This is a genomic window from Actinomadura rugatobispora (genome assembly GCF_042656285.1).
GTDB lineage: Bacteria > Actinomycetota > Actinomycetes > Streptosporangiales > Streptosporangiaceae > Spirillospora > Spirillospora rugatobispora.
In genome coordinates this window covers 1-47,622 of record NZ_JBHSON010000094.1, presented here as the reverse complement: position 1 = coordinate 47,622, position 47,622 = coordinate 1, and the positions used below count along the sequence as shown (strand labels likewise).

At 72.6% G+C, this 47,622-nt stretch carries 39 protein-coding genes; 21 read left to right on the top strand and 18 right to left on the bottom strand.

Features of this window, described 5'->3' with window-relative positions; all coding sequences use genetic code 11:
• Positions 1-125: 125 nt before the first annotated feature.
• On the bottom strand, positions 126-2,204 hold the full coding sequence (locus tag ACFPZN_RS44465) for a sensor histidine kinase (protein ID WP_378288964.1): 2,079 nt from the start codon (positions 2,202-2,204) through the stop codon (positions 126-128).
• A gap of 511 nt (positions 2,205-2,715) precedes the next feature.
• The gene (locus tag ACFPZN_RS44460) at positions 2,716-3,345 is read right to left on the bottom strand and encodes a TetR/AcrR family transcriptional regulator (RefSeq protein WP_378288962.1); all 630 of its coding nucleotides are present in this window, start codon (positions 3,343-3,345) and stop codon (positions 2,716-2,718) included.
• 101 nt (positions 3,346-3,446) lie between these two features.
• Between ACFPZN_RS44460 and ACFPZN_RS44455 the strand changes: the two genes are divergently transcribed.
• Positions 3,447-4,424 carry a hypothetical protein gene (locus tag ACFPZN_RS44455; RefSeq protein ID WP_378288959.1) on the top strand — a complete coding sequence of 326 codons (978 nt, stop codon included), beginning with the start codon at positions 3,447-3,449 and terminating at the stop codon, positions 4,422-4,424.
• A gap of 93 nt (positions 4,425-4,517) precedes the next feature.
• Here ACFPZN_RS44455 and ACFPZN_RS44450 read toward each other — a convergent pair whose 3' ends face one another.
• The 5 genes from ACFPZN_RS44450 to aceB all read right to left on the bottom strand — a co-directional run bounded on the left by ACFPZN_RS44450 (position 4,518) and on the right by aceB (position 11,463).
• Positions 4,518-5,342, bottom strand: a complete 825-nt coding sequence (locus ACFPZN_RS44450) for a hypothetical protein (RefSeq protein ID WP_378288957.1) — start codon at positions 5,340-5,342, stop codon at positions 4,518-4,520.
• 195 nt (positions 5,343-5,537) lie between these two features.
• The gene (locus ACFPZN_RS44445; RefSeq protein ID WP_378288955.1) at positions 5,538-6,854 is read right to left on the bottom strand and encodes a (Fe-S)-binding protein; all 1,317 of its coding nucleotides are present in this window, start codon (positions 6,852-6,854) and stop codon (positions 5,538-5,540) included.
• On the bottom strand, positions 6,854-8,182 hold the full coding sequence (locus ACFPZN_RS44440; RefSeq protein WP_378288953.1) for an FAD-binding oxidoreductase: 1,329 nt from the start codon (positions 8,180-8,182) through the stop codon (positions 6,854-6,856). Before ACFPZN_RS44440 ends, ACFPZN_RS44445 begins: the two co-directional genes overlap by 1 nt.
• Positions 8,182-9,699 (bottom strand): FAD-linked oxidase C-terminal domain-containing protein, encoded by a 1,518-nt coding sequence (locus ACFPZN_RS44435; protein ID WP_378288950.1) that lies wholly within the window; start codon positions 9,697-9,699, stop codon positions 8,182-8,184. Before ACFPZN_RS44435 ends, ACFPZN_RS44440 begins: the two co-directional genes overlap by 1 nt.
• Before the next feature lie 156 nt (positions 9,700-9,855).
• A complete protein-coding gene (aceB, locus tag ACFPZN_RS44430) occupies positions 9,856-11,463 on the bottom strand; it encodes a malate synthase A (RefSeq protein ID WP_378288948.1) in 1,608 nt (535 codons plus the stop codon).
• Between the two features lie 342 nt (positions 11,464-11,805).
• Between aceB and hflX the strand changes: the two genes are divergently transcribed.
• The 6 genes from hflX to holA all read left to right on the top strand — a co-directional run bounded on the left by hflX (position 11,806) and on the right by holA (position 21,980).
• A complete protein-coding gene (gene hflX / locus ACFPZN_RS44425; protein ID WP_378288946.1) occupies positions 11,806-13,254 on the top strand; it encodes a GTPase HflX in 1,449 nt (482 codons plus the stop codon).
• Between the two features lie 790 nt (positions 13,255-14,044).
• On the top strand, positions 14,045-15,259 hold the full coding sequence (gene hutI, locus ACFPZN_RS44420; protein ID WP_378288944.1) for an imidazolonepropionase: 1,215 nt from the start codon (positions 14,045-14,047) through the stop codon (positions 15,257-15,259).
• A 261-nt stretch (positions 15,260-15,520) separates the two neighbouring features.
• The gene (locus ACFPZN_RS44415) at positions 15,521-16,366 is read left to right on the top strand and encodes a DegV family protein (RefSeq protein ID WP_378288942.1); all 846 of its coding nucleotides are present in this window, start codon (positions 15,521-15,523) and stop codon (positions 16,364-16,366) included.
• Between the two features lie 1,526 nt (positions 16,367-17,892).
• Positions 17,893-18,495, top strand: a complete 603-nt coding sequence (locus ACFPZN_RS44410) for a ComEA family DNA-binding protein (protein WP_378288940.1) — start codon at positions 17,893-17,895, stop codon at positions 18,493-18,495.
• A 362-nt stretch (positions 18,496-18,857) separates the two neighbouring features.
• Positions 18,858-20,960, top strand: a complete 2,103-nt coding sequence (locus ACFPZN_RS44405; RefSeq protein WP_378288970.1) for a DNA internalization-related competence protein ComEC/Rec2 — start codon at positions 18,858-18,860, stop codon at positions 20,958-20,960.
• Between the two features lie 60 nt (positions 20,961-21,020).
• On the top strand, positions 21,021-21,980 hold the full coding sequence (gene holA, locus ACFPZN_RS44400; RefSeq protein ID WP_378288938.1) for a DNA polymerase III subunit delta: 960 nt from the start codon (positions 21,021-21,023) through the stop codon (positions 21,978-21,980).
• Positions 21,981-22,317: 337 nt separating this feature from the next.
• On the opposite strand, the gene ACFPZN_RS44395 is transcribed toward holA, so the two are convergent.
• The 3 genes from ACFPZN_RS44395 to rpsT all read right to left on the bottom strand — a co-directional run bounded on the left by ACFPZN_RS44395 (position 22,318) and on the right by rpsT (position 23,727).
• Positions 22,318-22,740, bottom strand: coding sequence for an SRPBCC family protein (locus ACFPZN_RS44395; RefSeq protein ID WP_378288936.1), 423 nt, complete (start codon positions 22,738-22,740; stop codon positions 22,318-22,320).
• 15 nt (positions 22,741-22,755) lie between these two features.
• On the bottom strand, positions 22,756-23,301 hold the full coding sequence (locus ACFPZN_RS44390) for an RNA 2'-phosphotransferase (protein ID WP_378288934.1): 546 nt from the start codon (positions 23,299-23,301) through the stop codon (positions 22,756-22,758).
• A gap of 159 nt (positions 23,302-23,460) precedes the next feature.
• Positions 23,461-23,727: a 30S ribosomal protein S20 gene (rpsT, locus tag ACFPZN_RS44385; RefSeq protein WP_378288932.1), complete on the bottom strand. Its 267-nt coding sequence runs from the start codon at positions 23,725-23,727 to the stop codon at positions 23,461-23,463.
• Positions 23,728-23,979: 252 nt separating this feature from the next.
• On the opposite strand from rpsT, the gene lepA reads away from it, so the two are divergent.
• Both lepA and ACFPZN_RS44375 read left to right on the top strand, forming a co-directional pair.
• Entirely contained in the window at positions 23,980-25,827 is a 1,848-nt protein-coding gene (lepA, locus tag ACFPZN_RS44380; RefSeq protein ID WP_378288930.1) for a translation elongation factor 4, read from the top strand.
• 252 nt (positions 25,828-26,079) lie between these two features.
• Positions 26,080-26,943: a Uma2 family endonuclease gene (locus tag ACFPZN_RS44375; protein ID WP_378288928.1), complete on the top strand. Its 864-nt coding sequence runs from the start codon at positions 26,080-26,082 to the stop codon at positions 26,941-26,943.
• A gap of 78 nt (positions 26,944-27,021) precedes the next feature.
• On the opposite strand, the gene ACFPZN_RS44370 is transcribed toward ACFPZN_RS44375, so the two are convergent.
• From ACFPZN_RS44370 to ACFPZN_RS44360, 3 genes are all read right to left on the bottom strand, one after another.
• On the bottom strand, positions 27,022-27,375 hold the full coding sequence (locus ACFPZN_RS44370; protein WP_378288926.1) for a DUF4870 domain-containing protein: 354 nt from the start codon (positions 27,373-27,375) through the stop codon (positions 27,022-27,024).
• Between the two features lie 256 nt (positions 27,376-27,631).
• Positions 27,632-29,032, bottom strand: coding sequence for a hypothetical protein (locus ACFPZN_RS44365; protein ID WP_378288924.1), 1,401 nt, complete (start codon positions 29,030-29,032; stop codon positions 27,632-27,634).
• Positions 29,033-29,132: 100 nt separating this feature from the next.
• Positions 29,133-30,053 (bottom strand): hypothetical protein, encoded by a 921-nt coding sequence (locus ACFPZN_RS44360; protein WP_378288922.1) that lies wholly within the window; start codon positions 30,051-30,053, stop codon positions 29,133-29,135.
• 131 nt (positions 30,054-30,184) lie between these two features.
• On the opposite strand from ACFPZN_RS44360, the gene ACFPZN_RS44355 reads away from it, so the two are divergent.
• The gene (locus ACFPZN_RS44355; RefSeq protein WP_378288920.1) at positions 30,185-30,658 is read left to right on the top strand and encodes an antitoxin YezG family protein; all 474 of its coding nucleotides are present in this window, start codon (positions 30,185-30,187) and stop codon (positions 30,656-30,658) included.
• A gap of 123 nt (positions 30,659-30,781) precedes the next feature.
• Positions 30,782-31,990, top strand: a complete 1,209-nt coding sequence (gene hemW, locus ACFPZN_RS44350; protein WP_378288918.1) for a radical SAM family heme chaperone HemW — start codon at positions 30,782-30,784, stop codon at positions 31,988-31,990.
• Positions 31,991-32,047: 57 nt separating this feature from the next.
• Here hemW and ACFPZN_RS44345 read toward each other — a convergent pair whose 3' ends face one another.
• A complete protein-coding gene (locus ACFPZN_RS44345) occupies positions 32,048-32,662 on the bottom strand; it encodes a DUF4870 domain-containing protein (RefSeq protein WP_378288916.1) in 615 nt (204 codons plus the stop codon).
• A 128-nt stretch (positions 32,663-32,790) separates the two neighbouring features.
• Entirely contained in the window at positions 32,791-33,654 is an 864-nt protein-coding gene (locus ACFPZN_RS44340; RefSeq protein ID WP_378288914.1) for a DUF3097 domain-containing protein, read from the bottom strand.
• 118 nt (positions 33,655-33,772) lie between these two features.
• On the opposite strand from ACFPZN_RS44340, the gene hrcA reads away from it, so the two are divergent.
• From hrcA to ACFPZN_RS44325, 3 genes are read left to right on the top strand one after another with little or no spacing between them, the layout of a single operon-like run.
• Complete coding sequence (gene hrcA / locus ACFPZN_RS44335; protein ID WP_378288912.1) at positions 33,773-34,786, top strand: heat-inducible transcriptional repressor HrcA; 1,014 nt, start codon at positions 33,773-33,775, stop codon at positions 34,784-34,786.
• Positions 34,787-35,920, top strand: coding sequence for a molecular chaperone DnaJ (gene dnaJ / locus ACFPZN_RS44330; RefSeq protein WP_378288910.1), 1,134 nt, complete (start codon positions 34,787-34,789; stop codon positions 35,918-35,920). It begins immediately after the preceding gene.
• Between the two features lie 48 nt (positions 35,921-35,968).
• The gene (locus ACFPZN_RS44325) at positions 35,969-36,700 is read left to right on the top strand and encodes a 16S rRNA (uracil(1498)-N(3))-methyltransferase (RefSeq protein ID WP_378288908.1); all 732 of its coding nucleotides are present in this window, start codon (positions 35,969-35,971) and stop codon (positions 36,698-36,700) included.
• A gap of 67 nt (positions 36,701-36,767) precedes the next feature.
• On the opposite strand, the gene ACFPZN_RS44320 is transcribed toward ACFPZN_RS44325, so the two are convergent.
• Entirely contained in the window at positions 36,768-37,433 is a 666-nt protein-coding gene (locus ACFPZN_RS44320) for a hypothetical protein (RefSeq protein ID WP_378288906.1), read from the bottom strand.
• On the bottom strand, positions 37,430-38,017 hold the full coding sequence (locus ACFPZN_RS44315; protein ID WP_378288968.1) for a SigE family RNA polymerase sigma factor: 588 nt from the start codon (positions 38,015-38,017) through the stop codon (positions 37,430-37,432). Before ACFPZN_RS44315 ends, ACFPZN_RS44320 begins: the two co-directional genes overlap by 4 nt.
• A gap of 347 nt (positions 38,018-38,364) precedes the next feature.
• On the opposite strand from ACFPZN_RS44315, the gene ACFPZN_RS44310 reads away from it, so the two are divergent.
• From ACFPZN_RS44310 to ACFPZN_RS44290, 5 genes are all read left to right on the top strand, one after another.
• Positions 38,365-38,709 carry a histidine triad nucleotide-binding protein gene (locus ACFPZN_RS44310; RefSeq protein WP_378288904.1) on the top strand — a complete coding sequence of 115 codons (345 nt, stop codon included), beginning with the start codon at positions 38,365-38,367 and terminating at the stop codon, positions 38,707-38,709.
• A 220-nt stretch (positions 38,710-38,929) separates the two neighbouring features.
• Positions 38,930-39,988, top strand: coding sequence for a PhoH family protein (locus ACFPZN_RS44305; RefSeq protein WP_378288902.1), 1,059 nt, complete (start codon positions 38,930-38,932; stop codon positions 39,986-39,988).
• A 38-nt stretch (positions 39,989-40,026) separates the two neighbouring features.
• Complete coding sequence (gene ybeY, locus ACFPZN_RS44300) at positions 40,027-40,506, top strand: rRNA maturation RNase YbeY (protein WP_378288900.1); 480 nt, start codon at positions 40,027-40,029, stop codon at positions 40,504-40,506.
• Positions 40,507-40,570: 64 nt separating this feature from the next.
• Positions 40,571-41,878, top strand: coding sequence for a hemolysin family protein (locus ACFPZN_RS44295; RefSeq protein WP_378288898.1), 1,308 nt, complete (start codon positions 40,571-40,573; stop codon positions 41,876-41,878).
• Between the two features lie 116 nt (positions 41,879-41,994).
• Positions 41,995-42,687: a hypothetical protein gene (locus ACFPZN_RS44290; protein WP_378288896.1), complete on the top strand. Its 693-nt coding sequence runs from the start codon at positions 41,995-41,997 to the stop codon at positions 42,685-42,687.
• A 40-nt stretch (positions 42,688-42,727) separates the two neighbouring features.
• Here ACFPZN_RS44290 and ACFPZN_RS44285 read toward each other — a convergent pair whose 3' ends face one another.
• Positions 42,728-43,054, bottom strand: coding sequence for a cytidine deaminase (locus ACFPZN_RS44285; RefSeq protein WP_378288966.1), 327 nt, complete (start codon positions 43,052-43,054; stop codon positions 42,728-42,730).
• 137 nt (positions 43,055-43,191) lie between these two features.
• On the opposite strand from ACFPZN_RS44285, the gene ACFPZN_RS44280 reads away from it, so the two are divergent.
• Both ACFPZN_RS44280 and ACFPZN_RS44275 read left to right on the top strand, forming a co-directional pair.
• Complete coding sequence (locus ACFPZN_RS44280) at positions 43,192-45,354, top strand: MMPL family transporter (RefSeq protein ID WP_378288894.1); 2,163 nt, start codon at positions 43,192-43,194, stop codon at positions 45,352-45,354.
• Between the two features lie 109 nt (positions 45,355-45,463).
• On the top strand, positions 45,464-47,622 hold a 2,159-nt coding region (locus ACFPZN_RS44275), incomplete at its 3' end, for a BTAD domain-containing putative transcriptional regulator (protein WP_378288892.1).

Below are 47,622 nucleotides of genomic sequence, written 5' to 3'. Positions count from 1 at the left end.
GATCTCCAAACACCGGGCAAAAGGCCAGGTCGACCGCACCAACCACCGGGCGACCCTCACCATCGACATCCTCCACCCACCTGAGTTGACGCCCACCCCAAGCCCTTAACTACCCGGCATTGCTCCTAGCCCGCCTTGCCGCCGTTTCCGTTGCTCACAGCCGTTCCAGGGCTTTCGCCGTTCGCCGCGGCCGGCGTGGCCCCGTTGGCCCCATTGGACCCATTGGTCTCATCGGCCCCGCCCGATCCATTGAGCCCGACGGGAAGCCTGGCGCGGACCATGGTGCCCCCCTCGGGCCCCGGGCCGACCGTGCAGGAACCGCCGATCTCCGCAGCACGCTCCTGCATCGACGACATCCCCACGCCCGAACGCGCGTTCGCGGACATCCCCACACCGTTGTCGCGGACGCACAGGTGCAGGTCCCCGTTCAGGTACAGCCGGACGACGGCGCTGTCGGCCTTGGCGTGGCGGTAGACGTTGGTGAGGGCCTCCTGCACGATCCTGTACGCGGCGACCTCGGCGGCGGCGGGCAGTTTGTCCAGGTCGCCCTCCACCTGGACGTCCACGGCCGGGCCGTCCCCGGTGGCCACGACCCCGCCGAGCGCCCTGATGGCCCCGGCCAGGCCGAGGTCGTCCAGTGCGGGCGGGCGCAGGCCGTACACCAGCTCGCGGATGTCGCCGATGGTGCGTCCCATGGTGGTGCGCAGGTTCTCCAGCAGGGCGTCCACGGCCTCGGGGTCGGTCTTGAGGGTGATGCGCGCCGCGTCCACGGTCATGGCCAGGCTGGCCAGGGTGGGGCCGAGGCCGTCGTGCAGGTCGCGGCGCAGCCTGCGGCGCTCCTCCTCGCGCGTCCGCAGGATCCGCTCGCGGGACCGCTGGACGTCGGCGGCGAGCCGGGCGGCGCTGGTCAGTTCGGCCAGGTTGCGGGCCAGGACGCCCGCGAGCCGGGCGTCCGGCGGCCGGGTCACGCCGAACAGCAGGCGTCCGACGGGCTCGCCGTGCCACACCAGCGGGATCAGCTGGGGGCGCTCGCCCAGCGCGCCGTCCTCGACGGTGGCGGTGACATGGCCGTCCCGGTCCAGGACCTCGATCACCGCGCCGGACGCGCGCAGCGCCTCGCGCGCCACCGCGACGGCGGTGGCCAGCGCGGCCGACGGGTCGGAGGTGGTCTGCAGCCGCCGGTTGAGCAGGTCGGCGATCCGGTACGGGTCGCGCTCGCCGTGCAGCAGCCGGTCCACGGCGCGCTGGAGGCGCCGCCGGGCGGGCTCGAAGACCGCGCCCGCCGCGATCGCCCCGACCAGTCCGGCCAGCGGCCCGTGCCCGGAAAGCACGTGGCTGGCCGCGCCGACCAGCGCGAAGTAGACGCCAGTGATCACGACGACCAGCCCCGCGTAGACCAGGGTCCGGCTGAACACCAGGTCGATGTCGTACAGCCGGTAGCGGGTGATCGCGATCGCCACGCACAGCGGCACCGCGGCGATGGTGATGTTGCGCAGCGGGTCGCCGATGGGGGTGGTCTCGCCCACGTAGATGATCGCCTGCGCCAGCACCCCCGGGTAGATCACCCAGCCGATCTGCCGCCGCACGTCCGGCGGCGAGGTCATGAAGCGCAGCACGACCGAGAGCAGGCCGAGCACGAGCGTGCCGAGGATGACCGCGCTGATCGCGAGGGGGATGTCCTGGAACGGGTAGACCGAGACGCCGTTGTGGAAGCGCCGGGCGCCGGGGTCGACGGTCAGGTGCACGCAGACGATCAGCGGGACGGCGCACGCCGCCGCGAGCACCGGGCGGAACCAGGGCGACACCAGCCGCCCGTCCGGGAAGATCAGCGGGAGGATCAGCGTGAGGCCGAAGGTGTCGACCGCCCACAGCCACACCCCGAGCCAGTTCAGGAACCCGGCCCCGGGCCAGCCGCGCAGCTCGAACAGCGGCCCGAGGTTGAGGGCCAGCACGTAGACGGCCGCGCTGGCCCCGCACACCAGCATCAGCCGGCCGACCGCCAGGCCGGGCCGGTGGCGCAGCAGTAACGCCGCCACCGGGGTCCACATGACCGCCACCACGATCTCCGGATGCCACCACACCATCCGGCGGGCCTCGGGCAGCCACAGGCCGCTGATCAGCGAGGCGACCGCGGCGCACACGGCGGCGACGGCGACCGGCAGCGCCCAGCGGGCGCCGCCGCCCCCGCGATCCTCGGTGACCATGCGCACTCCCCGGCTTTTCAAAAGTAATGGAATGTTAAAACGTCCTGGTGGGTGTCCCGGTGCCCTGAGGGCGTCCGCCTCAGGACAGCGGGACCCGGACCCGCCGACACTGACGACGCTTCACGGGTTCCGGAGGAGCACCCGGGAAGCGGTCTCGTCCAGGTCACGGGGGATCTCGTGCAGGTCACGGGGTACACGGGAGGCGATGTCCGAGGATGCGGGGGACGGGGCGGGCGTGCGCGGGGGGCGGCGGGGGCCGGATCACGGCAGGGCCGACCACGGGCCATGCCCGGAATGTCGTGATCCGTCGAGAAAGAGGTACCGGACACGCCCGCCCCACGGCAAGACCGTCCCGCCGGTAAGGTGCGCGGACCTCGCTTCCGGAGCGTCCTCGGCGCGTGCCTCGGGGGCCGCCGTCATCGCCTCGGAGACCTGATCGGGCCGCCGGGGACAGGTCTCAGGGGACAGGTCCCAGGGGACGGATCTCAGGGGACGGCGCCCGGGCGCGGGGTCAGGCCTGGGGGACGGTGTCGTCGCGCTGCGCCAGCAGGCCGCTGTTGATCACGGTGCGGACGCCCAGGCGGAGCTGCTCGGGGTCGACGTCCTCGGTGATGAGCAGTTGCAGCAGGAATCCCGGGAGGATCCCGAAGAGGGTCCTGCCGGCGGCCTCGGCGTCGGTGTCCGGCGGCAGGAGGCCGGCCTCCGCGCAGCGCCGCACGTAGGTGATCAAGTGCGCGCGCAGGTTGGTGATGTTGTCGCGGACGTATCCGCGCAGGTCCGGTTCGTACATCGCCAGGGCCCAGGCCTGCGGGGCCAGCCGGACGGTGCCGTCGGGGCCCGACATCGCCACCATGGTGCGCGCCATCCGGACCACCACCTCGTCCAGGGGCAGGACGGGGTCGCGGTTCACGAGGTCGCCGAGGAACAGGTGCAGGTCGCCGATGACCGCGCAGGTGATGGCCTCGATGATCTCGTTCTTGCTCTTGAAGTAGCGGTAGACCGCCCCGGCCGACAGCCCGGACTCGGTGAAGATGTCCTGCATGGACGTCTCGTGGACGCCCTTGCGAATGAAGCAGGCCCGGGCGGCGTCCAGGATCTGCTGCCTGCGCCGCTCGAGATGCTCCTCGCTCACTCGTGGCATGGGACCAATTTAAAACGAATGTTCGTTCTTGACAACTCGCCATGCCGGTGTGACGCTGGGGAGATCAAAGAGAACGGATATTCGCTTTATAGGAGGCGGCCGTGAACACCTCCCCGATCCAGCGCGCCGTGGGCGTCGCTCTCGGCGCGGCGGTGCTGCAACTGCTCATGATCCTCGCCTTCTCGTGGCCCGCCGTCCGCTCCGCGCCGCACGACGTGCCCATCGTGACGGCGGGCCCGCAGGCCGCGGCCGTGGCCCAGCGGCTCGAGCACGAGCTCCCCGGCGCGTTCAAGGTCACCGGCGTCGCCGACGAGGCCGCGGCCCGAGCCGCGCTCACCGACCGCGAGGCCTACGGCGCCATCGTCACCACCCCGTCCGGTCCGCGCGTGCTGACGGCCTCGGCGGCCTCGCCGGTGATCTCCCAGCAGCTCACGCAGATGGCGCAGCAGATGTCGGGCGCCAGGGGCGGCGCCGTCCAGGACGTGGTCCCGATCGATTCGGACGACCCGCGCGGCGCGGGCTTCGGCGCCCTCGCGCTGCCGCTGATCATGTCGAGCCTCGCCGCCGCCGTGCTGCTGTTCTTCGGCGTCTCCGGCGTCGGCGCGCGGGCGGTGGGCCTGGTGTCCTTCGCCGTCCTGGGCGGCCTCGGCGCCACCTGGCTGGCCCAGGGCTGGCTGTCGGTACTGCCGGGCTCTTACCTGCTCGTCGCGTCGGTCATGGCGCTGGCCATCCTGGCCGTCTCCGCGACGGTCTCCGGCCTGGCGTCGGCGGTCGGGCGCGCGGGGATCGGACTGGGCGCGCTGACGCTCCTGCTGCTGGGCAACCCGCTGTCGGGGGCCACCTCGGCGCCCGAACTGCTGCCCCAGCCCTGGGGCGAGATCGGCCAGCTGCTCCCGCCCGGCGCGGCGGCCACGCTGCTCCGCTCGGTGGCCTACTTCGACGGCGCCGGGTCCACCGGGCCGCTGATCGTCCTGCTGAGCTGGGCGGTCGCGGGGCTGGTCCTGCTCGGCCTGGGCGGCCTGCGGTCGCGCGGCAAGCCGGCCGAGGCGCCCGAACGCGAGCCCGCCATGGCTTCCTGAGACCCGCTGAGGCGAGGCAGAACGGCAATGCCCGGCCGGTGACGCTTTCCCCGCGTCGCCGGCCGGTGGCGTTCGCCCTGGCCCACGCAGGGGTTAGGGGAATGCGAGCTCGATGCCCTTGCGGTCACTGGTGTAGCGCGCGTTCCACACGTAGAGCTTGAGGTCCTCGGGCTTGACGCCGTCCTTCACGGGAAGGTCCGCGGCGACCCGCACGACGTAGGACGCACCGGCCGGTATGAGGGTGTCCCCGGCCTCCTTGAGCGGAGGCTCGGAGCCGTTGACGCGGGCCGTGACGACGCTGCGGTTGGGCAGCGTGCACATGTCCTCGGGGATGCCCGGCTGCGGCATGCAGCGTTCGCGCGCGGACTCCGCTACCTGGGAGCGGGGCATGAACAGGTCGGCCGGATGGTCGAGGAGGGCGGGACGCCTCTGGTTGTTGGTGAGGACGTAGTCGGCGTACGCGTAGGTCATGCCGTTCTCTGTCAGGGGCGGGCTGTCGCTCAAGGGCTTCTGGTCCACGCCCGCCCTTATGGCGGCGAGGCCGTACCCGTAGCCCTCCGGTGTGGTCACGCTGAGGACGGGCCCGGTCTGGGGCGCGCTGACGGAGCCGGGCGCGTCCTGAGTCCCCCCGTTGAGCGATGGAGCGCCGCCACCGCCCGAGCCTCCGGGTCCGCCGTCGTCCGGGCGGAAGACGACGATCCCGGCCGCGATGGCGGCGATGCCGACCACGCCCGTGAGCGCTCCGGCGATGCCCAGCCTGGCCGCCCCGCGCTTCTTGCGGCGGCGGTGGGAACGGTGGCCGCGGGGCAGGGGCCCGGTTCCGGGGTGCCGGCCGGGTGGTCCCGGCCTCCCCGGCCTTCCCGGCGGCGGCCCTGGCGGCCCTGGCGGCATTCCCGGGGGCATCGGCCTGTTGGACATGGCTTCCCGTACTCCTCGGCCTCTCCGGAAGGTAAGTGCAAACTTGCCTGGCGGGCAGACCACGTTACAGGATGGCCGATTGGCGGCATATGTCCCCCAGTGGGGGGTTCGGCGGGAGCTTTTGTGCGCGAAGTGCCTCCGGACGTCCCCCGGCCCGGCGCCGGGAACGGCCGCGTCAGGCCGTCCCCGGCCGCCTCAGGACGTCGCGGAGCGGGCGTGGTCGCGCAGCAGGCCCGCCGTGCCCGAGCCGCGGAGCGAGGCGTCCAGGACCTCGGCGGTGTGCGCCACCGGAAGCCGCACGCCCTGCCGCTCCAGCGCCGTCGCGATCTGCATCGAGCAGCCGGGATTGGCGGCGACCAGCAGGTCGGCGCCCGTGGCGCGCACCCCGGCCGCCTTACGGTCGCCCAGTTCGGCGGCGGCCTCGGGCTGGAGCAGGTTGTACGTCCCCGCCGACCCGCAGCAGATGTCGGGATCGGCGATCTCCCGGACCTCCAGCTCCGGGATCCCGGCCAGGAGCGCGCGCGGCTGGCTCCGCACGCCCTGCGCGTGGGAGAGGTGGCACGCGTCGTGGTAGGCGACCGTGACCGGAAGCGGACGCCGCTCCGCCCGCGGGCCCAGCTCGGCCAGGAACTCGGCCAGATCGCGGGTCTTGGCCGACAGCGCGTCCGCCCGCCCCGCCCACTCGGGGTCGTCGGCGAGCAGGTCGCGGTACGTCTTCATCGCCGAGCCGCAGCCCGCCGCGTTCACCACGATCACGTCGACCGGCTCGAACGCCACGACCGTGCGGCGCGCGAACTCCTTCGCCTCGTCCTCCCGTCCCGAGTGCAGCGAAAGCGCGCCGCAGCAGCCCTGCGCGCGCGGGATGACCACGTCGCAGCCCTCGAGGGCCAGGACCCGCGCCGTCGCCGCGTTCACCCCCGGGAAGAACTCGCGCTGGACGCAGCCGGTGAGCATGCCCACGGTGGCGCGCCGCCCGCCGCGCGCCGCCACCCGTTCCGGAAGCCGCGGAGCACGGGAGAGGGGAGGCGCGAGCCGCTCCATCGCCGCGAGCGAGGGGGAGAGGCGTTCCAACAGGCCGCTACGCCGGACGAGGCGGTCGAGGCCCGTCCACTGGTACGCGCGCAGCGGCCCGCGCAGGGCCCGCAGCCGGTTCGGGTACGGGAACAGCTTGAAGATCGTCTCGCGGAGGGCGCGCTCGGGCAGCGACCGGGGATGCTCCCGTTCCACATCGGCGCGGGTCATCTCGATCATCCGGTCGTACTGGACCCCCGAAGGGCAGGCCGTCACGCACGCCATGCAGCCCAGGCAGCGGTCGAAGTGCTCCACCATCGGCCCGGACAGCGGCGTGCCCTGGACGTGCTGGTCCATCAGGTTGATGCGGCCGCGCGGGGAGTCCATCTCCTCGCCCCACAGCACGTAGGTGGGGCAGGTCGGCAGGCAGAACCCGCAGTGCACGCAGTCGCCGATCAGCTGGGGGAGCTCCCGCCGTGCGGGCGTTTCCTCGTCGTTCACTACAGGCCTCCCACGAAGCGGCCGGGGGACAGGCGGTATTCCGGGTCGAACTGCTCCTTGACCCGGCGCATCAGGGACAGCGCCGGGACCGGCCCCCACAGGTCGAGTTCCGCTCGTACGGTCTCGGGCGCGTAGCGGACGACGGCTCCGCCACGGTGCGGGGCGCCGATGAGGAGGGAACGGAGCCGTTCCAGGGCGTCCTTGGCCTGCCCAGGGGTCGTCTCGGACGACAGGCCGACATGACCGCGACCGTCGGCGGACCAGGTGAGCGAAGCGCCAGGGCCCGTCTCCTCTACGGCGGCCAGGAGTCCGGGGAGCGCCGCGGGCGGGGAGGTGACGTCGATCAGCGTCGTGCCGTCCGGGTAGGCGCCCCACCACTCGGGGGGCTCCTCGCCCACCTTCGCGTCCGCGCCCAAGAGGGCGGTGATCTGGGCGGTACGGGCCGTCACCCCCGCCTCGACGCCCTCCAGCAGCACCCCGATCACGACGCCTCCGCCCTGGGCGGCGACCTCCAGCGCACTCGGAGCGGTAGGGGAGTGCAGCACCGCCTGGACCGCCTCGCGCGCGCCCGCCGCGTCGGGAACCGCCCGGGTAACGTACGCGCGCGCCACCGGAACGGGATGGAGCCGGAACGTCGCCTCCACGATCAGCCCGAGCGTTCCGTACGAGCCGCTGAACAGCCGACCCAGGTCGTAGCCCGCCACGTTCTTGACGACCTTGCCGCCGGAGCGGGCGACCCGGCCGTCCGCGCGGATCACCGTCAGCCCGATGACCAGGTCGCGGGGCGAGCCGTACAGCAGGCGCAGCGGCCCCGCGGCGGCCGCGGCGATCGTGCCGCCGACGGTCGAGCCGGGCAGCGGGAAGTCCAGTGCCAGCCGCTGCCCCTGCTCCGCCAGCACCTCGGCCAGCCGGTCGGTTCCCAGCCCCGCCTGGACGGTCGCCACCAGGTCCCCGGCGGCGTGCTCGACGACCGCGTCCAGACGGGAGGTGTCGAGGAGGAGGTCGCAACGGTCCGGGGGCGTGCCCCAGTCCAGCCTGGTCTCCGCGCCGCGCGGCACCACCGCCAGGCCCTTCCCGGCGGCCGTCCGCATCACCTCGGCGGCCTCCGCCACGGTCGCGGGCGCGGCCACGATCGCCGGGACGACGCCGAGGACGCCCTCCTCCGGCTCGCCCGGCCGCACGTCGCCGCAGACCTTCGCCAGCGCGCTCAGCGCCGCGGCCCGCCCGGCCTTCCTGGGACGCCCCCTAGCCGCGCCGACGCTGGTGCTGCCCGCTTCGGTGCCGCGCGCTCCGGCGCCACGCTCTCGGCCGCTTCCGCTGCCCGGCATCAGAACTGCTCCGCCTTCCCTTGCGCGACCAGAGGGTGGACCCCCTTGCGGAACCCGGGCACCTCGCCGCACAGCCGCGGCGTCGGGAACACCTTGCCCGGATTGCACAGCCCGGCCGGATCGAAACCGCACCGCACCATCTGCATCGTGTCCAGATCGGTCTCGGTGAACATGCGGGGCATGTAGCGCGACTTGTCCACGCCCACCCCGTGCTCCCCGGTGATGGAACCGCCGTGCTCGATGCACAGGTCGAGGATCTTCCCGGAGACCTCCTCGGCGCGTTCGGCCGCGCCCTCCTCGGCGTCGTCGAACAGCACCAGCGGGTGCAGGTTGCCGTCACCGGCGTGGAACACGTTCGCGACCCGTACGCCCGACTCCGCCGACAGCGCGTCGATTCCCGCCAGGACCTCGGGCAGGGCGGTGCGCGGGATGACGCCGTCCTGCACCAGGTACGCCGGGCTGATCCGGCCCACCGCCGCGAACGCCGACTTGCGCCCCCTCCAGATGAGCGCCCGCTCGGCGTCGTCGGCCGCCACCCTGATCTCGAACGCGCCCGCGTCCCGGCACAGCTTCTCGACCTGCGCGAACTGGTGCTCCACCTCGGCCGCCGGGCCGTCCAGCTCCACGATCAGCACCGCGCCCGCGCCCGGCGGGTACTCGCAGCGCACGGCGGCCTCGGCCGCCTCGATCGACAGCGCGTCCATCATCTCGATCGCGGCCGGCACCATCCCCGCGCCGATGATCGCCGACACCGCGGTGCCGCCCGCCTCGATCGAGGTGAACGCCGCCAGCAGCGTCTGCACGGTCTCCGGCACCCGGGTCAGCCGGACCGTGATCTTGGTGGTGATGCCCAGCGTGCCCTCCGCGCCGACGAACACGCCCAGCAGGTCGTAGCCGGGGTCGTCGGCCGACAGCTCGGTGATCTCCCCGTCCGGGGTGACGATCTCGCAGGCCAGCACGTGGTGCGCGGTGAAGCCGTACTTCAGGCAGTGCGCGCCGCCGGAGTTCTCCGCCACGTTCCCGCCCACCGAGCAGATCTGCTGGCTGGACGGGTCGGGCGCGAAGTAGTAGCCGTACGGGCGCGCGGCCCGGCTCACGTCCAGGTTGATCACGCCCGGCTCGACCACCGCCCGCCGGTTCTCGACGTCGATCTCCAGGATCCGGCGCATCCGGGAGGTGACGATCAGGACCCCGTCGGTGCGCGGCAGCGCGCCCCCCGACAGCCCCGTGCCCGAACCCCGCGCCACGTACGGGATCCCCGCGGCGGCGCAGGCCCGCACGATCTGCGCGATCTGCTCGGCGGTGCCGGGCAGCACGACCAGGCCCGGCATCGCCCGGTGGGTGGTCAGGCCGTCGCACTCGTAGGTGCGCAGCCGCACCGGGTCCGAGATCACGGCGTCGTCGCCCAGCAGGGCGGTGAAGCGCGCGGCGAGGGCGCGCAGCGCGGCCGCGCCCTCGGCCGCCTGTGACGACTCGAATGCGTCCGATGTCTGGGATGCGTCGGGTGTCGGTTCCATCGTGTCCACCATGCTCCCGTGCGTGAACGACCGCAAGATCGGCCCCGCGGCCGCCCGTCCCGGCGTGCGGGGACGGGCGGCCCGTCCTGCGGGCCTCGCCTCGGCGGGGCCAGCCCGGCGGCGCGGGCGCGGGCGATCAGGGCGTCCGCCCGCCGCTCAGGGCATCCGCTCGTACGCCGGGGTCGTGAGGAACTCCGAGTACTCGTCGGCGAGCGTGACCTCCTTGAACAGCGCCACGGCCTGGTTGTAGCGCGGCTCGTTGTAGGCGTCGCCGAGCTCGGCGCGGATCGCGCCGAGCTCCTCCTCCAGCAGCCGCTCGACCAGCTCCCTGGTGACCTTCTCGCCCTCCTTCAGCGTGACCCCGTTGTAGATCCACTGCCACACCTGGGAACGCGAGATCTCGGCGGTCGCGGCGTCCTCCATCAGGTTGTGGATCGCCACCGCGCCCGCCCCGTCCAGCCAGGTCGCCAGGTAGCGCAGCGCCACGTCGATGTTGTTGCGCAGCCCCGCCTCGGTGATGTCGCCCGGCGTCGCGGCCACGTTCAGCAGGTCGGCGGCCGAGACCCGGACGTCCTCGCGCAGCCGCTCGCGCTGGTTGGGACGGTCGCCGAGCACGCCGTCGAAGACCTCCCGGCAGACCGGGACCAGGTCCGGGTGGGCCACCCAGGAGCCGTCGAAGCCGTCGCCGGACTCGCGGGTCTTGTCCGCCCGCACCTTCTCCAGCGCGATCTTGTTGACCTCCTCGTCCCGCCGGGACGGGATGAACGCCGCCATGCCACCGATCGCGTGCGCGCCGCGCTTGTGGCAGGTGCGCACCAGCAGCTCGGTGTAGGCGCGCATGAACGGGGCGGTCATCGTGATCGCGTTCCGCTCCGGCAGGACGAAGTCCTCGCCCCGGTCCCGGAACTTCTTGATCACCGAGAAGAGGTAGTCCCAGCGGCCCGCGTTCAGCCCGGCCGAGTGGTCGCGCAGCTCGTACAGGATCTCCTCCATCTCGAACGCCGCCGGGATCGTCTCGATCAGCACGGTGGCGCGGATGGTGCCGCGCGGGATCTCCAGGGTGTCCTGGGCGAGGTTGAACGCGTCGTTCCAGAGCCGCGCCTCCAGGTGGCTCTCCATCTTCGGCAGGTAGAAGTAGGGGCCCTTGCCCTTCTCGGACTGCCGCCGCGCGCAGTGGAAGAAGTAGAGGCCGAAGTCGAACAGCGACCCCGACATCGGCTTGCCGTCGACCAGGAGGTGCTTCTCCTCCATGTGCCAGCCGCGCGGCCGCACGACGATCGTCGCCAGCTCGCCGTCGTCCTTGAGCGCGTAGGACTTGCCGCTCCTGGCGTCGGTGAAGTCGATCGTGCGGTCGAGGGCGTCACGCAGGTTGAGCTGGCCCTGGAGCATGTTGTCCCACAGCGGGGTGTTGGCGTCCTCGAAGTCGGCCAGCCACACCTTGGCGCCCGAGTTGAGCGCGTTGATGGTCATCTTCCGGTCGGTCGGCCCGGTGATCTCGACCCGGCGGTCCTCGAGGCCGGGCGCCGGCTGGGCGACCCGCCAGGCGTCGTCCTGCCGGACCCCGGCGGTCTCCGGCAGGAAGTCCAGGGTGCCGCCCGCCGACAGCCGCTCCTGGCGCTCGGCCCGGGCCCGCAGCAGCAGCTCGCGCCGCTCGCCGAACTCCCGCTGCAGGGCGGCGAGGAGGCCGAGCGCGTCGGGCGTCAGGATCTCGTCGTATCGGTCGCGGAGGGTACCGGTGATCTCGACCCCTTCGGGTGCAGCCATCTGCCTGCCCTTTCGTATAGTGAAATTCGACTTCTGTTGTGTGAAGAACGCTACTTGGCGGTACGGATGCCGGTCAAAGCACCCCCGGCCGAGCATCCCGGCGTCCCCGGAAGGTCTTCCCAGCCACCGCCCGCCAACCGCCCCGCCGGGCAGGGCCGGACGGCGGAGGCGCCGCGCGAAGAGCCGGAGCGGCGTGCAGGCACGACGGGACCGGGACCGGCCGCCGCGCCCCAGCAGGCGTGAGCTGCGGGATCGGCGGGGATAATCGCATGACCTACGCGGGCCCGCGTGAGACCATCGCCGGGAAGACACAGCCGCTTCGCGGCGTTTAACAGAGGACATATGACTGAAGCCTTCCCTGAAGAACAAGAGCCCCGAGTGACCGGTACGTACGAGGAAGACGAGCCGCTGACCGGCGAGCTCGACCTGGAGGACCGGCGGGCACTGCGCCGTGTGGCGGGCCTTTCCACCGAGCTGACCGACGTCACCGAGGTGGAGTACCGCGCGCTCCGGCTGGAGCGCGTCGTCCTGGTCGGCGTCTGGACCGAGGGCACGGCCGAGATGGCCGAGAACTCCCTGCGCGAGCTGGCGCTGCTCGCCGAGACGGCGGGCTCGCAGGTGCTGGAGGCTCTCGTCCAGCGCCGCAACCGGCCCGACCCGGCGACCTACATCGGCTCCGGCAAGGCCGCCGAGCTGCGCGACATCGTGATCTCCACCGGCGCCGACACCGTCATCTGCGACGGCGAGCTGGCGCCCGGCCAGCTGCGGCACCTGGAGGAGACCGTCCAGGTCAAGGTGATCGACCGGACCGCGCTGATCCTGGACATCTTCGCCCAGCACGCCAAGAGCCGCGAGGGCAAGGCGCAGGTGGAGCTGGCCCAGCTCAGCTACCTGATGCCGCGGCTGCGCGGCTGGGGCGGCAACCTGTCCCGCCAGGTCGGCGGACGGGCCGCCGGCGGCGTGGGCATCGGCGGCCGCGGCCCCGGTGAGACCAAGATCGAGCTGGACCGGCGCCGGATCCGCACCCGGATGGCCAAGCTGCGCCGCCAGATCGAGGGCATGTCCAAGGGGCGCGAGGCGATGCGCCGCGAGCGGCGCCGCCACGAGGTCCCGGCGGTGGCCATCGCGGGCTACACCAACGCGGGCAAGTCGTCCCTGCTCAACCGGCTGACCGGCGCGGGCGTGCTGGTGGAGGACGCGCTGTTCGCCACCCTCGACCCGACCGTCCGCCGGGCCCAGACCCCGGGCGGGCGGACCTACACCCTGGCCGACACGGTCGGGTTCGTCCGGCACCTGCCGCACCAGCTGGTGGAGGCGTTCCGCTCCACCCTGGAGGAGGTCACCGACGCCGGGCTGATCCTGCACGTGGTGGACGCCTCCGACCCCGACCCCGAGGCGCAGATCGACGCGGTGCGGGAGGTGCTGCGCGAGATCGAGGCGCAGGACATCCCCGAGATCATCGTGATCAACAAGGCGGACGCCGCGGACGATCTCGCCATCGCCCGGCTGCAGCTGCGCGAACCGCACAGCGTGGTCGTTTCGGCCCGCACCGGACTCGGCATCGACCGGCTCCGCGAGGCCATCGAGGCCGACCTGCCCGGCCTGGAGCGGGAGATGCGGGTGCTGCTGCCGTACGAGCGCGGTGACCTGGTCGCGCGCGCACACGAGCGCGGCGAGGTCCTCAAGCAGGAGCACCTCGCCGAGGGCACGGTCCTGCACGCCCGCGTGCCCGAGGACCTGGCCAATGAGCTGGAGCGATACGAGGACCTGGCCCCCACCGCCACCCTCTGAACAGGCGGCCGTGCGGCCGTCGAACGACCCTGGGGCGCCACCCCTCCCCGTTCGGGAGGGGCGGCGCTCTTCGTGTACGAACGGTAGGCGAGCGGCTCGGCCGCCGGTTTGACGAAGGGCTCCCACCGGGTTTCGGCCAGACCAACGGTCGCTCTATGTCTCATCCAAATTCGGGTAAGGAGCCGGACGAAATACCGAATGGTGGTCGCCGAACGGTGACAGCTTCTGCATTCCGCTTGACGCCGTCCCTGGAATCCGTACGGTCATAGGACCAGGGCGGGGCGAGGGCGGCGATGCACGATGACCGGATGGTGCTTGGGTTTTTTGATAATGTGCGACCATTGTCCGGTTGTCGTACGCCGGTGACCAGTGTGAACGCACGGCCCTCCCAGCCTGCCACCCCCCGCTCCCCTGGAACCTTTCCCGCGGTGGCCGCGTTCGCCGAACAGAGGTTGTCCGCCGGGCCTCGAGTGCACTACCGTGACGAAACCGATATCTCCGGTCTCGTTGCTCATGGTGATCATCCGATCACCCGACCCTCCAGCGGTGAATCGCCGGCACCCAGTCGGCATTCCGGAACGAGAGCAGGTGGCCCACGTCATGGCAGGTATGGACCCGCGAGCAGGAAACCCGCTCCCGCGCGCCATGGCACGCCCGTACCCCGGCCCGGCGGCCAGCGGGCCGCCCAGGCAGGCGGATGGCGCGTTCCACCGGCGCCCGTCCCGCCCCGTCACGGCCACCCGTTCCGCGCCCTCGCACGGCGCCCCGACCGCTCCGGGCCGGTGACCCTATGACGGTACGGCTGTTGACGAACATCGGAAGACTCTGGACGGGCACCGACGTCTGCAGCAACGCCGCCGTGCTCATCCACGACGACCGGATCGTCTGGGCCGGCCCCGCCGCGGACCTGCCCCAGAGCGTGCCCGGCATCATCGACGACATCGTCGACGTCGACCACGTGGAGAACCTCGGCGGCGGGCTGGTCACCCCGGGCCTGATCGACGCGCACTCCCACCCGGTGTACGCGGGCAACCGCTGGGCCGAGCTGGCCATGCGCACCAGCGGCTCGTCCCACTCGGCGATCGCCGCGGCCGGCGGCGGGGTCAACTCCACCGTGACCGTCACCCGCGGCACCGACCCCTGGACGCTGTGCAACGGCGTCCGCGAACGCCTCCGCCAGTGGATCCTCGCGGGCACCACCACCGTCGAGGCCAAGACCGGCTACCACCTCACCCGCGACGGCGAACTGGCCGACATCCGCATGCTGCGCTCGCTGGAGGGCGAGCCGTCCATGCCCAGGATCCACGCCACGTTCCTGGCCGCCCACATCCTCCCGCCGGAGTTCTTCGGCCGCCGCCGCGACTACATCGAGGCCGTCCGCCAGTGGGCCGGCGACGCCGCCGTCGCCGGCGCCGACAGCATCGACGTCTACTGCGACGAGGGCCACTTCACCGCCGAGGAGGCCCGCGCCCTCCTCCTCACCGGCAAGCGCTCCGGCCTGAAGGCCCGCATGCACGCCTGCGCCAACGAGCGCGTCGGCGCCGCCCAGGTCGCCGCCGAGGTGGGCTGCGCGTCCGCCGACCTGCTCACCCAGGCCAACGACGACGACATCAAGGCCCTCGCGCACGCCGGGGTCACCGCGACCGTCTGCCCCGGCAGCGCCCTCAACAGCGCCCGTCCGCCCGCCCCGGTCCGCTCCATGCTCGACCGCGGCGTCACCGTCGCGCTCGGCACCGACCACAACCCGGGCCAGTGCGGCATCACCTCCATGCCCCTGGTGATCGGACTGTCGGTCGCCATGTTCGGCCTGAGCGTCACCGAGGCCCTGCGCGCCGCCACACTCGGCGGAGCCTCCGCGCTGCGCGTCGGCGACCGAGGCTCCCTGGCACCGGGCATGCTGGCCGACATCGTCCTGTGGGACGCCGACCACGAGGGCGCCTTCGCGTGGGCCTTCGGCCTCCGAGCCCTGAGAGTCTGGCGAGGCGGCGTCCCCGTCCAAGCCTGACCCCAGCCCGCCAGAAGGGTCGGTGCCGGCACTCCCACGCTCGTTGAGGCTGCTGAACCACCACTAGGAGAAGATGTAGCGGCTGGCCCGTTCGGACGCGTGTGCGGTGCGGCCCGGCGGGAGTGCCCGGGATCCCACCAAGGACGCCCTACGCGTTCAGCGTCCGCCGCATCGGGTAGAGGGGATGCGCGGCTATCCGCCCGTTACACAGCGATACATCATGGTCACCCTGAACCCTGTTCCGAGGAGTAATCTCCTGCCATGGGAAGCGCGGTCGCGGTCGTCACGGATTCCACTGCCTACCTCCCGCCCGGTCTGGCCGAAAGGCACGGCCTCACCGTCGTCCCGCTCCAGATAGCGATCGGCGCCGAGCTGCGGGACGAAGGCGAGGTCACCACCGCGGAGGCGGCCCAGGCATTGAAGGACTGGCAGCCCGTCACCACATCCCGCCCGGCCCCCGAACGCTTTACCCACGCGTTCAAGGCCGCGGCCGGAGGGGGCGCGAGCGCGGTCGTCTCGGTCCACCTCTCCGCCGCGATGTCAGGCACGGTCGAGGCCGCGCGTCTGGCCGCCGAGGACGCCCCCGTCCCCGTCCATGTCGTCGACTCGGGCACCATCGGGCTCGGCCTGGGCTTCTCCGCCCTCTCCGCCGCGGCGGCCGCCCTCGACGGTGCGACGGCCGCCGACGTGGTCGCCGCCGCCGAACGCCGCGCGGAGCTGTCGCGGTCGCTCTTCTACGTCGACACCCTCGAGCATCTCCGCCGCGGCGGCCGGATCGGCGCGGCGGCCACCCTGCTCGGGTCCGCCCTCATGGTCAAACCCCTTCTCGGCATTGACGGCGGCAAGATCGCTCCTCTGGAGAAGGTCCGCACCTCCTCCCGCGCCCTTGCCCGGCTCACCGAACTCGCCGTGGCCGAGGCGGGTGAACGCCCCGTCGACCTGGGCGTCCAGCACCTCGCCGCGGCCCACCGAGCCGAAACCCTCGCCCAGAATCTCCGCGAGCGCATTCCCCACGTGGGGGATGTGTACGTGGGTGAGGTCGGTCCGGTCATCGGCGCCCACGTCGGCCCCGGGATGCTGGGCGTCGTCGTGGCACCCCATCTCTGAGAGTTATCCACAATTTCCGGGCCCTCTGCCGCTACCCCGCCCGGCTCCTTACCGTCGGATGAATGAAACGCCCGACCACCCAGCGCCTCGTTCCCGCAGTGCCCCCACCTGCAAAGAACGATCTTCCGCCCGCCGCCCATTTACGTTCATCCCCGTCCCGGTCAAACCAGGCAGACCAAGATCAGAGCCCAGCTCTTCCAGAACGACCGCGTCCGCCTGAAGAGCCCGATTCCCCGCAACAGACAGAGAAGGAATCACCTTCTTCTCTCCCACACCTGTTCCCGGATTACCCGCGACCAGCCGAACTCGGACTTGGGGTGGAAGGCCAGGACCCAACCACCTCGCCAGAGCCGATGCCATCGGAGGTGCCAGCCACCTCGGACGGAGTGATTCCACCGCCTCCTCCGGAATGGTCACCCTGGTGGTCGCACGAAGCGCCAGATCCCGCCGATCCAGAGCCTCATCCCGACCACACCGACCAAGAGACCGACTCGAACCTCCCGCAGTCCTCATTGGACGTGCCGCAGTCGCGTTCGGCCACGTCCCAGCCCCGTTCGGACGTGCCGCAATCTGGTTCAGGTGTGCTGCGGCCCCGCCCGGAGGGTTCGCGGCCCTACCGGGACGTGGTGCAGTCGCGTTCGGAGGTGCCGTGGTTTCGTCCAGAGGAGCCGTCTCGTCTGGAGGTGTTGGAGTCGGGTCTGGCCACGTCTCAACCTCGTTCGGCGTCGCCGCAACCTGGTTCAGGTGCGCTGCGGCCCCGACCCGAGGGTTCGGAGCCCTTCCGGGATCCGGTGCCGTCGCGTTCGGAGGTGTTGGAGTCTCGTCTGGACGTGTCGCAGTCGCGTTGGTCGCGACCTTCTCCGGGCGGGGTGCAGTCCGGTTCGGCTCTGGATGTGCCGGAGGCTCAGTTGGACGTGCCGCAATTCGGTCCGGACGTGCCAGGGGCCCGGTCGGACGTGTCGCGGTCTTCCTTGGGCGGGTCGCAGGCCCCTTCGGAGGAGTGGCAGACCCACCGGAGCGGCCAGGGCGTGTCGCGGGCGCCGCAGTCCGCCGAAGTTCTGGATGTGCCGTCAGGGGAGTCGAGCCCCTCGCCGACGGCTGTCTCGGCTCGGCGGCATGACCGGCTGGGGGAAGGCGCGGAAACTCCGGGGCTTTCCGGTGAGCCGGTGGCGTTGAGCGAGGCGGTTTCGCGCTCTTCTTCAAGACCTTGGCCGCTGCGGCGATCTTCGATGGTTGAGGAGCAGACCAAGGATCGAGGGCGCCGCCCACGGCCGTGGAGTCGTTCGGAGGCGCAGGGGCCGTCGAACGAGGCGACAGGCGGTGTTGGCCTGCTGGAGCCGCCATCGTCCGATGAGCGAGTGCGGACGAGATCGTCGTCGCGCCTGGGCCAGCGACTTGGGGTCAGACACTGGGAAGAGGCACATTTCCTGGAGGCCGAGGGACGAGAGGAGAGAGCGGAGCCTCCTGGAAGCGCCCGTGGTTCCTTCGGACGGGACCGGCTCGACCCAGGGATTCCCGGAGCGCGCGTGCTGGTCATCTGCGGGGTCGTCGCGGCGTTTGCTGCTGGCGCCTACTTCTGGATGGCGCGTCCCCAGCCCCAACCGGTACCCGTGCCGGAACAGGCGGCGGGGCCGTCGCTGGCCTCGGCGCCGCCCACGTCCGTGCCCGCGTCCCAGGGTTCGCAGGTCGTCGTCCATGTGTACGGCAAGGTGCGGCGCCCCGGTGTGGTCAGCCTCCCGAGCGGCTCCCGCGTGGCCGACGCGATCAAAGCCACCGGTGGAGTCCGGCCGGGCGCCGCGACGGGATCCCTCAACCTCGCCCGGAAGTTGGTCGACGGCGAGCAGATCCCCGTTGGTGTACGCGCCCCGCAACCCGCCCAAGCGGCTGGACCCACCAACCCCTCGCCGTCCTCCGGCGCAGCCGCGCCCGGAACGGCGGGGCCGCTCGACCTCAACTCGGCGACGGTCGAACAGCTCGACCAACTTCCGGGGGTCGGTCCGGTGCTGGCTCAGCGCATCGTCGACTATCGCACGCAACACGGCGCCTTCCGTTCCGTGGATCAGCTCCAGGAGGTGTCCGGCATCGGCTCCAGGCGTTTCGCCGATCTCAGAAGCCTGGTGCGCGTATGACACAGGACGAGCCTCCGAAGCATGATCTGCGCCTGGTCGGGCCTGCCCTGGCGACGTGGCTGGCCGCCGCCCTCACGCTTGGCGCGTCGCCGGTCGTGGTGTTCACGGTCTCGGTGGTGTCAGGTGTGGCGGCTTTGGCGCTCCTTTACCCACGACGCCCGGCGCTGTGGCACAAGTGGGCGCGGCCCTCCGACACGACGGGCAGGCACCCGGCCCCTCCGCCGAATCGTCGCGCGCAAGAGTCCAGTTCCTGGAGAGGGGGAAATACCCCAGCGCTCGACATCAGGCGCAGGCTGCACGGGTTTGGCAGAAGCCTCGCGTCGGGAATGCGTGGGCGCTCGGGGCGTCTCGTGGCGGGCGTGATGCTCGCCTGCGTCGCGGCGTCGTCCGCGGCGGTGGGCCTGCGCGCCTCCGCAGTGGGCTCGGGCCCGGTACGAGAGTTGGCCGGCGACCACGCGCACGCCATCGTCGAGGCCGTGCTGACCACGGAACCGCAGGCGGTGGTCCGGCCCGGCCGCCCGACCATCCTGGCGCGGGCCAGAGTCGAGGCGGTCATTGTCCGCGACCGCCGGATCCACGTCCGCGTGCCGGTGCTCCTGATCGCGGACGACCGGCGCTGGCTCGGGCTGCTGCCCAGCCAGCGGGTGCGGCTGAACGGACGTGCGGCGCCGCCCCGGCGGGCCGAGTTACTGGCGGCCACCGTGTTCGTCCGTGGCCCGCCGGCCACGCTCGGCGGCCCCTCGGCCGTGCAGCGCGCCGCCGAGACGGTACGGGCGCGCCTGCGCCAGGCGACGGAGCGGCTGCCGCCCGACCAGCGGGGCGTCCTCCCCGGCATGGTCGTGGGCGACACTTCGCGGCTCACCCCCGAACTGGCGGAGGACTTCCGCACCTCGGGCCTGGCCCACCTGCTGGTCGTCTCCGGGGCCAACCTGGCGATCATCATCGGGGCGGTCCTGGGGCTCTGCAGGCTCGCCGGGCTGGGGCGGTTCCACGCACCGGTCCTCGCGGTGGCGGCCGTCCTGGCGTTCGTCGTGGTGGCACGGCCTGAGCCGAGCGTCCTGCGGGCCACGGTCATGGGCCTCGTCGGACTGCTCGCCCTGGTGACCGGCCGGCGCCGCCAAGGGCTACCCGCGCTCGGCGCCGCCGTGCTGATCCTGGTGCTCATCGATCCGGCCCTGGCCCGCTCGTACGGCTTCATCCTGTCGGTGCTCGCCACGGCGGGACTCCTGCTCCTCGCGCCTCCGTGGCGGGAACGGCTCAGGACCCGCGTCCCAGGCCCCATCGCCGACGCCCTCGCGGTCGCCGCCGCAGCGCAGGTCGCCGTCGCCCCGGTACTGGTCATGCTCTCAGGAGAGGTGGGAGTGATCGCCATCGTCGCCAACCTGCTGGCGGCTCCCGCCGTCGCCCCCGCCACGCTGCTGGGCGCCCTCGCGGCGGTCGTCGCCCTCGTCGCGATGCCGCCGGCCCGGCTCCTGGTCTGGCCTGCCGGGTTCGCGGTCGGCTGGATCGCGGGCATCGCCCGGACCGCGGCGGACCTCCCGTACGCGACCATCCCGTGGCGCGGCGGAGGCCTGGGCGCGGCGAGCCTGATCATCGCCGCCGCCGTGGCGTTACTCGTCCTGCGGAGCCGCCGGCTGCGCCTGATCGCCGTCGCCGTCATGGCCGGAGTGATGATCGCCGTCATCGCCCTCCGCGTGGCCGCCCCGGGATGGCCGCCGCCCGGCTGGGCCATGGTCGCCTGCGATGTCGGTCAGGGCGACGCCCTGGTCCTCGCCAGCGGGACGGGCAGCGGCGTCGTCGTCGACACCGGCTCAGACCCCCGGCCCGTCGACGGCTGCCTGAAACGTCTCGGCGTGAAGGAGATCTCCATACTGGTCCTCACCCACCCGCACGCCGACCACATCGGCGGCACCGCGGGCGTGAGACGCGGCAGGACCGTCCGCATGGCACTGATCACGCCTTCCGGGTTCGGTCGCGAAGCCCGCTATACGAGGGGCCTGACCGTACGGCCTGCCCTGGCCGGGCAACGCTGGGACATCGGACGGCTCAGCCTGACGGTCCTGGGCCCGCCCCCGGCCACGCCCCGGCTGTCCCCGTCCGACGACGGCACCGAGATGAACAACGCGAGCATCGTGCTCGTCGCCCGAAGCCCCGGCTTCAGCGCACTCCTGGCAGGCGACGCGGAGATCGACGCCCAGCGGGCACTGGCCCCGAGCGTGCCGCCCGTCCACGTCCTGAAGGTCCCGCACCACGGCTCGCGCAGCCAGGATCCGGCCTTCTTCGCCGCCGCCCGCCCCTCGATCTCCATCATCTCCGCCGGAAAGGAGAACGACTATGGCCATCCGTCCCCGCCCACGCTCGCCCTGCTCCGCACCCAGGGCGCCCGCATCCACCGCACCGACCAGAGCGGAGACATAGCCGTCGTCCGGACCGCGACCGGCCTGTCCGTGGTCACCCGCCGCTGAAACGATGCCCGGTCGGCGGCGAGGGCGTGAACAGGGAGCGCGGCGTGGCATGCTGCTGGGGTGCCAGCTGATGCCATCACCCTGATCGTGGGAGACGAAGAACTGCTCGTGGAACGGGCGATCGGTGACATCGTCGCTTCCGCGCGCGCCGAGGACCCCGAGACCGAGGTGATCGACCTGGGGCCGGGCGGGCTCGAACCCGGCCGGCTGGCCGAGCTGACCTCCCCCTCCCTGTTCGGCGGCGGCAAGGTCCTCGTCCTGCGCTCAGGCCAGGACCTGGGTAAGGACCTCACCGCCGAGGTTCTCGCATACGCCAAGCGGCCCGCGGAGGATGTCGCGCTGGTCGCCGTCCACCACGGCGGGGCCAAGGGCAAGGCGCTGGTGGACGGCCTGTCCAAGGCCGGTGCGCGGAAGGTGTCGTGCCCCAAGGTCACCAAGGTGGGGGAGCGGATCGACTTCGTGCGCGGCGAGATCCGGCGCGCCGGAGGGAAGATCTCGCCGGACGGGGCCCGCAGCCTGCTCGACGCTGTGGGCAACGACCTGCGGGAACTGGCCGGTGCCTGCAGCCAGCTGGTCGCCGACACCGGGGGCAAGGTCGACGACGCGGCCGTCGCCCGGTACTACCGGGGGCGGGCCGAGGTCAGCGGGTTCACCGTCGCCGACAAGGCGATCGAGGGGCAACTGGCCGAGGCGCTCGAACAACTGCGCTGGGCATTGGCGACCGGCGTCGCACCGGTGCTGATCGTGAGCGCGCTCGCCCAGGGCGTTCGAGGCCTGGCCAAGGTCGGCGGAGCCCCGCGAGGAGCCCGGGGCGCGGCCCTCGCCAAGGATCTCGGCATGCCGCCCTGGAAGATCGACCGGGTGCAGCGGCAGCTGCGGGGCTGGTCGGGAGACGGCGTGGCCCGCGCCCTCAGCGCCGTCGCCGAGGCGGACGCCCAGGTCAAGGGAGGCGCCGCCGACCCCGCCTACGCCCTGGAGAAAACGGTCGCCGACATCGTCGCCGCCCGCCAATCCCGCTGACCGCCCGCCGACCCCCTCCTACCACTCTCACCCCGTGCCTTCCGGCACCACGTCCACATGCCTTGCGGGCACCAGGTCCGTGTGCCTTCTGGGCGCCACGTCCACATGCCTTCCGGGTGCCACGTCCGTGTGCCTTCTGGGCGCCACGTCCACATGCCTTCCGGGTGCCACGTCTGCGTGCCTGGCGGGCACCAGGTCCGTGTGCCTTGCGGCTGTCAGGTCTGCGTGTCTTGCGGTAGCGCGTGTGCGTGCTTTCCCGGCATCAGGTCTGCGTGCCGTCCGGCACCGTGTGCGTGTGCTTTGCGGTAGCGCGTTCGTGGGGCTTTTTGGGGTGGGGTTACGTTTGGGGGGTGGAGATGGTTTTCAGGCCTTCGGCTTCCATGGTTACGTAGCGGCGGGTCAGGCGGCCGTACAGGAGGCCGATCAAGGGGGCGGCGGGGCCCTTCTGGTCGAGGGTGAGGCGGGCGGAGACCGTGCCGGCGGACTCGGTGAGGATGTGAGCGCCCGTCGTGACCACTCCGGCGCTGCGGGACTCCCAGGTGAAGGCGCGGCCGGGATCGAAGTCGGTGACCGTCCAGACGGCCGCCGGGAGTTTGGGCTGGTGGACTCGGGCCTTCGAGCCCTTTCCGAACGGGCCGTCGTCGAGGCGCTCGACACGGGTGATCGACTCGGTCATCTGAGGCCAGCGTTCGACGTCGACGAGGTGGCCCCAGACCGTCTCGATGGGGGCGTCGATGTCCACGGTGATCTCGAAGCGCATCGCGAGTCCGTTCGTTCAGGGGATGGTGAGGAACTCCGGGGGGACGATGTCGACGAGCCAGACGCCGTTGGTGCTGACGCGGAACTCGTGGCCCGCGGCGGCCATGCCCGCGGCGTCGATCGTGAGGATGACCGGCCGGCCGCGGCGGGCGCCGACGCGGGTCGCGGTCTCCCGGTCGGGGGAGAGGTGGACGGCGTGGCGGCGCATCGGGCGCAGGCCGTCGCGGCGGATCTCGGACAGCGCGGGCCCCGCCGTGCCGTGGTACAGGACGGGCGGCGGCTCCGTCACCGGAAGACCGAGGTCGACCGGGATCGAGTGGCCCTGGTTCGCGCGGATCCGTTCGCCGGTGTCGTCGAAGGCGAAGCGCCGCTTGTCGTTGGCCGCCACGACATGGTCGAGCTCGTCCCGGGTGATGGGGAAGCGGTGCGCGGCGGCCGCCCGGAGCAGGTCGTCGACGTCGGTCCAACCGGCCGGATCGAGAGTGAGTCCTATGCGCTCGGGCTGGTGCCGCAGGTGTTTGGAGAGGTACTTGGAGACCTTCACCAGGCGGCGCTCGTCCATGGTGATGACCGTAGCCGTAAAGGGCCCCGCGAGCAGTTCATTTACGCGGCGACCCATGGCCGCTGATCCGGCGCGGAATTGAGTCCGGGCGGGGACGAAGAGCAGCACTGTGGGCCGGGGTCGCTTTCAGGGGCGGCCCCGGCCGTACAGGAGTCTGTCTCAGGCCTGGAGCGCGGCGGCGCGCTTGGCGATCGCCGACTTGCGGTTGGCGGCCTGGTTCTTGTGGATGACGCCCTTGCTGACCGCCTTGTCGAGCTTGCGGGCGGCGTCGCGCTGGGCGACCACGGCCTTCTCGACCTCGCCGGCGTCGGCGGCCTCGCGGAACTTGCGGATCGCCGTCTTCAGCTCGGACTTGACGGCCTTGTTGCGCAGGCGGGCCTTCTCGTTCTGCTTGTTGCGCTTGATCTGGGACTTGATGTTAGCCACGTCGTAGTGCCTCAGCCTTGGTTGCGATCCTCGCCTGCCGCGCAGCGGGCGGCAGGCTCCAACGTTCGATAGACGGGGCGACGGTGCCCCGAGGCACGACGGTACGCCACACGCAGTCGCACAGCCTACCAATCACGCGGCACGGGCCCAAACCCGCCCGCGTACGGAGCATCGAGCCGGGCATGGGACCATGGGATACGGCTGACCATGCCATCGTTCCCTGTCCACCAGTGAGTTTGCGAACGGACCCCGGTGCCAGCGCCTGAGCCCAACAAGACCGACCCCGCGATCATCCGCAACTTCTGCATCATCGCGCACATCGACCATGGCAAGTCGACGCTCGCCGACCGGATGCTGCAGCTCACGGGGGTCGTCGAGGAACGGCAGATGCGCGCGCAGTACCTCGACCGCATGGACATCGAGCGCGAGCGCGGGATCACGATCAAGAGCCAGGCCGTGCGGCTCCCCTGGACCGGCGCGGACGGTACGGACTTCGTCCTCAACCTGATCGACACCCCCGGGCACGTCGACTTCTCCTACGAGGTGTCGCGCTCGCTGGCGGCGTGCGAGGGCGCGGTGCTGCTGGTGGACGCGGCGCAGGGCATCGAGGCGCAGACCCTGGCCAACCTGTACCTGGCGATCGAGGCCGACCTGCACCTGATCCCGGTGCTGAACAAGATCGACCTGCCCGCGGCGCAGCCCGACAAGTACGCCGAGGAGCTGGCCGGGATCATCGGCTGCGACCCCTCGGACGTGCTGCGCGTGTCCGGCAAGACCGGGGAGGGCGTCCCCGAGCTGCTCAACCGGATCGTCGAGACGGTGCCGGCCCCGGTCGGCGACCCCGACGGCCCGGCCCGCGCGCTGATCTTCGACTCGGTCTACGACACCTACCGCGGCGTGGTCACCTACGTGCGGATCATGGACGGGCATCTGTCCCGGCGCGAGAAGAGCCTGATGATGTCCACGGGCGCCGCGCACGAGACGCTGGAGGTCGGGGTGATCTCGCCCGAGCCCAAGCCGGTGGCGGGCCTGGGCGTCGGCGAGGTCGGCTACCTGATCACGGGGGTGAAGGACGTCCGGCAGGCGCGGGTCGGCGACACCGTGACCCTCGCCTCGCGGGCGGCGCCCGAGGCGCTGGGCGGTTACCAGGACCCCAAGCCGATGGTGTTCTCCGGCCTGTACCCGATGGACGGCGACCAGTACCCCGAGCTGCGGGACGCCCTCGACAAGCTGCGGCTGAACGACGCCGCGCTGATCTACGAGCCGGAGACCTCGGCCGCGCTGGGCTTCGGGTTCCGCTGCGGCTTCCTCGGGCTGCTGCACATGGAGATCGTCCGGGAGCGGCTGGAGCGCGAGTTCGGCCTGTCGCTGATCTCGACCGCGCCGAACGTGGTCTACCGGGTGGTCATGGAGGACGGCACCGAGCACGTCGTCACCAACCCGAGCGAGTTCCCCGAGGGCAAGATCGGCACGGTGTACGAGCCGGTGGTCAAGGCGACGCTGCTGTCCCCCAGCGAGCACATCGGCGCGATCATGGAGCTGTGCCAGGGGCGCCGGGGCGTGCTGCTGGGCATGGACTACCTGTCGGAGGACCGGGTCGAGATCCGCTACACGCTGCCCCTCGCGGAGATCATCTTCGACTTCTTCGACCAGCTGAAGTCGCGCACGCGGGGCTACGCCTCGCTCGACTACGAGCCCAGCGGCGAGCAGGAGTCCGACCTGGTCAAGGTCGACATCCTGCTGCAGGGCGAGTCGGTGGACGCCTTCAGCCAGATCGTCCACCGCGACAAGTCCCGCGAGTACGGGCTGATGATGACCTCCAAGCTCAAGGAACTGATCCCGCGGCAGCAGTACGAGGTGCCGATCCAGGCCGCCATCGGCGCCCGGATCATCGCCCGCGAGAACATCCGCGCCATCCGCAAGGACGTCCTGGCCAAGTGCTACGGCGGCGACATCTCCCGTAAGCGCAAGCTCCTGGAGAGGCAGAAGGAGGGCAAGAAGCGGATGAAGACGATCGGCCGGGTCGACGTGCCGCAGGAGGCCTTCGTCGCCGCCCTGTCCACCGGCGAGGCGTCCCCGGCGGACAAGGGCAAGAAGTAGGACGACCGCCCCCCGGCACCGGGCTGTGCGGGGGCACCCGGATGCCTGTTTGAACGGTTTGGGCCGTTTGCGCGATTCTTGGGTTTTGGCGGGCGTGTAGGGGTTTGTAGGTCTTTGCTGCCGGTGGCCCATTCCCCTTGTCTCCGGTCTTTTCGCTGGTCAGACAAGGTGGACGTGGGTGGGTGCGTGGCTGTTTCCCTTGAATTGGCAAAGTGACGGTGACCTTGTGTCCACGGGAGGACACTGGGAGTCGTGAACCACACGTTGCTGCATCAGGTTCTCGTGGCCGCCCTGGTAGTGCCGGTGGGGCTGGCGGAGAAGGCGGATCAGAGGTCGGCGACGGGTGCCGGGCTGCGGCTCGGCGAGGGCACCTGGGCGCGCTGTGATCTCGCGGTGTTCCGGAAGGACCGTGCCGGGGCGTCGGCGTGCTCGGTGCTGGGGCCGCCGCTGCTGGCCGTCGAGGTGACCTCGGACATCTCGCGCGCGATCGATCTCGGACCCAAGAAGGCCCTGTACGAGCGGTTCGGAGTGCCCTCGTACTGGGTGGTGGACGTCCGCGACGACGAGCCCGAGGTCGTGGTGTTCGAGCTGGGCGACGACGCCCGGTACGCCGAGGAGGCCCGTGTCGCGTGGGGCGAGACCCGCACGCTGACCCGCCCGTTCCCGATCTCCATCGCCCCCGACCAGATCTTCGCCCGGCTGCCGCGCCGGGTCGCCCCCAGGAGGATGATCGCCTTGTCCGAGCAGGTGACGACGCACGCCGCGGGCCCCGACCTGCCGGGCAGCGAGGAGCCGATCCTCATCGACTCCTTCGGGCGGCGCTGGCCGACCGGCGCGGAGAAGGTCGAGCTCTGGGACGGCTGCCCGGTCTTCTACGGCGCCTGGGACGAGCGGGACGTGGAGATCGCGGCCCGGGCCTATCCGGGCCGCGTCGTGCGCCTCGACCAGCCGCCGGGCGAGCCGGGCACGATGACGGTCCTGCCCGGCCCCGCGCGCCGTCCGGGGCCCGAAGGGCGCGGGCGCGACGTGGAGGAGGAGTGCCGGGACGTCGAGGAGCACGCCCTGGACGACGGCGAGGACAGGTCGCGCCGTCCCGTCGAGGTCGAGGCGTCCTGAGGCCGCGTTCCTCTGAGCTGCCTGAGAGCGCTCGCCCCTGCCCGCCTGGGCAGGGGCGTGTGCGGCCCGGCTAAGGGGTCACCTGGTCTTGAACAGGGGCCAGGCCACCACGGACGGGACAGGGCGGAACTCGCCCCGGTTGGCCGCCCTGGCCGCGAACACCAGGAAGAACATGACGGCGGCGGTGAACACCAGCGGCAGCCAGATGAACGGCTCGAAGACCAGGGAGAGCAGCCCTCCGAGGATCCACACGGCGATGGCGGCGAGGCCCATGTTGAGGCCCTGCGCGGCGTGGCGGCGGACGAAGGCCGAGCGGCCCTTGCCGAAGAAGACGACCGCGGGAGCGATCGCGCCCACCAGGAACTGGCCGACGTAGGCCATCAGGGCCCAGGTCTTGTCGTCGTGACTCACCTGGCCGTAGTGCCCCTGCATGGGGGGCGTGCCTCCAGGAGGCGGCTGCTGCCAGCCTGGTTGCTGACCGTAGCCGGGCGACGGGGGAGGCCCGTAGGCCATGGCGCGTGTCCTCTCCGAGTCCGCTTGGCGTTGCGGAACGCTCTGGCTCTGAATTGAGACCTTTGGTGAATTCTATGACTCCCCGGAGGCGCCGGAAGTTCACCCTTTCCGATCGGTCTCGATCGACTTCGGCGAACGCCTGCCGGTTTCGTCGGCTTTGCTGATTCTTGGGGTTTCACCTTCGCCAGAGCGTCGCCACCGGGGTCTGCGGGGTCAGGGTGACGGATCCGTTCCAGGTGATGGCCGATGGCCGGGGAAGGTAGGTCCTGCCGAGGAAGAAGCCCCGGTGGAGTGCGGTGACCGTGGCCGGGGCGCCGTTGTCGCCCAGGCCCACGGGCTGCCGGACGGCCTCGATGCCCGCGATGTCGTCCACGGTGGTGCCCGCGGGCAGTTCGATCGTGGTGGCGGCGGGTCCGTCGCGTTCGATCGACCAGGTGCGTTCACCGTGGTCGGAACGGTAGAGGCGGGAGGTGTCGTCCTTGAGCCGCACGCCGAGGGTCACCCCTGGGGCCGAGCCCCAACCCTGGGTCGGGCCACCGGTCTTCTTGGCCAGCTCCACGAACAGGTAGGTGCGCGGGTTTCCGACCTCGCGGGTGTCCGGGTCCGAGGGCTTCTCCACGCGTCCCTCGCGCAGCATCTCCTGGGCCATGACGCGGTACGTCCAGGGCTCGCGGTCCATGACGACCTCGCGTGCGCGGTCGGCGGGGCGCGTCCTGGAGGCGTCGGGCAGGAACCGCAGGGGCGCCCCGGGCGAGATGACATCGCACATGTTGTTGTTGGACGTGCAGGTCTGCAGGACGGGATGGTCGCCCTCGTAGCGTCCGGTGAACTTCAGCGTCAGGTGCTGGGGCCCCTGGTAGACGCCGGTCCCTTCGACCCTGCGGCCGGTCTCGTCCACCTCGACCCGGTAGACCCACTCCACGTCGGTCGTGCGCCCCCACCTGGCCATCAGGGCGGGGCTGTCGGTGCCGCCGTCCTCGTTGCTCCACACCACCGAGTACTCCAGGACGCGGTGGCCTGCCGTGGCCGCGGGCCGTGACTCGTGCCAGGCGATGAGCGGGGTGTCGGTGCGGACGTTCTGGTAAGGGTCGCCGAAGGGCCACCCGGTTCGTCCCACGACGACGGGGGCGTGCCGGAGGGCGGTCTGGTCGGCCGTGGGCATGTGCACCTTCGGCCGTGCGAGGGTGACGCGCCGTGCGGCGGGCGCGCTGGCGTTGAGGAACCGCAGGGTCACCCGGTGCTCGCCCTGCCGCACGTGGCCGAGCCCGAGGCTTCGCGGGACCGCCTCGAGGCCGGGGACGACGAGATCGGTGACATGGCGGCCGTCCACGTCGATCGCCAGGACGGCCGATTCGGCGCCCTGGCGGGCCCAGGAGACGGCGGGAGCGGCCGCGGCGAACCGGATGACCGCCTCACCGTCCCGGGCCGCCGTGAACGGAATGGTGCGTGCGGGGCCGTCGCGTTCGACGACGAGGGTGCCCGGAGCGGAGGCGAGGGCGGGGGAGTGGACGAGCAGGGGCACGCCGCCGGCGACGAGGAGGGCGAGGGCGGCGGTGTCACGCGCACGGGCTCTCATGGGCCGCGAACCTAAGGACCCAGGATTGCGGTCAGGTGACGAACGGGTCCCTCGTGGGTGTCGGGGCCGTGGCGTCGCCTGGGGGCGTCCGGGGATGGCGTTAGCGGTTCAGGAACCAGAACGCCGGAGTGCTGGGGAAACTCAGCGACGCACCGGTGAAGCGCTCCTCGGGATTCGCCGGGCCGCCGCCGTTGCCGGCGGTGGCGGCGTCCGGACGGTGCAGGGTCAATCCCATGGCGGGGACGTGGAAGCCGTAACGGCCCTTGGGAGCGACGTCATGGCCGAGGCCGCGGAACAACGCGACGACATCGTCGGCGGGTTCGTTCAGGAGGTCGATGCCGTCCAGCCGTAGCCGCAGTTCCGGGTTGCCGCTCCAGCCCGGGCCCAGGGAGCCGTGGATCTCGGCTATCCGCTCGGTGTCGTCCTCCAGGCACAGCGTGGAGACGTGGAGACCGCCCCGGCCGATACGGACGCTGCGGTGGTCGGTGTACCCGCAGAGGAAGGACGCCTTGGGCGCAGGGGTGCCGCACTGTTCGGACACGGCGTTCAGGGTCGTCCACGCGTCGGAGGCCAGCGTCGAGAAGAGGAGGTGGGCGTTCGGGAGCACGGCGCCGCGTCCAGGCTCCAGGGTCACCACGAAGGGCGGCACCTTGCCCGGGAACCGTGCGGGGTCGGGGTCTCCCAGCGTCACCAGGCCTTCCCAGGAGGTGGGGTCGTCCACCGCGAACCATGCGATCTGCGCCTCCGCGCCCAGTTCGAGGAAGGTCTGGTCGGTGAGCGCCCGTCCGATGTGGTCGCGCAGGGTTTCGGCCGTCTCTCCCAGGCGGTGCCGCCACCACGGGGGTTCGGGGTCGCGTTCGGCCCGCCCTGGAGGCTGCCAGGAGACGCCCGGTCCGCTCAGGGGGAAGTGCTGTTCGCCCTCGTGCTGGTCGACGACCGTGTAGCCCCAGCCCTCCGGCTCGCCGTACAGCAGCACGCGCGTGGGCACCCGCCCGTACTTCACCGCCCCCTGATCAGCCACCCGGCGACCCTATCCGTCCAAAAGACCTTGCCGGAGCCAAGGTTCGCCACGACACGGCGGCGGTCGCTTGGCGCGGGACCCCGGATCGGTACGGTCGGGGCAGTGGCCACTATGGTTCCGGAGGTTCGATCGTGACCCACTCCGAGCAGGTGCTGCGCTCTCCCAAGGAGCGGGCAGCGGTGAACGGCGCCGTCCGCGCGCTGCGCTCGGCCGCCCCCAGCGGGTGGGAACGGCTCGGATTCGAGTTCCGCGCGACCGTGGGCATCGACAGCGCCTCGTTCGAGGTGGTCGGCGCGGGGGGCGAGAGCCGCGCCGCCATGCCGCCGGGCCAGGCGGTCGGCAGGATGGACGAGCTGCGCCGCGTGATGTACCGGCGGGGGCAGGGCGCGTGGTTCACCGCGCGGCTGGACATCGAGCGCGGCGGCCGGTTCAGCGCCGAGTTCGACTACGACGGCGAACCCGAGTTCAGACCGCCTCTGACCCCGTCCGCCTACGCCCTCGACCTCGAACGCTTCCCCCGTTCGGAGGAGCACATCCCCGGCTGGCTCCGCGACAAGCTGGGCGAGGGCGCCCACGGCATCACGACCCTCAGGCCACGCCGCTAACGGCAGAAGCGCCCGCCCCCGGGGCCGCCGGCCGGGCGCTGTGTATCCCTGGGCCCTGGTCGGCTCGCCTTGGACGCGGCGGCGCGGGACGGAGCAGGGCGTCGGGCGGGGCAGACTTGAAGGGTGCCCTCTACCCTGCCCGACGGTGACCCGGTACCCGCCGATGGTGCGCTGCCCCTGAGCGCCCTGGACGGGCTGGGGAAGCGGCCGTTCGCCTTCTACGTGCACGTCCCGTTCTGCGTGACGCGGTGCGGCTACTGCGACTTCAACACCTACACCGCCACAGAGCTCGGCCCCGGGGCGAGCCGTGACTCCTATGCCGAGACGGCGATCGAGGAGGTACGGCTGGCCCGCCGTGTGCTGGGCGACGCGGACCTGCCCGTGGAAACGGTGTTCGTGGGGGGAGGCACACCCACCCTGCTGCCTCCCGAAGACCTGGGGCGGATCCTCGGGGCCATCGACGCCGAGTTCGGCCTGGCCGGGAACGCCGAGATCACCACGGAGGCCAACCCGGAATCGGTGGACGACCGCTACCTGGAACGCCTGCGGGAGAACGGGTTCACGCGCGTCTCGTACGGCATGCAAAGCGCGCGCGAGCACGTGCTGGCCGTCCTGGACCGCACCCACACCCCGGGCCGGATCCCCCAGGTCGTCGACTGGACGCGCAAGGCCGGCTTCGAGCACATCAACCTGGACCTGATCTATGGCACTCCGGGTGAGAGCGATGACGACTGGCGGGCCTCCCTGGAGGCGGCGCTGGCGGCAGGCCCCGACCACGTGTCCGCCTACGCGCTGATCGTGGAGGAGGGGACCCGCCTGGCCGCGCAGGTGCGGAGGGGGGAACTGACCCCGCCCGATGACGACGCGATGGCCGACCGCTACCTCATGGCAGACGAACTGCTGTCCGCCCAGGGGCTGAGCTGGTACGAGATCTCCAACTGGGCCGCGACCCCGGACGCCGCCTGCCGCCACAACCTCCTCTACTGGACCGGCGCCGACTGGTGGGGCGTCGGGCCCGGCGCGCACAGCCACGTGGGCGGCACCCGCTGGTGGAACGTCAAGCATCCCGCCGCGTACGCCGCCCGGCTGGCCGAGAAGGTCACGCCCGCGCACGCCCGCGAGGTCCTGGACGACGATGACCGGCACATCGAGCGCGTCATGCTGGAACTGCGGCTGGCCGAGGGCTGCCCGGCCGGCCTGCTGGACGACGCGGCGGTACGGCGCGCCATCGCCGACGGCCTCGTCGAGCCCGGCCCGTACGAGCGGGGCCGCGCCGTCCTCACCCTGCGCGGCCGCCTGCTCGCCGACGCCGTCGTCCGCGACCTCACCTGACCGGCCGCGCCGGGCCGGGCCGGGCCGGGCCGGGGCGTGCCCGACCAGGTCCGCGGCCTACTTGATCATGGGCCAGGCCATGATGGTCGGGAAGGTGTACCACTCGCCGCGGTTGCCCGCCACGGCGGCCAGGATCAGGTAGACGATCTGCGCCACGCCCAGCGCCAGCGTCGGGATGAGCCAGATCCCGAGCGTGACCACGCTCAGCACCAGGTTGACGATCAGGTAGACGGTCTGGCTGATCGCCAGGTTGAGGCCCTGGGCGCCGTGGTGGCGCAGGAACGCCGACTCGTCCTTCTTGATCAGGAAGAGCAGCAGCGGGGCGATGAACCCCAGCAGGAACTGCCCCAGATGGCCCATGAGGGCCCAGGTGCGCTCGTCGGACGTCGCGCCCTGCCCATAGGGGGCGCCGTAGGGCTGCATCTGGCCGCCGTAGGCCGGGGCCTGACCGTACCCCGGAGCCTGCCCGTAGGCCCCGTAGCCGGGGTCGTGACCGGCCTGTCCGTACCCGGGCGCCTGACCGTACCCGGGCTGCTGGCCTTGGCCGGGGTTCTGCCCCCCGGCGCCCTGCCCGTACGGGTCCTGCCCGTAGGGATCGTGCCCGTGCGGGGCTTGACCGTGGCCCGGCTGCTGCTGTCCGTACCCTGGCTGTTCCGGAGGCCCGTACGACATCGCGTTCTCCTCGTGGGGGTCGCTGACGGAGGCGATCGATCTAAGGCGCGGGGACTGATCGGGCAGTTGGCGATATGGAGATAGATAGGTGCCGCCACCCCTTGGATGGCGCGGTGCGGTCAGGAGGTTCAGGGCTCCGGCGCGGTGACGAAGTCGATGAGCTCTTCGACACGGCCCAGGAGGGAGGGTTCCAGGTCGGTGTAGGTGGCGACCGATCCGAGGATCCGTTTCCATCCGGCACGCACGTCGTCCCCCCAGCCGAGCGCGGTGAGCACACCTTCTTTCCAGGGTACGCCGCGGGGGACGCGCGGCCACGCGGAAATTCCCACCGTCGAAGGCTTGACGGCCTCCCAGATGTCGATGAAGGGGTGGCCCGTGATGAGCACGTGGGGCGAGGACACCTGAGCGGCGATGCGGCTCTCCTTGGAGCCCTCGACGAGGTGGTCGACCAGCACCCCCAGGCGGCGTCCCGGGCCCGGCGCGAACTCGTCCACGATGGCCGGGAGGTCGTCGACGCCCTCCAGGTACTCCACGACGACGCCTTCCACGCGCAGGTCGTGGCCCCAGATCTTCTCGACGAGCTCCGCGTCGTGGACGCCCTCGACGTAGATGCGGCTCTCCTTGGCGACCTGTGCGCGCAGGCCCCGCACGGCGATCGACCCGGACGCCGACCGCACCGGCCGACCCTGGCCGCCGCCGGCTCCACCCGCGCCGCCCGGGGACCCCGGCGCCGCTCCGGTGGGACGGACGAGCGTCACCGGCCGGCCGTCGATGAGGAACCCCGCCTTGGCGAGCGGGAACACGCGCCGCTTGCCGAAACGGTCCTCGAGCGTGACGCCGAACTTGTCGCATCCGACCACGGCGCCGCAGAATCCGCTGTCCGGGTCCTCGGCGACCAGGCCGTTCTCGGCCGGGATCTCCGGGATGGTCCCCTTGCGGGGCCGCCGCCAGTCGCCCGCCAGAACGTCGTCGCCGTAGTCCTTGCTCTGCACGTTCAGGACTCTAACGAGAGCCCGGGCGGTCCGGCATCTCCGAATGCGGCTCGCCTGGCCGTACACTTGGCACTCGGAAGTATGGAGTGCCAGTACCGGGGGCAGAGGAGGTGACCACGTGCTCGACGACAGGAAACTCGCGGTCCTGCGGGCCATAGTCGAGGACTACGTGTCCACCAACGAGCCGGTCGGGTCCAAGACGCTGGTCGACCGGCACAACCTCGGCGTGTCCCCGGCGACGATCCGCAACGACATGGCGGTGCTGGAGGAGCAGGGCTACATCCACCAGCCGCACACCAGCGCGGGCCGCGTCCCGACCGACAAGGGCTACCGGCTGTTCGTCGACCGGCTGTCGACGATCAAGCCGCTGTCGGGCGCGGAGCGCCGCGCGATCGAGACCTTCCTCACCGGCGCCTACGACCTCGACGACGTGGTCGGCCGCACGGTGCGGCTGCTGGCCCAGCTCACCCGGCAGGTCGCGGTGGTGCAGTACCCCTCGCTCACCCGCTCGTCGGTCCGGCACGTCGAACTGGTCCCGGTGGCCGACCACCGGCTGCTGCTGGTCCTGATCACCAACACCGGGCGGGTCGAGCAGCGCTTGATCGAGGCGCCCGCGCAGCTGTCCGAGGAATCGATCGGGCACCTGCGGGCGTTGCTCAACACATGCCTGGACGGGTGCGGGCTCGGCGAGGTCCCGGCCGCGGTGGCCGACCTGCCGGACCGGGTGCAGCCCGAGGACCGGCCGGTGACGGCCGCCGTGCTCTCGGTGCTGCTGGAGACGCTGGTGGAGAAGCACGATGAGAAGATCGTCTTCGCCGGCGCGGCCAACCTGGCGGCGGTGGACTTCTCGCAGAGCCTGCGCGAGGTGCTCGAGGCGCTGGAGGAGCAGGTGGTCCTGATGAGGCTGCTCGGGGAGACGGGCGACTCCTCTACAGTTACGGTGCGGATCGGCACCGAGAACCCCGACGAGGGGCTCCGATCGACCTCGGTGGTCGTCGCCGATTACGGGGTCGGCGACATGACCCTGGCCCGGCTGGGAGTGCTCGGGCCTACACGCATGGACTACCCCGGCACGATGGGAGCGGTACGGGCAGTGGCACGCTACGTCGGACAGATCCTGGCGGGGTCGTAAGTGGCCAACGACTACTACGCGACCCTCGGCGTCCGCCGCGACGCCAGCCCGGACGAGGTCAAGAAGGCCTACCGCCGGCTGGCCCGGGAGCTTCACCCGGACGTGAACCCGGACCCGGAGACCCAGGAGCGGTTCAAGGAGATCACCCAGGCCTACGAGGTGCTCTCCGACCCGAAGAAGCGCGAGATGTACGACCTGGGCGCCGACCCGTTCGCACCGGGCGGCGCGGGCGCCGGGGCGGGCGGCTTCGGCGGCGCCGGATTCCCGTTCAGCGACATCATGGACGCCTTCTTCGGCAGCGCGGCCTCCCGCGGGCCGCGCACCCGCGCCCGCCGCGGCCGCAACGCGACGCTGCGGGTGGAGCTCGGCCTGGACGAGACCGCGTTCGGCACCACCCGCGAGCTGTCCATCGACACGGCGGTGGCGTGCACCACCTGCAGTGGCTCGGGCTGCGCGCCCGGCACCCACCCGGACACCTGCGACACCTGCCACGGGCGGGGTGAGGTGCAGCAGGTGCAGCGCTCGTTCCTGGGCCAGGTCATGACGGCCCGGCCGTGCCCGCAGTGCGGCGGCTTCGGCAGCGTGATCCGCACCCCGTGCCAGGAGTGCTCGGGGGACGGCCGGGTCCGCACCCGCCGCACCGTCAAGGTCAAGATCCCGGCGGGCGTGGAGAACGGCATCCACATCCAGCTGGCCGGCGAGGGCGAGGTCGGCCCGGGCGGCGGCCCGCCCGGCGACCTGTTCCTGGAGATCGTGGAGAAGCCGCACGCGATCTTCGAGCGGGAGGGCGACGACCTGCACTGCACGGTCGAGATCCCGATGACGGCCGCGGCGCTGGGCACCAGCGTCACCGTCGAGACGCTGGACGGCGCCGAGGACGTCGACATCAAGCCGGCCACCCAGTCCGGCCAGGTGATCAGGCTGTACGGGCGCGGCGTCCGGCATCTCAACGAGAGCGGCCGCGGCGACCTGCACATCCATGTCAACGTCGAGACCCCGGGCAAGCTCGACGAGGAGCAGGAGGAGCTCCTGCGCCGCCTGGCGCAGCTGCGCGGCGAGGAGCGCCCGCCCGGCAAGTTCGCACCGGGGCAGCGGAGCGTGTTCTCCAGGCTCCGGGACGTCTTCAACCAGTAGGAGCGCGGTGCGGCCGGCGGCGGCCGCACCGGACGCCAGGAGATGCCGATGAGTCCGCCGGTGTTCCTCGCCGAGACCGCCGGTCTGGAGGGGGAGCGGGTCGTCCTGGACGGCCCCGAGGGGCGGCACGCCGCCACCGTGAAGCGGCTGCGGCCCGGCGAGCGCGTCGACCTGACCGACGGCGCCGGGCTGCTGGCCGAGTGCGTCGTCGTCACGGCCGACCGGTCGTCGCTGACCCTGGACGTGCTGGCCCGCGAGCGGCGCCCGGCGCCCGAGCCGCGGCTGGTGGTCGTCCAGGCGCTGCCCAAGGGGGAGCGCGGCGAGCTGGCGGTGGAGACGATGACCGAGGCGGGCGTGGACGAGATCGTCCCGTGGGCGGCGGCCCGCTGCGTCACCCAGTGGCGTCCCGAGCGCCGCGAGAAGGCGCTGGGCCGCTGGCGGTCCGCCGCGCGGGAGGCCGCCAAGCAGGCCCGCCGCAGCCGCCTGCCGGAGGTCGCGGAGCTCGCCACGACCGACCGGGTCGCCGGACGGCTCGCGGCGGCGTCCGCCGCGCTGGTCCTGCACGAGGAGGCGGAGGGGCCGCTCAGCGCGGTCAGGCCGCCGGCCACCGGGGAGATCATCGCGGTGGTCGGGCCGGAGGGCGGGATCACCGAGGAGGAGCTGGCGGCGTTCGCGGCGGCGGGCGCCCGCACGGTGCGCCTGGGCCCGACGGTGCTGCGGACCTCCACGGCGGGCGTCGCCGCCCTGTCAGTCCTCATGGCGGCCACCGGCCGCTGGTAGACACACGGACCGGCCGCGCGGGGCGTGGGACCGGGCCGGTGTCTCACCGGCCCGTGCGGCGGCGGGGTTACTGGGCGGAGGAGCCCTCGGACTGGGCCGGGACGGGCTGCTCCTCGCTGATCGGCGGGTCGCTCGGGGTCGTCGGGCCCGGGTCGGTCGAACCGGTGTCGGACGGCGACGGCGACGGCGACGGGGACGTCGAGGGGCCCGGGCACGCCGAGGGCGGCGTGCCGCCGCCGGACCCGCCGCTCGGGGCGGGGCTCGGGGTGCCGGCCGTGCTCGGGGCCGGGGTCGTGCCGGCGCAGGCGGGGGAGCCGGGCGACGCGGCGGGCGACGGCGTGCCGGTCTCGCTCGGGTCGCCGCTCTCGCTGGGGACGGCGGAGGCGGGCGGCTGCGCGTTGGGCGGGACGCCCTGCGGACCGGTGGGATCGCCGTCGGAGCTGTTGTGCCGCCCCTTCTCGGAGGTGCCGTTGCTGCCCGCCGACTGGATGAGGTCGATCGTCTGCGGAGCGGTGACGCCGATGCCGGCGATGAGGACGGCGACGGCCACGGCCAGCACGGGGCGGGCCCAGATCGCCGTGAACCAGTCCCAGCCGAACCTGTGCTGCGCGCGATCGTCGATACGGCTCCGGATCTTCTCCAGGCCGTCGGCCGAGGGTATGACCCCCGCCGCCTCCGCGTGCAGGGCGCGGCGGAGGATCTCGCCGTGCTCGTCGTGGGGGTCGGTGGTCATGTGAACTGCTCCAGGATGTTGCGTAGCGCGGCCATGCCGCGTGCCGTATGGCTCTTGACGGCACCTCGGGAGATGCCCATCGTCTGGGCGATCTCCGCTTCGGACAGATCGGCGTAGTATCGCAGCACCAGCGCCTCGCGCTGCCGGGTGGGCAGCCTGTGCAGCGCCTGGATCACCGCGGAGCGCTCGAGCTCCCCGATGGCGCCCGCCTCCGCGCTCGGCGCGTCCGGCAGGCCCTTGGGGGCGTACTTCTCGACGACGGCGCGGTGCCGCAGCACCGACCGCGACCGGTTGACCACCGACTGCCGCAGGTAGGACAGGGCCTTGTCGGGATCGCGGAGGCGCCGCCATCCGCCGTGCATGGCCACGAACGCGTCCTGGACGACCTCCTCGGCCGTCCCGGCGTCGCGCACCAGCATGGCGGCGAGGCGTACCAGCGATCGGTAGTTGGCACTGTAGAGCGCGGTCACGGCCTGGTCCGCGTCCCAGGCCACGGCCACCGCCCCGGCCGTGCCCCTGGCCACGAGGGTCTCGGTCACGTCAGTGGGACGCCCACCCTCGTCGTCGGGTTTACGAAAGGGCATCGTCTGTCTTGCCTCGGTCACCTATACGCCACCGTACGAAAGGGCATGCTGTACTGCTCTCGCCTCAGTCACCTGTCCGCCGCCTTCAACCGACCCCGGCCGCGTTGTCGGACGATCGCCCCGACTGCGGCGTGGAGCGGCGAACCGACCGGTCGGAAGGCGAGGCACGCTACTGACGGGCCGGAGGTACGCCTGGGCTGACAACCATAATCCAGCGGCCGGACCGAATGGGTCTGAAACCGCCCAGAGGTTGATCAGTGCGAGCCGATTCTCAGCGGGGCTCCGCGGGCCATGGGACGGCCGGTCTCGATAGGATCTCCGGCACCATGGCCGGCGGGAGGAGAGCGATGACGGACTGCCTGTTCTGCAAGATCGTTTCGGGGGACGTGCCCGCCAAGATCGTGCGCGAGTCGGCGGGGACGGTCGCGTTCCGCGACATCAACCCGCAGGCGCCCACGCACGTGCTGGTCATCCCGCGTGAGCACCACCCGACCGTGGGCGAGCTGGCCGCCGCCGACCCCGAGCTGCTGGCCGAGCTGCTGGGGGAGGCCCGCCAGGTCGCCGAGGACGAGGGCGTGGCGGAGGGCGGCTACCGCATCGTCTTCAACACCGGTCCCCAGGCCGGGCAGACCGTCTTCCACGTGCACGCGCACGTCCTGGGCGGCCGTGGCCTGAACTGGCCGCCCGGCTGACCGCCCGCCGGGGCGGGCCGCGCCGACCGGCGCCCGGAACGCTCCACCGCGCCGTCCCGCGCCCGATCTCCGCCCCGCCGTTTCGCGGGTGGCGTACGGGGGCGGGCGAGCGGAAATACAGCGGCGCTCCGTCGCGGGCGGCCAGTACCATTGGAAGGGACACAGGCAGGAGACATCCGGACGAGAGAAGGCAGGTCGGAGAGGCCGTAAGGCCCGGCTGATGGTCGAATCAACTCACGCGGGACGCGCCGACGCCGGCGCGCGGTCCCAGATCAAGATCGTGGTGCCGGACGACCATTCGATGGTGAGCCTGCTGGGCTCCCGGGATGAGTTGCTCCACGTCATCGAGCGCGCTTTCCACAGCGACATCCATGTCCGGGGCAACGAGATCACCGTGACCGGCCCCGAGTCCGAGTCCGAGCTGGTGTCCAGCCTCTTCTCCGAGCTGATCGACCTGCTCAGGAGCGGGACGCAGCTGACCCCCGACGCCGTGGAGCGCAGCCTGGCGATGTTGCGGAACCAGACCGAGGAGCGCCCGGCCGAGGTGCTGACCCTGGACGTGCTGTCCAGCCGGGGCCGCACCATCCGGCCCAAGACGCTCAACCAGAAGCGGTACGTCGACGCGATCGACAAGCACACGATCGTGTTCGGCATCGGCCCCGCCGGCACCGGCAAGACCTACCTGGCCATGGCCAAGGCGGTCAAGGCGCTGCAGGACAAGCAGGTCAACCGGATCATCCTGACCCGGCCGGCGGTCGAGGCGGGGGAGCGGCTGGGGTTCCTGCCCGGCACGCTCTACGAGAAGATCGACCCCTACCTGCGGCCGCTGTACGACGCGCTGCACGACATGGTCGACCCCGACTCGATCCCGCGCCTGATGGCGGCCGGCACCATCGAGGTGGCCCCGCTGGCGTACATGCGCGGCAGGACGCTGAACGACTCCTTCATCATCCTGGACGAGGCGCAGAACACCTCGCCGGAGCAGATGAAGATGTTCCTGACCCGGCTGGGCTTCGGCTCCAAGGTCGTGGTGACCGGCGACGTCACCCAGGTCGACCTGCCGGGCGGGCAGCAGAGCGGGCTGCGGGTGGTGCAGGACATCCTCGAGGGCGTGGAGGACATCCACTTCTGCCGGCTGAACAGCCACGACGTCGTCCGGCACAAGCTGGTCACCAACATCGTCGACGCCTACAGCCGCTACGACGCGTCCAGGGAGTCCAGCGTCCCCGCGATCAAGCAGGGCGCGCGCGGCCCGTCGTCCCGCAAGCGGGGCCGCTAGATGGCCGGGGAGCCGGGTCCGGGGCGGGGGCGCGGCCGGTGAGCATCGAGGTGCTGAACGAGTCGGGCGTCGAGGTCGACGAGAACGCCCTGTCCGCGCTGGCCCGGCACGTCCTGGACGGGATGCGCGTGCACCCGCTGGCCGAGCTGTCGGTGCTGCTGGTCGACGAGACCGCGATGAGCGAGCTGCACGAGAAGTGGATGGGCGAGCCCGGCCCGACCGACGTGCTGGCCTTCCCGATGGACGAGCTGCGGCCCGGCCACATGTCCGGCGGCGCCGACGAGGACGGCGAGACCGATCCGGGGCTGCTGGGCGACGTGGTGCTGTGCCCCGCGGTCGCCGATCGGCAGGCCGGTCAGGCCGGCCACGGGCGGGGCGAGGAGCTGGAGCTGCTGTGCACGCACGGCATCCTGCACCTGCTGGGCTATGACCACGCCGAGCCCGAGGAGCACAAGGAGATGTTCGGCCTGCAGGCCGACCTGCTGAACGCCTGGCAGGAGAAACGCGGCCGGCGATGATCCCCTCCCGTCGCCGCGTCCGGTCCCCCCGGCCCCTCCCGTCCGGCGGGGAGGCGGGGCAGGCATGAGTTCCGCTCAGGGGTGGCTGCTGGCGCTGGCCGTGGCGCTGGTGTGCACGGCCGGGCTGCTGGCGGGCACCGAGGCGGCGCTGGCGCGGGTGTCGCGGGTGCGCGTCGAGGAGCTGGTGCGCGAGGAGCGGCGCGGCGCGGCCCGGCTGGCCGCGGTCGTGGCCGACCCGGCCCGCTACCTCAACATGGTGCTGCTGCTGCGGATCAGCTGCGAGCTGGTCGCCACGGTGATCGTGGCCGATCTGTGCATCTCGTGGCTGGACGAGACGTGGCGGGCCTACGTCACCGCCGCCGCGATCATGATCGTGGTGAGCTATGTGGTGGTCGGGGTGGGCCCGCGGACCCTGGGCCTGCAGCACGCCGACCGGATCGCGCTGGCCGGCGCGGCGGTGATCCATCCGGTGACCCGGGTGTTCGGCCCGCTGCCGCGGCTGCTGATCCTGCTCGGCAACGCGCTCACCCCGGGCAAGGGGTTCCGCGAGGGGCCGTTCGCGTCCGAGGCCGAGCTGCGCGACCTGGTCGACCTGGCCGAGCAGCGCAGCCTGATCGAGCCGGACGAGCGGGAGATGATCCACTCGGTGTTCGAGCTGGGCGACACCCTGGTCCGCGAGGTCATGGTGCCGCGCACCGACATCGTGTTCATCGAGCGCGGCAAGACGCTGCGGCAGGCCCTGACGCTGGCGCTGCGCAGCGGGTTCTCCCGGATCCCGGTGGTGGGCGAGAACGAGGACGACGTGGTCGGCATCGCCTACCTCAAGGACGTGGTGCGGCGCGGCCACGAGCACCGCGAGGGCGAGTCGGTGGAGACCGTCGAGTCGGTGATGCGCCCGGCGACCTACGTTCCCGACAGCAAGCCGATCGACGAGCTGCTGCGGGAGATGCAGGCCCGGCAGATCCACCTGGCCGTGGTGATCGACGAGTACGGCGGCACCGCCGGGCTGGTCACCATCGAGGACATCCTCGAGGAGATCGTGGGCGAGATCGCCGACGAGTACGACGTGGAGACCCCGCGGGTGGAGTGGCTGGACGAGTCCACCGCCCGGGTCACCGCCCGGCTGCCGGTGGAGGACCTCGCCGAGCTGTTCGAGGTGGGGATCGAGGTGGAGGAGGTCGAGACGGTGGGCGGGCTGCTGGCGCACGCCCTCGGCCGTGTCCCGATCGAGGGTTCCACAGCGACGGTGGCCGGGCTGTCGCTGAAGGCCGAGAGCATCGCGGGCCGCCGCAACCGGATCGGCACGGTCCTGGTGCACCGGCTTCCCGAGCCGTCCGAGCAGGAGGCCGAGGCCCACCAGGCCGCCGGCTGACCGGGGCGCGGCCGGCTGGGACGCTCGGTGGCCGGCGGAGGCGGCGCTTGCTCTCCGGGGTTGGTTCGTTACTTTCCGGGAATGATGGTGGGTGTTGAGTACGTTCGGGGGCACCCATGTCGCGCTTCGTTCACGGGCCGGTGTGTGTCGCCGGGGTCGCCCTGGTGGCGGTCGCGGGGTGCGGCGGGGGGTTGACGCCGGCCGAGCCGCTGGCACCGCCCGGCAGGCCGACGGGTGAGCCGTCCGGACGTCTGGCTGGGGCCTCGCTGCTGGCGCCTGCCGACGTTCAGGGGGAGGGGTTCCTGCCCGCGGAGCGGCAGGACGTGTTCACCGGGCTGCGGCCGCACGACCCCGCGTGCGCGCGGATGCTGGCGCTCGCCGACGTGCGGCGCCCGGACGATACCCGCGGCGCGCCCCGGGGACTGGCGGTGTTCTACCGGTCGCAGCCGCCCGCGACGATGGCCGAGCACCTGGTGAGGCTCCCGCCCGGCGCGGCCGGACGGTACATCACACGGGTCCGGGCGGCGGTGGCCGGGTGTCCGAGGATCCGGATGCTTGTCGGGCCGCGCGAGGCGGTCCTCGACCGGGCCCGCGCGCGGCGTCCCGCCGGGGTGCGCGACGCCGTCGCCGTCACCTATGCCGGTCGTGGTCGCGGGGGCATCGATCTCGCGATGTTCTGGGCGCGTTCCCGGGACGACCTGCTCGTGGTCGCGGCGGCGGGTGAGGCCGTCGCCGGTCCGTCGATGCAGAGGATCGCGGCGCGCGCCGTCCACAGGCTCCAGGACGAACACGCCCGCCCCGGACGCTGAGCCGGGGCGTCATGAGCCGGGGCGTCATGAGCCGGGGGCATCAGGTGAGCGTGGTGCGGAGGGAGCCGTCCGGGGCGGCCACCAGGATGGCGGCCTTGGCGCCCAGGTCGCGCACGGCGGAGACGTCGCCGGGGCGGGCGGTGTCGGCGGCGGTGACCACCGCGGCGGCCTCCAGGTCCTCGGCGCCGCTGGAGACGGCCATCGCCACCGCCACCTGGAGGGCGGTCAGCTTCAGGGACGGCAGTTCGACGGTCGTCGCCGAGTAGGTGCGGCCGTTCTCGTCGCGTACCGCGGCCCCCTCGGCGGCGCCCGCGCGGGCGCGGGCGGACCGGGCCAGGGTGATGATCTTGGCGTCCTCGGGGTTCATGTCGCTCACGGTCAAAGCCTAGAGGGTGACCTGCGCGGCGGCGGGCCGCGGGCGGCGTCGCAAGCGGGCGGCAAGCGGCCGCCAAGCGGTGCGGGCGAGGCTCGGTGCGTCAACGGAGCACTGCCATGGGGGACGAGATGTCTCGTTTGCTTTACCGCCTGGGAAGGGCCGCGGCGCGGCGGCCCTGGCGGTTCATCGCGGTCTGGGTGCTGGTGGTGGCCGCGATCGGGGGCGCCGCGGGCGTCGCCGGGGGTTCGCTGCACGACGACTACACCCTGGCCGGGACGGGCTCGCAGCGCGCCGCCGATCTCCTGAAGGAGCGGTTCCCGGCGCTGTCGGGCGCGGACGCGCGGGTGGTCGTCCACGCCCGGGACGGGGGCGCGCTGGACCAGGCGGGGCTGGCGGCGGCGCGGCAGCGGCTGGGCGCGCTGCCGCACGTCAGCGCCGTCGACCCGGTGCGGCCGAGCCGGGACGGGGCGACCGCGCTGATCACGGTCCGGTACGACGTGCCGGTCACCGACCTGGCGCCCGGCGAGACCCTCGACCGTCTGCGGGAGGCCACCCGCGGCCTGACGGCGGCGGGGGAGCAGGTGGAGTTCGGCGGGCAGGTGCCGGAGAACGTGACGGCGCCCGGCGGTGTCGCCGAGGCGGTCGGCGTCGTGGCGGCCCTGGTGATCCTGCTGCTGGCGTTCGGGTCGGTGGTCGCGGCCGGGCTGCCCCTCGCGGTGGCGCTGGCGGGGCTGGGCGCCGGCGTCTCGGGGATCTTCGTCCTGGCCGCGTTCGCGAACGTGGCGACGACGGCGCCGACGCTGGCGATGATGACCGGCCTCGGCGTCGGGATCGACTACGCCCTGTTCATCCTCACCCGGCATCGCGAGGGGCTGGCCGAGGGGCTGGAGGTCGCCGAGGCGGCCGGCCGCGCCAACGCCACCGCCGGGCTGTCGGTGCTCTTCGCCGGGTTCACCGTGCTGCTGGCGCTGTGCGGGCTGGTGCTGTCGCGCGTCCCGGTGTTCATGACCATGGGCTTCGCCACCGGGATCGTGGTGGCGGCGACCGTGGCGAGTGCGGTGACGCTGCTGCCGGCCGTGCTGGGCCTGGCGGGACGGCGGGTGCTGCGCCGCCGCGACCGGGCCGAGGGCGCCACGATCGGGGCGGAGTCGCCGCGGGTGCGGCGCTGGGCCGAGCATGTCGGGCGCCGCCCGTGGCCGTGGCTGCTGGCCGCGCTCGTGCTGATGCTGACGCTGGCCGCCCCGGCGCTGGGCATGCGGACCTGGCCGAGCGACGCCAGCAGCGAGCCGGCGTCCAACACCGTGCGGCAGGCCTACGACCTGGTGGAGGAGTCGTACGGGGCGGGCGCCAACGGGCCGCTGCTGGTCGCGGTGGACCTGCGCGTGTCGCCCGACGCCGAGGGGCTGCGGGCGCGGCTCGCCGCGGCCGGCGGGGTCGTGTCGGTGGCGCCGCCGCAGGTGTCGCCGGACCGCGGCGCCGCGGTGCTGGTGGTCACGCCGGAGTACGGCCCGCAGGACGAGCGCGCCACCGAGCTCGTCGACCGGCTGCGCGCGGAGGTGCTGCCGCCGGGGGCCGAGATCACCGGGCTGACCGCCGCGTACGTCGATCTCAGCCGGATCCTGGACGAGCGGCTGTGGCCGGTGATCGGGGCCGTGGTCGCCACCTCGTTCCTCATGCTGATGATCGTCTTCAGGTCGCTGCTGGCGCCGTTGAAGGCCGCCGCGATGAACCTGCTGTCGATCGGCGCGGCCTACGGCGTGCTGACCGCGGTGTTCCAGTGGGGGTGGGGCGCGGAGCTGCTCGGCCTGCCGCACAGCGTGCCGGTGTCCAGCTTCATCGTGCTGCTGATGTTCGCGGTGCTGTTCGGGGTGTCGATGGACTACGAGGTGTTCCTGCTGTCGCGGGTGCGGGAGGAGTGGCTGCGGACGGGGGACGCGCGCGGCTCGGTGTCGACCGGGCTGGCCGTCACCGGGCGGGTGATCACCAGCGCGGCGCTGATCATGGTGGCGGTGTTCCTCGGATTCGCGATGGATCCCGGGCTGGTGATCAAGCAGATGGGCGTCGGGCTGGCGGTGGCGGTCGCGCTGGACGCGACCGTGGTGCGGCTGGTGCTCGTGCCGGCGACGATGGCGCTGCTGGGACGGGCGAACTGGTGGCTGCCGGGCCCCCTCGACCGGCTGCTTCCTTCGTTCGATCCGCACGGCGCGGACGGCCCCGCGTACGCGGCCTCCCGCGAGGCCGAGGGCGGCGCGTCCGCGGAGCCGGGCGAGCGCGAGCTCGGCCGCGTCTGACCCGCGAGCCGAGCCCGGACCCGCCTGACCTGCGGCGGAGCGCGGCGCCGTCAGCCGCCGCGGGAGTCGGAAAGAGAGCGCCGGAACCCCGGTTTAGGCTGGCCGGGAAATGGCGAACGTGCGTGTGCTCGGCAGTTTCGAGGCGTGGGTGGACGGGGCCCCGGCCGATCTCGGCGGGCCCCGCCAGCGCTCGGTGCTGGCCCGGCTGGTGGTGGCGCGCGGCCGGATGGTCCCCGCCGACGGCCTGGTCGCCGATCTGTGGCCCGGCGAGGCCCCCTCCCGGGCCCCGGCGGGCCTGCAGTCGTTCGTCTCCCATCTGCGCCGGGCGCTGGAGCCGGGACGGCCGCCGCGGACCCCGGCCCGGGTGCTGGTCACGGCGCCGCCCGGGTACGCGCTGCGGCTGCCGGACGGCGCCGTGGACGCCTGGCGGTTCGACGCGCTGGTCGACGAGGCGGCCGAGCGGCTGGACGGCGACGATCCCGCCGGGGCCCGGCGGTGCGCGGAGGGCGCGCTGGGGGAGTGGCGGGGCCCGGCGTACGCCGAGTTCGCCGACCTGCCCTGGGCCGTCGCGGAGGCGGCCCGCCTGGACGAGCGCCGCCGCCTGGCCACCGAGCGCCGCGCCGAGGCGATGCTGCGGCTGGACGCGGCGGCCGAGGCCGTGCCCGACCTGGAGGCGCACGCCGCCGGGAACCCGCTGCGCGAGGAGGCGTGGCGGCTGCTCGCGCTCGCCCTCTACCGGACGGGCCGTCAGGGCGACGCGCTCGCGGCGCTGCGCCGCGCCCGCGCCACCCTGGCCGAGGAACTGGGCGTGGACCCCGGCCCGGCACTGCGCCGCCTGGAGTCCGACATCCTGGCGCAGGCGCCCGAGCTCACGGCGGGTCCCCGGGCGGCTCGGCCCCGCCTTCTCGTCATGCCCGAGCCGTCGCCCCTGCTCGCCTCCGGCGCGTCGCGCGCGCCCGCCCTCGTCCGCGAGACGGGCCCGGTCTTCGTCGGGCGGCGGGACGAGCTGGAACGGCTGACCGCCGCGGCCCGCGACGCCGCCGCCGGGACCCGGTGCGGCCTCGTCCTCGTCGCCGGGGACGCCGGAATGGGCAAGACCGCCCTGGCCGAGCGCCTCGCCGGACTCCTCACCGGCGACGGCTGGACCTGCGGGTGGGGCGGTGCCGCCGAGACCGGAAGCGCCCCCGCGGCCTGGCCCTGGGCCGAACTGCTGCGCGGGCTCGCCGCGGCCGGACCCCCGCCCGGCGACCTCGCCGGACGGCTGGCACCGCTGCTCTCCCACACCGGTCCCGCGCCGCACCACGCGCGGGGAAACGTCCACGAGGACGCCACCACCGGCCGCTTCCGGCTCCACCTCGCCGTCGGCGACTACCTCGCCGGGCTGGCCTCGCGCGCGCCGCTGCTCCTCGTCCTGGACGACCTGCACTGGGCCGACCAGGAGACCCTCGCGCTGCTGGCCGCCCTCCCGCGCCGCCTCCGCGGCCGGCCCGTGCTGCTGGTCGGCACCTACCGCCGCACCGAGTCGTCCGAACGGCTGCAGGACGCCCTGGCCGCCCTCGCCCGGCACGAGCCGCTGCGCCTGGAACTGGCCGGCCTTCCCGCCGCCGACATCGCCGCCCTGGTCCGCGCGACCTGCGCCGCCGAGGTCGGCGACGCCGAGGTCGCCGTGATCGCCGAGCGCACCGGCGGCAACCCGTTCTTCACCCGCGAGACCGCCCGGCTCCTGGACGCCGAGGGCGTGGACGCCGCCACCCGCCTGGTCCCCGCCGGCGTCGGCGACGTGCTGCGCCGCCGGATCGCGCGGCTTCCCGAGGACGCGCAGGCGGTCCTGCGGTGCGCGGCGGTCGTCGGCCGCGACGCCGACCTGGGCGTCCTCACCGACGTGTCCGGCGGCGACGAGGACGCCGTCATCGACGCCGTGGAGGCGGGCCTGGCGGCCGGGCTGGTGACCGAGCCGGGCGCGGGCCGGGTCCGGTTCGCGCACGACCTCGTCCGCGACACCCTCTACACCGGCCTGTCGGGGGCCCGCCGCGCCCGCCTGCACGGCCGCGCCGCCGCCGCGCTGGAACGCCGCCGCCCCGCCGAGATCGCCGCCATCGCCCACCACCACCTCGAACACCTGGAGGCGGGCGCCGCCGACCCCGGCAAGGCCGTCCGGTACGCGCGGGCTGCGGCGGAGGCGTCCCGAGTCCCATCGTGCACACCGCGGAGGAGCACGACCGGTTCGGCCGGCATCTCGTCGGCGACCTGCGGCACGCGGTCGCGACC

Coding starts and splice junctions, on each gene's coding strand:
- ACFPZN_RS44345 (WP_378288916.1), bottom strand. CDS start 32,662: ATGTCGTACGGGCCTCCGGAACAGCCAGGGTACGGACAGCAGCAGCCG.
- ACFPZN_RS44370 (WP_378288926.1), bottom strand. CDS start 27,375: ATGCAGGGGCACTACGGCCAGGTGAGTCACGACGACAAGACCTGGGCC.
- ACFPZN_RS44365 (WP_378288924.1), bottom strand. CDS start 29,032: ATGAGAGCCCGTGCGCGTGACACCGCCGCCCTCGCCCTCCTCGTCGCC.
- ACFPZN_RS44395 (WP_378288936.1), bottom strand. CDS start 22,740: ATGCGCTTCGAGATCACCGTGGACATCGACGCCCCCATCGAGACGGTC.
- hflX (WP_378288946.1), top strand. CDS start 11,806: ATGACTGAAGCCTTCCCTGAAGAACAAGAGCCCCGAGTGACCGGTACG.
- ACFPZN_RS44415 (WP_378288942.1), top strand. CDS start 15,521: ATGGGAAGCGCGGTCGCGGTCGTCACGGATTCCACTGCCTACCTCCCG.
- ACFPZN_RS44315 (WP_378288968.1), bottom strand. CDS start 38,017: ATGCCCTTTCGTAAACCCGACGACGAGGGTGGGCGTCCCACTGACGTG.
- ACFPZN_RS44440 (WP_378288953.1), bottom strand. CDS start 8,182: ATGCCGGGCAGCGGAAGCGGCCGAGAGCGTGGCGCCGGAGCGCGCGGC.
- ACFPZN_RS44435 (WP_378288950.1), bottom strand. CDS start 9,699: ATGGAACCGACACCCGACGCATCCCAGACATCGGACGCATTCGAGTCG.
- ACFPZN_RS44405 (WP_378288970.1), top strand. CDS start 18,858: ATGCTCGCCTGCGTCGCGGCGTCGTCCGCGGCGGTGGGCCTGCGCGCC.
- ACFPZN_RS44320 (WP_378288906.1), bottom strand. CDS start 37,433: ATGACCACCGACCCCCACGACGAGCACGGCGAGATCCTCCGCCGCGCC.
- ACFPZN_RS44290 (WP_378288896.1), top strand. CDS start 41,995: ATGTCGCGCTTCGTTCACGGGCCGGTGTGTGTCGCCGGGGTCGCCCTG.
- aceB (WP_378288948.1), bottom strand. CDS start 11,463: ATGGCTGCACCCGAAGGGGTCGAGATCACCGGTACCCTCCGCGACCGA.
- ACFPZN_RS44325 (WP_378288908.1), top strand. CDS start 35,969: ATGAGTCCGCCGGTGTTCCTCGCCGAGACCGCCGGTCTGGAGGGGGAG.
- ACFPZN_RS44465 (WP_378288964.1), bottom strand. CDS start 2,204: ATGGTCACCGAGGATCGCGGGGGCGGCGGCGCCCGCTGGGCGCTGCCG.
- ACFPZN_RS44390 (WP_378288934.1), bottom strand. CDS start 23,301: ATGGACGAGCGCCGCCTGGTGAAGGTCTCCAAGTACCTCTCCAAACAC.
- ACFPZN_RS44285 (WP_378288966.1), bottom strand. CDS start 43,054: ATGAACCCCGAGGACGCCAAGATCATCACCCTGGCCCGGTCCGCCCGC.
- ACFPZN_RS44280 (WP_378288894.1), top strand. CDS start 43,192: ATGTCTCGTTTGCTTTACCGCCTGGGAAGGGCCGCGGCGCGGCGGCCC.
- ACFPZN_RS44460 (WP_378288962.1), bottom strand. CDS start 3,345: ATGCCACGAGTGAGCGAGGAGCATCTCGAGCGGCGCAGGCAGCAGATC.
- hutI (WP_378288944.1), top strand. CDS start 14,045: ATGACGGTACGGCTGTTGACGAACATCGGAAGACTCTGGACGGGCACC.
- ACFPZN_RS44295 (WP_378288898.1), top strand. CDS start 40,571: ATGAGTTCCGCTCAGGGGTGGCTGCTGGCGCTGGCCGTGGCGCTGGTG.
- ACFPZN_RS44450 (WP_378288957.1), bottom strand. CDS start 5,342: ATGTCCAACAGGCCGATGCCCCCGGGAATGCCGCCAGGGCCGCCAGGG.
- ACFPZN_RS44310 (WP_378288904.1), top strand. CDS start 38,365: ATGACGGACTGCCTGTTCTGCAAGATCGTTTCGGGGGACGTGCCCGCC.
- ACFPZN_RS44305 (WP_378288902.1), top strand. CDS start 38,930: ATGGTCGAATCAACTCACGCGGGACGCGCCGACGCCGGCGCGCGGTCC.